50 protein-coding genes and 1 pseudogene (1 of these 51 only partly in view) are annotated in these 56,244 nt (G+C 72.3%); 37 read left to right on the forward strand and 14 right to left on the reverse strand.

From position 1 onward, the window contains the following. Positions 1 to 174: 174 nt before the first annotated feature. Both ACIHCX_RS07525 and ACIHCX_RS07530 read right to left on the reverse strand, forming a co-directional pair. The gene (locus ACIHCX_RS07525) at positions 175 to 1,767 is read right to left on the reverse strand and encodes an alpha/beta hydrolase (protein ID WP_400027544.1); all 1,593 of its coding nucleotides are present in this window, start codon (positions 1,765 to 1,767) and stop codon (positions 175 to 177) included. A 134-nt stretch (positions 1,768 to 1,901) separates the two neighbouring features. Then, positions 1,902 to 2,960: an Rv2578c family radical SAM protein gene (locus ACIHCX_RS07530; RefSeq protein ID WP_400027546.1), complete on the reverse strand. Its 1,059-nt coding sequence runs from the start codon at positions 2,958 to 2,960 to the stop codon at positions 1,902 to 1,904. A 190-nt stretch (positions 2,961 to 3,150) separates the two neighbouring features. On the opposite strand from ACIHCX_RS07530, the gene ACIHCX_RS07535 reads away from it, so the two are divergent. The 9 genes from ACIHCX_RS07535 (at position 3,151) to ACIHCX_RS07575 (ending at position 16,143) form a co-directional block, all read left to right on the forward strand. After that, positions 3,151 to 3,594, forward strand: coding sequence for an SRPBCC family protein (locus tag ACIHCX_RS07535; RefSeq protein ID WP_400027549.1), 444 nt, complete (start codon positions 3,151 to 3,153; stop codon positions 3,592 to 3,594). Between the two features lie 158 nt (positions 3,595 to 3,752). Beyond that, positions 3,753 to 6,161: an MFS transporter gene (locus tag ACIHCX_RS07540; RefSeq protein ID WP_400027550.1), complete on the forward strand. Its 2,409-nt coding sequence runs from the start codon at positions 3,753 to 3,755 to the stop codon at positions 6,159 to 6,161. Positions 6,162 to 6,406: 245 nt separating this feature from the next. After that, complete coding sequence (locus tag ACIHCX_RS07545) at positions 6,407 to 9,307, forward strand: CDP-glycerol glycerophosphotransferase family protein (protein ID WP_400027552.1); 2,901 nt, start codon at positions 6,407 to 6,409, stop codon at positions 9,305 to 9,307. Beyond that, the gene (locus tag ACIHCX_RS07550; protein WP_400027555.1) at positions 9,304 to 10,437 is read left to right on the forward strand and encodes a glycosyltransferase; all 1,134 of its coding nucleotides are present in this window, start codon (positions 9,304 to 9,306) and stop codon (positions 10,435 to 10,437) included. Before ACIHCX_RS07545 ends, ACIHCX_RS07550 begins: the two co-directional genes overlap by 4 nt. A gap of 70 nt (positions 10,438 to 10,507) precedes the next feature. Continuing rightward, entirely contained in the window at positions 10,508 to 11,341 is an 834-nt protein-coding gene (locus tag ACIHCX_RS07555; protein ID WP_400027557.1) for a M55 family metallopeptidase, read from the forward strand. Beyond that, complete coding sequence (locus tag ACIHCX_RS07560; protein WP_400027559.1) at positions 11,334 to 12,638, forward strand: M20/M25/M40 family metallo-hydrolase; 1,305 nt, start codon at positions 11,334 to 11,336, stop codon at positions 12,636 to 12,638. The genes ACIHCX_RS07555 and ACIHCX_RS07560 overlap by 8 nt, the downstream gene beginning before the upstream one ends. 4 nt (positions 12,639 to 12,642) lie before the next feature. Next, on the forward strand, positions 12,643 to 14,607 hold the full coding sequence (locus ACIHCX_RS07565; protein WP_400027561.1) for a prolyl oligopeptidase family serine peptidase: 1,965 nt from the start codon (positions 12,643 to 12,645) through the stop codon (positions 14,605 to 14,607). Next, a complete protein-coding gene (locus tag ACIHCX_RS07570; RefSeq protein ID WP_400027562.1) occupies positions 14,604 to 15,527 on the forward strand; it encodes an LD-carboxypeptidase in 924 nt (307 codons plus the stop codon). Before ACIHCX_RS07565 ends, ACIHCX_RS07570 begins: the two co-directional genes overlap by 4 nt. Before the next feature lie 70 nt (positions 15,528 to 15,597). Continuing rightward, positions 15,598 to 16,143 (forward strand): GNAT family N-acetyltransferase, encoded by a 546-nt coding sequence (locus ACIHCX_RS07575; RefSeq protein ID WP_400027564.1) that lies wholly within the window; start codon positions 15,598 to 15,600, stop codon positions 16,141 to 16,143. On the opposite strand, the gene ACIHCX_RS07580 is transcribed toward ACIHCX_RS07575, so the two are convergent. Both ACIHCX_RS07580 and ACIHCX_RS07585 read right to left on the reverse strand, forming a co-directional pair. After that, positions 16,121 to 16,468 carry a DUF6204 family protein gene (locus ACIHCX_RS07580; protein WP_400027566.1) on the reverse strand — a complete coding sequence of 116 codons (348 nt, stop codon included), beginning with the start codon at positions 16,466 to 16,468 and terminating at the stop codon, positions 16,121 to 16,123. The genes ACIHCX_RS07575 and ACIHCX_RS07580 overlap by 23 nt on opposite strands. A gap of 119 nt (positions 16,469 to 16,587) precedes the next feature. Then, on the reverse strand, positions 16,588 to 16,935 hold the full coding sequence (locus tag ACIHCX_RS07585; RefSeq protein WP_376407377.1) for a VOC family protein: 348 nt from the start codon (positions 16,933 to 16,935) through the stop codon (positions 16,588 to 16,590). Between the two features lie 124 nt (positions 16,936 to 17,059). On the opposite strand from ACIHCX_RS07585, the gene ACIHCX_RS07590 reads away from it, so the two are divergent. The 13 genes from ACIHCX_RS07590 (at position 17,060) to ACIHCX_RS07650 (ending at position 26,633) form a co-directional block, all read left to right on the forward strand. Then, positions 17,060 to 17,593: a phage holin family protein gene (locus ACIHCX_RS07590; protein ID WP_400027568.1), complete on the forward strand. Its 534-nt coding sequence runs from the start codon at positions 17,060 to 17,062 to the stop codon at positions 17,591 to 17,593. Positions 17,594 to 17,881: 288 nt separating this feature from the next. Further along, positions 17,882 to 19,315: an NAD(P)/FAD-dependent oxidoreductase gene (locus ACIHCX_RS07595; RefSeq protein ID WP_400027569.1), complete on the forward strand. Its 1,434-nt coding sequence runs from the start codon at positions 17,882 to 17,884 to the stop codon at positions 19,313 to 19,315. Continuing rightward, positions 19,312 to 21,159, forward strand: coding sequence for a transketolase (locus tag ACIHCX_RS07600; protein ID WP_400027571.1), 1,848 nt, complete (start codon positions 19,312 to 19,314; stop codon positions 21,157 to 21,159). The genes ACIHCX_RS07595 and ACIHCX_RS07600 overlap by 4 nt, the downstream gene beginning before the upstream one ends. Before the next feature lie 125 nt (positions 21,160 to 21,284). Further along, a complete protein-coding gene (locus ACIHCX_RS07605; protein ID WP_400027573.1) occupies positions 21,285 to 21,563 on the forward strand; it encodes a gas vesicle protein in 279 nt (92 codons plus the stop codon). Between the two features lie 117 nt (positions 21,564 to 21,680). Then, on the forward strand, positions 21,681 to 22,121 hold the full coding sequence (locus ACIHCX_RS07610; protein WP_400027574.1) for a gas vesicle structural protein GvpA: 441 nt from the start codon (positions 21,681 to 21,683) through the stop codon (positions 22,119 to 22,121). Beyond that, a complete protein-coding gene (locus tag ACIHCX_RS07615; protein WP_400027575.1) occupies positions 22,118 to 22,888 on the forward strand; it encodes a GvpL/GvpF family gas vesicle protein in 771 nt (256 codons plus the stop codon). Before ACIHCX_RS07610 ends, ACIHCX_RS07615 begins: the two co-directional genes overlap by 4 nt. Positions 22,889 to 22,892: 4 nt before the next feature. Continuing rightward, complete coding sequence (locus ACIHCX_RS07620; RefSeq protein ID WP_400027577.1) at positions 22,893 to 23,192, forward strand: gas vesicle protein GvpG; 300 nt, start codon at positions 22,893 to 22,895, stop codon at positions 23,190 to 23,192. Then, positions 23,189 to 23,887, forward strand: coding sequence for a DNA primase (locus ACIHCX_RS07625; protein WP_400027578.1), 699 nt, complete (start codon positions 23,189 to 23,191; stop codon positions 23,885 to 23,887). Before ACIHCX_RS07620 ends, ACIHCX_RS07625 begins: the two co-directional genes overlap by 4 nt. Continuing rightward, a complete protein-coding gene (locus ACIHCX_RS07630; protein WP_400027580.1) occupies positions 23,884 to 25,002 on the forward strand; it encodes an SRPBCC family protein in 1,119 nt (372 codons plus the stop codon). Before ACIHCX_RS07625 ends, ACIHCX_RS07630 begins: the two co-directional genes overlap by 4 nt. Beyond that, the gene (gvpJ, locus tag ACIHCX_RS07635; protein WP_400027581.1) at positions 24,999 to 25,415 is read left to right on the forward strand and encodes a gas vesicle protein GvpJ; all 417 of its coding nucleotides are present in this window, start codon (positions 24,999 to 25,001) and stop codon (positions 25,413 to 25,415) included. Before ACIHCX_RS07630 ends, gvpJ begins: the two co-directional genes overlap by 4 nt. Further along, positions 25,412 to 26,170 carry a GvpL/GvpF family gas vesicle protein gene (locus tag ACIHCX_RS07640; protein WP_400027583.1) on the forward strand — a complete coding sequence of 253 codons (759 nt, stop codon included), beginning with the start codon at positions 25,412 to 25,414 and terminating at the stop codon, positions 26,168 to 26,170. Before gvpJ ends, ACIHCX_RS07640 begins: the two co-directional genes overlap by 4 nt. Next, positions 26,167 to 26,349 (forward strand): gas vesicle protein, encoded by a 183-nt coding sequence (locus ACIHCX_RS07645; protein WP_400027584.1) that lies wholly within the window; start codon positions 26,167 to 26,169, stop codon positions 26,347 to 26,349. Before ACIHCX_RS07640 ends, ACIHCX_RS07645 begins: the two co-directional genes overlap by 4 nt. A 2-nt stretch (positions 26,350 to 26,351) precedes the next feature. Then, entirely contained in the window at positions 26,352 to 26,633 is a 282-nt protein-coding gene (locus ACIHCX_RS07650; RefSeq protein ID WP_400027585.1) for a gas vesicle protein K, read from the forward strand. 49 nt (positions 26,634 to 26,682) lie between these two features. Here ACIHCX_RS07650 and ACIHCX_RS07655 read toward each other — a convergent pair whose 3' ends face one another. Next, positions 26,683 to 27,501: a class I SAM-dependent methyltransferase gene (locus ACIHCX_RS07655; protein ID WP_400027587.1), complete on the reverse strand. Its 819-nt coding sequence runs from the start codon at positions 27,499 to 27,501 to the stop codon at positions 26,683 to 26,685. Positions 27,502 to 27,717: 216 nt separating this feature from the next. On the opposite strand from ACIHCX_RS07655, the gene ACIHCX_RS07660 reads away from it, so the two are divergent. Beyond that, positions 27,718 to 28,371 (forward strand): histidine phosphatase family protein, encoded by a 654-nt coding sequence (locus ACIHCX_RS07660; RefSeq protein WP_400027588.1) that lies wholly within the window; start codon positions 27,718 to 27,720, stop codon positions 28,369 to 28,371. A 42-nt stretch (positions 28,372 to 28,413) separates the two neighbouring features. Further along, complete coding sequence (locus tag ACIHCX_RS07665; protein ID WP_400027589.1) at positions 28,414 to 30,033, forward strand: ABC-F family ATP-binding cassette domain-containing protein; 1,620 nt, start codon at positions 28,414 to 28,416, stop codon at positions 30,031 to 30,033. Between the two features lie 26 nt (positions 30,034 to 30,059). On the opposite strand, the gene ACIHCX_RS07670 is transcribed toward ACIHCX_RS07665, so the two are convergent. Further along, positions 30,060 to 31,175 (reverse strand): Vms1/Ankzf1 family peptidyl-tRNA hydrolase, encoded by a 1,116-nt coding sequence (locus ACIHCX_RS07670; RefSeq protein WP_400027591.1) that lies wholly within the window; start codon positions 31,173 to 31,175, stop codon positions 30,060 to 30,062. A gap of 88 nt (positions 31,176 to 31,263) precedes the next feature. Between ACIHCX_RS07670 and ACIHCX_RS07675 the strand changes: the two genes are divergently transcribed. Then, positions 31,264 to 31,512 carry a DUF6158 family protein gene (locus ACIHCX_RS07675; RefSeq protein WP_400027721.1) on the forward strand — a complete coding sequence of 83 codons (249 nt, stop codon included), beginning with the start codon at positions 31,264 to 31,266 and terminating at the stop codon, positions 31,510 to 31,512. 48 nt (positions 31,513 to 31,560) lie between these two features. Here ACIHCX_RS07675 and ACIHCX_RS07680 read toward each other — a convergent pair whose 3' ends face one another. Next, positions 31,561 to 32,103 (reverse strand): type 1 glutamine amidotransferase domain-containing protein, encoded by a 543-nt coding sequence (locus ACIHCX_RS07680; protein ID WP_400027593.1) that lies wholly within the window; start codon positions 32,101 to 32,103, stop codon positions 31,561 to 31,563. 127 nt (positions 32,104 to 32,230) lie between these two features. After that, positions 32,231 to 32,632, reverse strand: a complete 402-nt coding sequence (locus ACIHCX_RS07685) for a DUF2795 domain-containing protein (protein ID WP_400027595.1) — start codon at positions 32,630 to 32,632, stop codon at positions 32,231 to 32,233. A gap of 311 nt (positions 32,633 to 32,943) precedes the next feature. Here ACIHCX_RS07685 and ACIHCX_RS07690 point away from each other — a divergent pair, with 311 nt between their 5' ends. From ACIHCX_RS07690 to ACIHCX_RS07700, 3 genes and pseudogenes are all read left to right on the forward strand, one after another. Further along, positions 32,944 to 33,204: a hypothetical protein gene (locus ACIHCX_RS07690; protein ID WP_400027597.1), complete on the forward strand. Its 261-nt coding sequence runs from the start codon at positions 32,944 to 32,946 to the stop codon at positions 33,202 to 33,204. A 244-nt stretch (positions 33,205 to 33,448) separates the two neighbouring features. Continuing rightward, a complete protein-coding gene (locus ACIHCX_RS07695; protein WP_400027598.1) occupies positions 33,449 to 34,699 on the forward strand; it encodes an aminotransferase class I/II-fold pyridoxal phosphate-dependent enzyme in 1,251 nt (416 codons plus the stop codon). Next, positions 34,696 to 35,412 (forward strand): annotated as a pseudogene (locus tag ACIHCX_RS07700) (MBL fold metallo-hydrolase); the annotation flags it as partial. The gene ACIHCX_RS07695 and the pseudogene ACIHCX_RS07700, both read left to right, overlap by 4 nt. Positions 35,413 to 35,835: 423 nt before the next feature. Here the strand turns inward: ACIHCX_RS07700 and ACIHCX_RS07705 are convergent. Together ACIHCX_RS07705 and ACIHCX_RS07710 are read right to left on the reverse strand one after the other, a co-directional pair. Then, on the reverse strand, positions 35,836 to 36,477 hold the full coding sequence (locus ACIHCX_RS07705; RefSeq protein WP_400027600.1) for a DedA family protein: 642 nt from the start codon (positions 36,475 to 36,477) through the stop codon (positions 35,836 to 35,838). Further along, entirely contained in the window at positions 36,474 to 37,247 is a 774-nt protein-coding gene (locus ACIHCX_RS07710; RefSeq protein WP_400027602.1) for an MBL fold metallo-hydrolase, read from the reverse strand. The genes ACIHCX_RS07705 and ACIHCX_RS07710 overlap by 4 nt, the downstream gene beginning before the upstream one ends. Positions 37,248 to 37,332: 85 nt before the next feature. Between ACIHCX_RS07710 and ACIHCX_RS07715 the strand changes: the two genes are divergently transcribed. From ACIHCX_RS07715 to dnaK, 4 genes are all read left to right on the forward strand, one after another. Then, a complete protein-coding gene (locus tag ACIHCX_RS07715) occupies positions 37,333 to 37,770 on the forward strand; it encodes a hypothetical protein (RefSeq protein ID WP_400027604.1) in 438 nt (145 codons plus the stop codon). 140 nt (positions 37,771 to 37,910) lie between these two features. Then, positions 37,911 to 40,022, forward strand: coding sequence for a phage holin family protein (locus ACIHCX_RS07720; RefSeq protein ID WP_400027606.1), 2,112 nt, complete (start codon positions 37,911 to 37,913; stop codon positions 40,020 to 40,022). A gap of 205 nt (positions 40,023 to 40,227) precedes the next feature. After that, complete coding sequence (locus ACIHCX_RS07725) at positions 40,228 to 40,653, forward strand: OsmC family protein (RefSeq protein ID WP_400027608.1); 426 nt, start codon at positions 40,228 to 40,230, stop codon at positions 40,651 to 40,653. Positions 40,654 to 40,805: 152 nt separating this feature from the next. Next, positions 40,806 to 42,668, forward strand: a complete 1,863-nt coding sequence (dnaK, locus tag ACIHCX_RS07730; protein WP_400027609.1) for a molecular chaperone DnaK — start codon at positions 40,806 to 40,808, stop codon at positions 42,666 to 42,668. Positions 42,669 to 42,743: 75 nt separating this feature from the next. Here dnaK and ACIHCX_RS07735 read toward each other — a convergent pair whose 3' ends face one another. After that, positions 42,744 to 43,607, reverse strand: coding sequence for a helix-turn-helix domain-containing protein (locus tag ACIHCX_RS07735; RefSeq protein WP_400027611.1), 864 nt, complete (start codon positions 43,605 to 43,607; stop codon positions 42,744 to 42,746). Continuing rightward, positions 43,600 to 44,460, reverse strand: coding sequence for a helix-turn-helix domain-containing protein (locus ACIHCX_RS07740; protein ID WP_400027612.1), 861 nt, complete (start codon positions 44,458 to 44,460; stop codon positions 43,600 to 43,602). The genes ACIHCX_RS07735 and ACIHCX_RS07740 overlap by 8 nt, the downstream gene beginning before the upstream one ends. 199 nt (positions 44,461 to 44,659) lie before the next feature. Between ACIHCX_RS07740 and ACIHCX_RS07745 the strand changes: the two genes are divergently transcribed. Continuing rightward, the gene (locus tag ACIHCX_RS07745) at positions 44,660 to 44,965 is read left to right on the forward strand and encodes a 4a-hydroxytetrahydrobiopterin dehydratase (protein ID WP_400027614.1); all 306 of its coding nucleotides are present in this window, start codon (positions 44,660 to 44,662) and stop codon (positions 44,963 to 44,965) included. A 27-nt stretch (positions 44,966 to 44,992) separates the two neighbouring features. Continuing rightward, positions 44,993 to 45,736: a class I SAM-dependent methyltransferase gene (locus ACIHCX_RS07750; protein WP_400027616.1), complete on the forward strand. Its 744-nt coding sequence runs from the start codon at positions 44,993 to 44,995 to the stop codon at positions 45,734 to 45,736. Positions 45,737 to 45,751: 15 nt separating this feature from the next. On the opposite strand, the gene ACIHCX_RS07755 is transcribed toward ACIHCX_RS07750, so the two are convergent. Together ACIHCX_RS07755 and ACIHCX_RS07760 are read right to left on the reverse strand one after the other, a co-directional pair. After that, positions 45,752 to 48,478, reverse strand: a complete 2,727-nt coding sequence (locus ACIHCX_RS07755; protein ID WP_400027617.1) for a cellulose binding domain-containing protein — start codon at positions 48,476 to 48,478, stop codon at positions 45,752 to 45,754. Positions 48,479 to 48,621: 143 nt separating this feature from the next. Then, on the reverse strand, positions 48,622 to 51,540 hold the full coding sequence (locus ACIHCX_RS07760) for a glycoside hydrolase family 48 protein (protein WP_400027619.1): 2,919 nt from the start codon (positions 51,538 to 51,540) through the stop codon (positions 48,622 to 48,624). Between the two features lie 296 nt (positions 51,541 to 51,836). Between ACIHCX_RS07760 and ACIHCX_RS07765 the strand changes: the two genes are divergently transcribed. From ACIHCX_RS07765 to ACIHCX_RS07775, 3 genes are all read left to right on the forward strand, one after another. Then, positions 51,837 to 53,312 (forward strand): cellulase family glycosylhydrolase, encoded by a 1,476-nt coding sequence (locus tag ACIHCX_RS07765; protein ID WP_400027621.1) that lies wholly within the window; start codon positions 51,837 to 51,839, stop codon positions 53,310 to 53,312. Between the two features lie 173 nt (positions 53,313 to 53,485). Next, the gene (locus ACIHCX_RS07770; protein WP_400027622.1) at positions 53,486 to 55,222 is read left to right on the forward strand and encodes a glycoside hydrolase family 6 protein; all 1,737 of its coding nucleotides are present in this window, start codon (positions 53,486 to 53,488) and stop codon (positions 55,220 to 55,222) included. 176 nt (positions 55,223 to 55,398) lie between these two features. Next, on the forward strand, positions 55,399 to 56,244 hold the 5' portion of the coding sequence (locus tag ACIHCX_RS07775) for a class I SAM-dependent methyltransferase (protein ID WP_400027623.1). Its footprint extends 72 nt past the window's final position; only the first 846 of its 918 coding nucleotides appear in the window; the start codon lies at positions 55,399 to 55,401; its stop codon lies beyond the right edge, outside the window.

Here is a 56,244-nt window from a genome sequence, read left to right on the forward strand (position 1 = left end):
GCCACGCGGGAGATCACCTCACCCGGGCGGTGCCGGGAACACCTCACTCGGGCCGCACGGCGTACGCCTCGACCTCCCTCAGGAACTCGGGGCGGACCCGAACCATGGTCCGCTCACCGCCCCCGACGGGCCGTCAGACCGCTTGCGACGGCCCGGCGGAGGCGGTTTCGCGACTCAGCCGCGGAAGCGGACGAGGTCGTGCAGCGCCGCCCCGCGCGCGCCGCCCGTCGGGGCGGCGGACGCGGCGGACGCCGACGCGCTCGGCTTCGGGTCGGGCAGCCGCCGGCACACCGCGTCGGCGACACCGTGCCCGCGCGGCACCTTGCCGTTGGTCAGGTACGTGGCCAGGTGCTTGTCCAGGCAGGCGTTCCCGCTCAGCGTGATGCCGTGGTTGCCGCCGCCCTGCTCGACGACCAGGCTGGAGCCGCGCAGCAGGCGGTGCACCGTGACACCGCCCTCGTACGGGGTGGCCGCGTCGTCGGTCGCCTGGAACAGCAGCACCGGCGGCAGCTTGCCGTTGGCGACGTTCACCGGTCGCTTGGCGGAGACCGGCCAGTAGGCGCAGGGCGCGTTGTACCAGGCGTTGTTCCAGGTCATGAACGGTGCCTTGGTGTACGCGGCCAGGTTGTCCTTGCGCCACTGCCGCCAGTCGCGCGGCCACGGGGTGTCGCGGCACTGCACGGCGGCGTAGACGCTGTAGCCGTTGTCGCCGGAGGCGTCCACGGCGGCGAGGCTCTTGTACGCCTCGACCAGCGGGGCGGTCTTCTTCTCGTTCGCGTACGCAGCGAACGCCTGGGCGAGGTAGGGCCAGTAGCCGTTGTAGTAGCCGCCCGGGATGAAGGTGTCCTCCAGCTCGGAGGCGCCGACCTTGCCGCCCGCGGGCTTCTTGGCGAGCGCCGCCCGCATCGCGTACCACCTGGCCTCGACCCCGGCCGGGTCCGTGCCCAGCTTGTAGGTCGAGTCGTGCTGCGCGATCCATGCCAGGAAGGCCTGCTGGCGGGCCTCGAAGGCGTAGTCCTGCCGGATGTTGTCCTCGTACCAGACGCCGGTCGGGTCCACGATCGAGTCCAGGACCAGCCGGCGCACCCGGTCGGGGAAGAGCTTGGCGTACACCGCGCCGAGATAGGTGCCGTAGGAGTAACCGAAGTAGTTGATCTTCTTCGCGCCGAGCGCCCGGCGGATCGAGTCCATGTCGGTCGCCGCGTTGACCGTGTTGATGTGCGGCAGCACGCTCGCGTACTTCTTGCCGCAGGCGGCGGCGAAGGACTTCGCGCGGGCGAGGTTGGCCTTCTCGATCGCGGGCGCGCTCGGCACCGAGTCCGGGCGCACCGGCTTGAAGGAGCCCGGCTTGCAGTCGAGCGTCGGGGAACTCCTGCCCACGCCGCGCGGGTCGAAGCCGATGACGTCGTACTGGGCCGCGACCTTCTTGGGCAGGGAGGAGGCGACGAACCCGGCGAGTGAGAGACCGCTGCCTCCGGGACCGCCGGGGTTGACCAGCAGGGGGCCCTGAGAGGTCTTGGCGGTGTGCGGGACGCGGGACAGCGCCAGCGTGATCTTCCTCCCGGACGGATGCGCGTAGTCGAGCGGCACCTTCACGGACCCGCACTGGAGGGTCGGATGACCGGCGGTGCCGCACTTCTTCCAGGTGACCTTGGTGGCGGACGCGGCGACTGCGGTGCGCGGTGTGCTCGCGTCGGCGGGGACGGCCGTGAGGGATCCGGCCATGACGACGGCGGCACCGCACAGCACGGCAGCGCTCCTTCTCATGAGTCCTCCCAGGACGGAGAGGCTGCGGACCGCGGTGTCGCGATCCTCGCCGCATCGTCCCGGAAAGAACTAGCGGAAGAACGTGTTCTGACGATTCTTGACCCAATTGGGCCGGGGGATGCGCTCGAATGATCTCAGAGGAGCGTGAGTTGAGTGGGCTCGGACGTCGTGGGCGGCGTCGGCTCGGCCGGTCGGATACGCCGGGCCGCTCCCGAGCGCGCCGGCCCGATCCCGTACTCCCTTGCCAGGTCGTGCACCTGACGGGTGATCCGGCGCTGGTACCACGTGGGGGCGTAGGCGCCCTCGGCGTACAGCCGCTCGTAGTGGCGTACGAGGTGGGGGTGGTGCTGTTCGAGCCAGGCCATGAACCACTCGCGGGCGCCGGGCCGCAGATGCAGGACCAGCGGGGTGACGGAGGTGGCTCCGGCCGCCGCGATCTCCCTTACGGCCTCGCGCAGTTGGGCCGGACGGTCACTCAGGAACGGGATCACCGGCGCCATCAGCACACCGCAGCCGATGCCGTGCTCCCCGAGGGTCCGCACGACGTCCAGGCGCCGCTCGGGCGCCGGGGTGCCCGGCTCGACGGTGCGCCACAGCTCGGCGTCGGTGAAGCCCACCGAGACGCAGACGCCCACGTCGGTGACCTCGGCGGCCTGGGTGAGCAGGTCGAGGTCGCGCAGGATCAGCGTGCCCTTGGTCAGGATCGAGAACGGGTTCGCGTGGTCGCGCAGCGCGGCCAGGATGCCCGGCATCAGCCGGTAGCGTCCCTCGGCCCGCTGGTAGCAGTCCACGTTCGTGCCCATGGCGATGTGCTCGCCGTGCCAGCGGCGCGAGGCCAGCTGGCGGCGCAGCAGCTCCGGGGCGTTCACCTTGACCACGATCTGGGTGTCGAAGCCGATGCCCGTGTCGAGGTCCAGGTAGCTGTGCGTCTTCCTGGCGAAGCAGTACACGCACGCGTGCGTGCAGCCGCGGTACGGGTTGACCGTCCACTCGAAGGGCATGCGCGAGGCGCCCGGCACCCGGTTGATGATCGAGCGGGCCCGGATCTCGTGGAAGGTGATCCCGCGGAACTCGGGGGTGTCGAAGGTACGTGTGGTGACCGCGTCCGCCCCGAAGAGCGCGGCGTCGGCGGCCCGGCCGTGACCGGGGTCCCCGGAGTTGTCCGGGTCCACGGTGAGGTTGTCCCAGCGCATGGCGCCTCCTCGGTAGTACTGCCCCCAGAATAGAACACTTGTTCCCTTGATCGTGCGGCCGACCGTACGGACGCCGTTCCCGACCGCTCGCTGCGCCGGGTTCGATCACTCGCGGGCCCCGATTTGGGTGGTCGGGCGGAGGGGTGGTTGGCTTGCCCCAAGCCTGAGAACGGATGTCCTGGAGGAAGCCATGGCGCAGGTCGAGGCCACTACGGAGCGGGTCGTCGCCGCCGACGCGGAGACGGTGTTCGACGCGGTCGCCGACTACAGCGGCACCCGCCCGAAGGTGCTGCCCGAGCACTTCAGCGAGTACGAGGTGCGGGAGGGCGGCGACGGCGAGGGCACCCTCGTCCACTGGAAGCTCCAAGCCACCAGCAAGCGGGTCCGCGACTGCCTGATGGAGGTGTCCGAGCCCACCGACGGCGAGCTGGTCGAGAAGGACCGCAACTCCTCCATGGTCACCGTCTGGCGCGTCACCCCGGCCGGCGAGGGCAGGTCCCGAGTCGTGATCACCACCACCTGGAAGGGTGCCGGCGGCATCGGCGGCTTCTTCGAGAGGACGTTCGCCCCCAAGGGCCTCGCCCGGATCTACGACGCGATGCTCGCCAAGCTCGCCACCGAGGTCGAGAAGTAACCTTTTCGGAGCAACTCCTCAGCCGACGTGCGTCGTTGGCTGCTCACCGGTTCGAGTGGATCTCCGCGTGGACCGGACGCCCGCCGTAACTCGTCGCCCTGCCCGCAGTTGTCGCTTTGCGCGGCAATCGTGCGGCAGGTGCGACGAGGGAGCGGTACGTGGGCGGGATCACTCTGGTGCAGGACGAGCCGGTCGCGGCGCCCCCCAGGATCCCCACCCCGCCGCCCGCCCCCACCTCGGGGCTCGGTGCCCGCCGGGTGCGGCTGGTCTTCGTCGGGCTGATGCTCGCGCTGCTGCTGGCCGCGCTCGACCAGATGATCGTCGCCACCGCGCTGCCGAAGGTCGTCGGCGAGCTGCACGGCCTGGACCGGATGTCCTGGGCGATCACCGCCTACCTGCTCACCGCCACCATCGGCCTGCCCGTCTACGGCAAGCTCGGCGACCTGATCGGCCGCAAGGGCGTCTTCCAGTTCGCCATCGCCGTCTTCGTCGCCGGCTCCGCGCTCGCCGGACGGGCGCAGACCATGGACCAGCTCATCGCCTTCCGCGCCGTGCAGGGCGTCGGCGCCGGCGGACTGATGATCGGCGTGCAGGCGATCATCGCGGACATCGTGCCGCCCCGGCAGCGCGGCCGGTTCATGGGACTCATCGGCGCGGCCTTCGGCCTCGCGTCCGTCGCCGGGCCGCTGCTCGGCGGCTACTTCACCGACCACCTGTCCTGGCGCTGGTGCTTCTACATCAACGTGCCCTTCGGCCTGGTCACCCTGGCCGTGATCACCGTCGTGCTGAAGCTGCCCAGGCCCCGGAGCAAGGCCCGCTTCGACGTCGTGGGCGCCGTGCTGCTGGCCGTCGCCTCCACCTGCCTGGTGCTGCTGACCAGTTGGGGCGGCACCGAGTACGCCTGGGGCTCGGGGACCATCCTCGGGCTCGGCGCGGGCGCCGTCGCGGCCACCGCGCTCTTCCTCGTCGCCGAGCACTTCGCCGTCGAACCCGTCATCCCGCTGCGGCTGTTCAGGGACTCCGTCTTCAACGTCAGCGGCCTGGTCGGGCTCGTCATCGGCGTCGCGCTGTTCGGCGCGGCCAGCTACCTGCCCACCTTCCTCCAGATGGTCGACGGCGCCTCGGCCACCGAGTCCGGACTGCTGATGCTGCCCATGATGGGCGGCATCGTGGCGGCGTCCGTCGTCTCCGGGCAGCTCATCAGCCACACCGGCCGCTACCGGATCTACCCCCTCCTCGGCAGCGCCCTGTCCGCCGTCGGCATGTGGCTGCTGTCCCGGCTCGAAGTCGACACGTCCCGGCTCCAGTACAGCGTCTGGATGGCCGTCCTCGGCGCCGGGATCGGCCTGGTGATGCCGGTTCTGGTGCTCGCCGTGCAGAACTCGGTGCGCCCCGCCGACCTCGGCACGGCGACCAGCGCCAACAACTACTTCCGGCAGATCGGCGGCAGCGTGGGCGCCGCCGTCTTCGGCACCCTGTTCGCCGGCCGGCTCACCGACGCCCTGCGCGACCGTGTCCCCGCGCGCGCGGGCGCCGCCCTCCCCGACCCCGAGTCGATCACCCCGCAGGCCGTGCGGGCGCTGCCGCCCGCCCTGCGCGACGCCTATGTGCGGGCGTACGCGGACGCCATGCCGCGGATCTTCCTCTACCTGGTGCCGGTGCTCGTCCTCGGCCTGCTCATCGCCTTCTTCCTCAAGGAGAAACCGCTGGTGTCCCACAACACCCACGCGACCGGCACGGAGACCGCGCCGCCGAACGCCACCGAACAGCTGAACGTCACCGTGCCGCAGGCCCGTTCGCCCTACCCCGCCGGTGTGCCCGTCTGCGGCACCGTGCAGCACCCGGACGGCACCGTCGTGCCCCGCGCGGCGCTCACCCTGATCGACGTCGGGGGACAGCAGATCGGCCGGGGCGCGAGCGGCGACGACGGGCGGTACGCGCTGTCCACGCCGGGCACCGGGTCGTACGTGCTGATCGCCGCGGCCGGCGGGCACCAGCCGCAGGCCGTCTCCGTGACCGTCGGCGAGCGGCCCGTCGAACTCGACGTCGTCCTCGGCGGCGCCGGACGCCTCACCGGCACCGTGTGCACCGCCGACGGCACCCCCGTGCGCGACGCCACCGTCACCCTGACCAATGTGCACGGCGAGGTCGTCGCCAGCACCCGCAGCGGGCGCGAGGGCGGCTACGCCATCACCGAACTGGTCGCCGGGGAGTACACCCTCGCCGCCAGCGCCCCCGCCTTCCGCCCGGCCGCGCTGCCGGTCAGCGTGCAGGCCGCGCGGGAGACCCGCCAGGACGTCGAGCTCGCGGGCGGCGCCGTGCTGCGCGGGACCGTCCGGGCCGGCGGCGGGCGGCCCGTCGAGGACGCGCGCGTCACCCTCCTCGACGCCGCGGGCAACGTCGTCGACACGCTCACCACCGGACCCGACGGAACGTTCCGGTTCGTCGACCTGTCCTCCGGCGAGTACACCGTGATCGCGGCCGGCTACCCGCCCGTCGCCACGGTGCTCCAAGTGGCGGGCGGGGGACGCACGGAACGGGATCTCCAACTCGGACACGAGGACTGAGCGGTTCGTCAGAGGCAGGCTCGTCGGGGGGGAGCGCACCGTACGCCGGTGCGCTCCCCCCGAGTCCGAACCGAACCGCCACCCCAGCGCCTTGTGGCAGGCCGCACCCCCTGACCGGTTCGGGTCGCCGGTCGTACTCTGCGTGTCAGTAGGGTGGCGTATTGTCGCATTGGCGTAGTTTGGAGGGGTGGGAGTCGGGGCTTTCCCTACGCGTTGTAGGGTTGAGCCATCCCCCCACAGACCACATGGAACAGGGACGAGAGGTGGCCGTGTCGATCGTCGCGCCGGAGCCGGACGTCAGTGTCGTCGTCATCGTCTACAACGACGAAGAGAGGCTTGCGACAGCCGTTGGTTCCGTCCTTGAGCAAACACTGCGCAATGTCGAGGTGATCATCGCCGACGACTGCTCGACGGACGGCTCCCACGAGGTTGCGCAGGCGCTCGCCGCGGCCCACCCCGACCGGGTGCGGGCGATCCGGCTCCAGGAGAACAGCGGCGGCTGCGGAGAGCCCCGCAACCAGGGCGTCAAGGCGGCCCGCGGCCGGTACGTGATGTTCCTGGACAGCGACGACACGCTGGAACGAAACGCGTGCCGGAACATGATCGAGGCCGCCGACCGCACCGGCGCCGACCTCGTCTCCGGCCTGTGTGTCCGGGTTCACACCGACAGTCGGCACGGCAAACGCGTCCTCTGGTATCCCTGGCTGTACCGCAGCACCCGCACGCTGGACTCCGTCGCCGAGCTGCCGGACCTGTTCGTCTTCGACACCCTGTCGACCAACAAGTGCTACCGGCGCCGGTTCCTGATCGACAACGACCTCGTCTTCCCTCGGGGCATCCACTACGAGGACCTGCTCTTCTCCGCGCAGGCCTACCTGGCCGCGGAGCGGATCACCCTCATCCCCCACACGGTCTACCACTGGAACGTCGCCCAGAAGTCCGCCGTCAAGTCGATCAGCAACCGGCGCGGCGAGATCAGCAACTTCGCCGACCGGGTCGAGATCCACCGCCGTATCGACGCCATCCTGGACCGCCGGGGCCAGGACGAGCTGAAGCTGCGCAAGGACGTCAAGTTCCTCAAGCACGACCTGGTGCTGTACCTGCGGGAACTCCCCTTCCTCGACGACGAGTACCGCCACCGCTTCGCCGAACTGGCCCGCGGCTACGTCCAGGACTTCCCCGAGGCGGCGTACGCCGAACTGGACCGCGTCCACGCCATCTGCGCCCAGTTGCTGCTGCGCGAGGACTGGACCGACCTGATGCCGGCCATCGACACGCTCATCAACCGGCACAAGATCTCCGCGCCGCTGACCGAGCGGGGCGGCCGGATCTACTGGACCGACCGCTACCTCGACAACCCCGAGATGCGCGAGCTCCTGGACGTCACCACCCTCGGCTACCACGCCAGGCCGCTGAACCGGATGGCCCTGCGCAACCGGCTCACCGCCTACGCGGTGCACGGCGGCGACCTGGTGCTCGCCGGCGAGCTCGTCAACCCGCTGCGCATCATCGCCCCCGGCGCCGAACTCGGCGCCGAGCTGGAGTTCCGGGCCCGCCGCCGCAGCCTCCAGACCTTCCGCTTCCCGGTGCCCGCCCCCCGCCACGAGGGCGACACGATCGCCTGGCGGGCCGAGGTGCCGCTGGCCCGGCGGCTCAGACCACTCGGCATCGTCGACGACGTCTGGGACGTGCGGCTGCACCTCACCGCCGACGGCAAGCGCACCACCAGCCGACTCACCGTCGGCGCCGTCGACCTGGAACACGCCGGGTCCCTGCCCGTCAGGCCCCGCCTGACCCGGCTCATGGCCGACCGACTCGAGGCGCAGGTGTCCGCCAAGGGCCACCTGGCCTTCCGGCTCACCCAGCACGGCCGCCTCGCCCGCACCGGCCGCGCCGCCGTGGAGCGCAACCTGCACGGGCGCCCCGCGCGGGCCGCCAAGCGCGCCTACCGCACGCTGCGGGCCGTGCGCCGCGACCTGAACTCGGGCGCCCGCAAAATCCAGGTCTACGACCGCATGCTGCGCAGGCTGCCCGTCCGCAAGGGCACGGTCGTCTTCGAGAGCCACCTCGGCAAGCAGTACAGCGACAGCCCGCGCGCCGTCTTCGAGGAACTGCGCCGCCGCAAGACGCCGATCACCCCGATCTGGTCGTACGCCGGCGAACGCCCCACGGGCTTCCCGCAGGACGTGGAACTCGTGCGCCGCTGGTCCTGGCGCTACCTCAAGGCCCTCGCCCAGGCGGAGTTCTGGATCGACAACCAGGGCTACCCGCTGCGGCTGGCCAAACGCCCGGAGACGACGTACATCCAGACCTGGCACGGCTCGGCGCTGAAGCGGATGGGCTTCGACGAGCCCACCCACCGGATGATGTCCGAGCCGGACCAGCGCTCCTACCAGCAGGCGCTGGACCGCTTCGACCACTTCGTGGTCCGCGGCGAGCACGACGTGCGCACCCTCGCCCGCGCCTACCGCATCCCCGAGGAGAAGCTGCTGCGCACCGGCTACCCGCGCAACGACGCCCTGGTGCGGGTCCGCGAGGGGGCGCCGCTGCCCGCCGACGTACAGCGGCTGGCCGACCGGCTCGGCCTCGCCCCGGACCGGCGCGTGCTGCTGTACGCGCCGACGTTCCGCGCCCATCCCGACGGCCGCGTACGGGACTTCGCGTTCCCCTTCGACGTCGAGGACTTCGCCGCCCGCTTCGGCGACGACCACACCCTCCTCGTGCGCGCGCACTACCTGAACCGGGTCACCCTGCCGCCGTCGGTCGCGGGACGTGTGATCGACGTCAGCGCCGAACCGGACATCACCCCGCTGCTGCTGCTCGCCGACTGCCTGATCACCGACTACTCGTCGGTGATGTTCGACTACGCCCTGCTTCGGCGCCCCCTCGTGTTCTACGCCCACGACTGGGAGGAGTACGCCCAGGACAGCCGCGGCACGTACTTCGACCTGCTCACCGAGGCACCGGGCCCCGTTCCTCGCACCGAGGACGAACTGTTCGCCGTGATCCGCGACTTGGGCACCGTCCAGTCGAAGTACGAGGCACGACTGAAGGAGTTCGTGGACAAGTACGGCGAGTACGACCGCGGGGACGCCGCGGCGCAGATCGTGGACCGCTTCTTCGGTGCCGCAGGAGAGACCCGATGACCGAGCGCGACATCTTCTTCGTGGGCAACGAGGTCAACGAACTCGGCGGTGTGGGCCGCTGGCAGATCCAGCTGGCCGGGCTGCTGGCCGAGCGCGGCCACCGGGTCACCGTCGTCGGCATCGCCCCGCCCCACCACCCGATGGCTCTCGCCGACCGGCCGCCGTTCCGGACCGTGACGCTCTACGCCCGCCGCCCGCCCGGCCGGCCCAGGCCGCGTCGCCTGCTCGGCCGCCTCGACCCGGCCGTGCGCCGCCACGACACCCACATGCGGTCCGCCGCGAGCCGGCTCTCCGCGCTGTTCCAGGCCGCCCGGCCCGGCGCGATGATCGTCGTCCCCCAGGTGTGGGCGATGGAGTGGGTGGCCCTCGCGGACACCGCCGGGCACCGCGTCGTCGGCATGACCCACGAGTCCTTCGAGACGGCCCGCAAGTCGTCGCGGTTCGGGCGGGTGAAGCGGTACTACAAGGACGTCGACCGGCTGCTGGCGCTCACCCAGGAGGACGCCGACCGCTGGGGGGTCGAGGGCATGAACAACGTCGGCTTCATGCCCAACCCGCTGCCCATCGCGCCCGGCACACTGTCGCCGCGTACCGAGAAGGTGGTGGTGAGTGTCGGCCGGCTGTCCCACGAGAAGGGCGTCGACATGCTCCTGGACGCCTGGGCCGAGGCCGCGCCGAAGCAGCCCGGCTGGACCCTGCGCGTCTACGGCAGCGGAGAGGCCGAGGCACAGCTCCGGCGGCAGTGCGCGGAACTCGGCCTGGAGGACTCCGTCGACTTCGCCGGGCAGACCGACGACGTGCCCGGCGCGCTCCGCGCCTCCTCCGTCTTCGTCCAGTCCTCCCGCGGCGAGGGCTTCCCGCTGGTCCTGCTGGAGGCCATGGCGACCGGCGTGCCCTGCGTGGCGTTCGACTGCGCGCCCGGCGTCCGCGAGATCGTCGCCCACGAGGAGAACGGCCTGCTCGCCCGCCCCGGCAACACCTCCGAACTCGCCCGCCACCTCGTCCGGTTGATGTCCGACGAGCAGCTGCGCGACACGATGGGCGACCAGGCCCTGCGCAGTGTGCGGCGCTTCGACCCGGACGTCATCACCGGACGCTGGGAGGACCTGTTCGACTTCCTGGAACGCTGAGGACCGGACCTGCCGACTTTCACCGCTTCTCCGTAGCCGGGTCGCTGATCGGCGCGTAACGTGACGCTCCATGAAGATCCTCATCAGTGCCGACATGGAGGGTGCCACCGGTGTGACCTGGCCTGCCGACGTGCTGCCGGGGACGCCGCAGTGGGAGCGGTGCCGGGCGATGTTCACCTCGGACGTCGACGCGGCCGTGCGCGGCTTCTTCGACGGGGGAGCCGACGAGGTCCTCGTCAACGAGGCGCACTGGACCATGCGCAACCTGCTCCTCGAGCAGATGGACGAGCGGGTGCGGATGATCACCGGGCGGCACAAGTCGCTGTCCATGGTGGAGGGCGTGCAGCACGGTGACGTGGACGGGATCGCCTTCGTCGGCTACCACGCGGGCGCCGGCATGGAGGGCGTCCTCGCCCACACCTTCCTCGCCAACTCCATCACGGGGGTCTGGCTGAACGACGTACGGGCCAGCGAGGGGCTGCTCAACGCCCATGTGGTCGCCGAGTACGGGGTGCCGGTCGTGCTGGTCACCGGGGACGACGTGGCCTGCGAGGACGCCCTCGGGTACGCGCCCGGGGCGCTGAAGGTCGCCGTGAAGGACCACGTGTCCCGATATGCGGCCGTGTGCCGTACGCCGGCCCGCACCGCCGCCGACATCCGCGCGGCCGCGAAGCAGGCGGCCGAGCTGGCGGTCCGTCACGAACCGGTCCAGGGTGGCCCGTTCACCGTCGCGGTCGAGTTCGACGCCGAACACCTCGCCATGGCCTGCACCGTCGTGCCCGGAGTGAGCCGGATCGGGGAGCGCAAGGTCGTCTACACCGGCGCTTCCATGTACGAGGCAATCCGCACCTTCAAGGCGGTCACCACGATCGCCTCGGCCGCGATCGAGGAGCAGTATGGCTGACGCGCAGGCGCTGGACGAAGTCGTCGGGTTCACCTCCGACCTGATCCGCATCGACACCACCAACCGGGGCGGCGGCGACTGCCGGGAGCGCCCGGCGTCCGAGTACGCCGCCGAACGGCTCGCCGGGGCGGGCCTGGAGCCGGTGCTCCTGGAGCGCACCCCGGGCCGGACCAACGTCGTGGCCCGGATCGAGGGCACCGACCCGTCGGCGGACGCGCTGCTGGTGCACGGTCACCTGGACGTGGTGCCGGCGCGCGCCGAGGACTGGAGCGTGCACCCGTTCTCCGGCGAGATCCGCGACGGGGTCGTGTGGGGCCGCGGCGCGGTCGACATGAAGAACATGGACGCGATGATCCTCGCCGTGGTCCGCGCCTGGGCCCGGCAGGGGCTGCGGCCCCGGCGGGACGTGGTGATCGCCTTCACCGCCGACGAGGAGGCGAGCGCCGAGGACGGCTCCGGCTTCCTCGCCGACCGGCACGCGGACCTGTTCGAGGGCTGCACCGAGGGCGTCAGCGAGTCGGGGGCGTACACCTTCCACGACGGCGCCGGACGGCAGATCTACCCGATCGCCGCCGGTGAGCGCGGCACCGCCTGGCTGCGGCTCACCGCCCGCGGGCGGGCGGGCCACGGCTCCCGGGTCAACCGGGACAACGCGGTGACCCGGCTCGCCGCGGCCATCGCCCGGATCGGCGCCCACGAATGGCCCCTGCGGCTCACCCCGACCGTGCGGGCCGCCCTCACCGAACTCGCCGCCCTGTACGGCATCGAGGGGGACCTGCGGGACGTGGACGCGCTGGTGGACAAGCTGGGCCCGGCGGCCCGGCTGGTCGAGGCCACGCTGCGCAACAGCGCCAACCCCACCATGCTGGAGGCCGGTTACAAGATCAACGTGATCCCGGGGGAGGCCGTCGCCCACGTCGACGGGCGGTATCTGCCCGGCGGCGAGGAGGAGTTCCGCGCCACCCTCGACGAACTGACCGGACCGGACGTGGACTGGGAGTTCCAGCACCGCGAGGTGGCGCTCCAGTCACCGGTCGACTCACCGTCCTTCGCGGCCATGCGGGCCGCCGTCGAGGAGTTCGCGCCGGAAGGCCATGTCGTGCCGTTCTGCATGCCCGGCGGCACCGACGCCAAGCAGTTCTCCCGGCTGGGCATCACCGGGTACGGCTTCTCGCCGCTGAAGCTGCCCGAGGGCTTCGACTACAACGCCCTGTTCCACGGAGTCGACGAGCGCGTCCCCGTCGAGGCGTTGCACTTCGGTGTCCGCGTCCTGGACCGCTTCCTGCGGACCGCCTGAACCCATGGGGGAAAACGTGCGCATCCTGCCCTGCGGCTCCTGGCCCTCGCCCGTCGACGCGGCCCTCGCCGCCGCACACGACGGCAGGCCGGAGTTCCCGGAATTCGTCGGCGACGAGGTGTGGTGGACCGAGCCGCGGCCCGCCGAGGGCGGACGCCGGGCGCTGGTACGGCGGCTCGCCGACGGCTCGCGTTCCACGGTGCTGCCCGCACCGTGGAACGTGCGCAGCCGCGTCATCGAGTACGGCGGCCGGCCCTGGGCCGGAGCCGTCGTGGACGGCGTGCCGCTGCTGGTGTTCGTGAACTTCGCCGACCAGCGCCTGTACCGGTACGAGCCCGGCGGCGAGCCGCGCCCGCTCAGCCCGCTCTCGGCGGTGGGCGGCGGACTGCGCTGGGCCGAACCCCAACTGCGCCTGGAACACGGCGAGGTGTGGTGCGTGCTGGAGGAGTTCACCGGGGAGGCCCCCACCGACGTGCGGCGTGTTCTCGCCGCCGTGCCGCTGGACGGCTCGGCCGCCGACGACCGGGCCGCGGTACGCGAACTCACCGACGACCGGCACCGGTTCGTGACCGGCCCCCGGCTCTCGCCCGACGGGCGGCAAGCGGCCTGGCTGGCCTGGGACCATCCGCGGATGCCCTGGGACGGCACGGAACTGCTGGTGGCCCAGGTGCGCGCCGACGGCTCGCTCGGCACGCCCCGGACGGTGGCCGGCGGCCCCGAGGAGTCCATCGCCCAGGCGGACTGGGCCGCCGACGGCTCGCTGCTGTACGCGAGCGACCGCAGTGGCTGGTGGAACCTCTACCGCGACGGTAAGCCGCTGTGCGTCCGCGAGGAGGAGTTCGGCGGCCCGCTGTGGAAGCTGGGCCAGCGCTGGTTCGCGCCGCTGGACTGCGGTCTGGTCGCGGTCGTGCACGGGCGTGGCGCCACCGCCCTCGGCGTGCTCGACCCGGAGACGGGCGAGGTCGTCGACGCGGCGGGCCCCTGGACCGAGTTCGACGCGTCGCCGGCGGTGCACGGCGACCGGGTCGTCGCGGTGGCCGCCGGCCCCCGCAGCGCGTACGAGGTCGTCGAGCTGGACACCCGGACGGGCCGGACACGGGTGATCGGCGCCGCGCACGAGGACCCGGTCGACCCCGCGTACTACCCCGAGCCCCGGACCCGCACCTTCACGGGGCCGGACGGCCGGGAGATCCACGCCCACATCTATCCGCCGCACCACCCCGAATGCGCGGCGCCCGACGGCGAACTGCCGCCGTACGTCGTGTGGGCGCACGGCGGACCCACCAGCCGTGCGCCCCTCGTGCTCGACCTGGAGATCGCCTACTTCACCTCGCGGGGCATCGGCGTCGCCGAGGTCAACTACGGCGGATCCACCGGGTACGGCCGCGCGTACCGCGACCGGCTGCGCGAGCAGTGGGGCGTCGTCGACGTCGAGGACTGCGCGGCGGTCGCGCTCGCCCTCGCCGACGAGGGCACCGCCGACCGCTCGCGGCTGGCGATCCGGGGCGGCAGCGCGGGCGGCTGGACCACTGCGGCCTCCCTGGCCACGACCGACGTCTACGCCTGCGGCACGATCATCTACCCGATCCTCGACCTGACCGGCTGGGGCACGGGGGAGACCCACGACTTCGAGTCGCAGTACCTGGAGTCCCTGGTCGGACCGCTCGCCGAGGTGCCCGGCCGGTACGCCGAGCGCTCGCCCGCCGAGCACGCGGACCGGATCACGGCTCCGTTCCTGCTGCTCCAGGGCCTGGACGACGTGATCTGCCCGCCGGCCCAGTGCGAGCGGTTCCTCGCCCGACTGGCCGGTCGGCGGCTGCCGCACGCGTACCTCGCCTTCGAGGGCGAGGGACACGGCTTCCGCCGGGCCGACACCATGGTGCGGGCCCTGGAGGCGGAGCTGTCGCTGTACGCTCAGGTCTTCGGCCTGGACCCGGCCGGCATCCCGACCCTGGAGCTCGGCACGTGAAGGAACTCGCCCGCCCCACCCGGCTCGCCCCCGGCGCGCGCGTGGCCGTCGTCGCGCCCAGCGGGCCCGTGCCCGAGGAGCGGTTGCAGGCCGGCCTGGACGTGCTGCGCGGCTGGGACCTGGATCCGGTGGTGGCGCCGCACGTGACGGCCCGGCACGGCACGTTCGACTACCTGGCGGGCACGGACCGCGACCGCGCCGCCGACCTTCAGGGCGCCTGGTGCGATCCGTCGGTGGACGCGGTGCTGTGCGCACGCGGCGGCTACGGCGCGCAGCGCATGGTGGACCTGCTCGACTGGGAGGCCATGCGGGCGGCCGGACCGAAGGTGTTCGTCGGCTTCAGCGACATCACCGCGCTGCACGAGGCGTTCGCCACCAGGCTGGGCCTGGTCACGCTGCACGGGCCGATGGCCGCCGGGGTCGACTTCGTCAAGAACGACCGGGCGCAGCGGCACCTGCGGGCGACCCTGTTCGCGCCCGAGACGGTCCGCGCCATCGCCTCCGGCGGCCCGGCCCTGGTCCCCGGGCGGGCCCGCGGCGTCACCCTCGGCGGCTGTCTGGCCCTGCTCGCCGCCGACCTCGGCACGCCGCACGCGCGGCCCGGCGCGGCCGGCGGGCTGCTGTGCCTGGAGGACGTGGGCGAGGAGGCCTACCGTCTGGACCGGTACCTCACCCAGCTGCTGCGCGCCGGCTGGTTCGACGGGGTGCGCGGGGTGCTGCTCGGGTCCTGGAAGGACTGCGAGACCCCCGACCGGGTGCGGGCCCTGCTCGCCGACCGGCTCGGCGGACTCGGGGTGCCCGTCGCCGAGGAGTTCGGCTTCGGGCACTGCGAGGGCGCGGTGACCGTCCCCTTCGGTGTCATGGCCGAACTCGACGCCGACGCGGGCACGCTGACGCTCGACGAACCCGCCCTGCGCTGACCGCCCCGCGCCGACCGTGGGGTGGCCGGGCGCGCGGTGGCCGGGCGCGCGCCGCGCGTAGGGTGACGGCATGCCGCACACCGCAGTCCACTACGTCGCCGAGGGGCCCCGCGTGGGCATCCGGCCCTTCACCCAGGAGGACGGCGCCGAGTTCACCGCCCGGGTCCGGGAGAGCGAGGAGCTGCACCACCCGTGGCTCTTCCCGCCGGCCACGGCCGAGGCGTACACCGCCTACGCCCGGCAGCTGATCGAGGACCCGGCGAAGGCAGGCTTCCTGGTCTGCGAGAGGGACACCGGTGCCCTCGCCGGGTTCGTCAACATCAACAACATCGTGCACGGCGCGTTCCGGTGCGGCGCGCTCGGCTACGGCGCCTTCGCACACGCCGCCGGGCGCGGCCTGATGCGGGAAGGCCTCGACCTCGTCATCGGCTACGCCTTCGGCCCGATGCGGCTGCACCGGCTGGAGATCAACGTCCAGCCGCTCAACACCGCCTCGATCGCGCTGGCCCGCGCCTGCGGCTTCCGCCTGGAGGGCTTCTCGCCGGACATGCTCTTCATCGACGGGGCCTGGCGCGACCACGAGCGGTGGGCGCTCACCGCCGAGACGCGCGCTTGAAGTTGACCTTCATGGTGTCCAGGTCCGTCACGGTCGACCGCAGGTCACGAAAGCCGTATCCGAGGCCGCGCAGGGCGCTCTCCGCGCGGTCCTCGGCGATCGCGGCCGCCATCTCCTCGCCGTCCTCCGCGTCGCACACCACGACGTAGCGCATCGAGAAGTGCTTCAGCGGGGACGGCTCGTACGACAGCGAGCCCTCCTCGGTGAACCGCATGCTGAGCATGCCGTGCTCGCCCGCCTGCGCGCGCAGCCGTTCCCGTGCCTCGTCGGTCAGTGCGTCCCAGGTGCCCCGGACGATCACCCGGTAGGTGTGCTGCTCACTCATCGGCTCTCCGTACTTCTCCGTGCTCGGCCAGGGGCCACAGGGGGTGACCGGCCGACTCTACGGCGCCCACGACGCGCCGACCACGGAATATCGCCGTGCCCGCACAGCGCCGGGCCCGCTCAGCCCCGGCGGTCCATGTACTCGTACACCGTCCCGTCCGGGTGCAGGGCGATCAGGTTGCGGCCCACCGGTGTCGGGACCGGCCCGGCGACGATGTGCGCGCCGAGCCCGGTCAGCACCCGGTGCGCCTCGTCGACGTCCTCCACGGCTATCGTCGCCGTGACCTTGCGCAGCACCTCCAGCTGCGACTCGGGGCCGCTCATCAGCAGGAAGCAGCCGACCGCGGCCACCTGGACGCCGCCCTGCTCGAAGCGGAGAGCTCTGGCACCCGCGAGACCTTCGTAGAACGGGACGGCGGTGTCCAGATCGTTGACGCAGACGCGCAGGGTGGTTCCCAGAATCTCCATGCGCACGAGCGTAGTTGGGGCCACCCGGCGTGGAGATCGTTTCACCGGATCGCCCGTAACGCCCACCCCTCCGCCACATCCTCGGACGGTGTTATGCGTGCGCCTGCGCGGGTACCCGCGCCGCATGAAGGGCTTGGATCACCTGGAGCACTTGGACAAGGAACTGGTCGACGAGCTGGCGCAGGTGGCGCGTGAGACGGTGCGCGACGAACTGCGCGAGCAGACCCGCAGGCAGCGCCGCACCGCCGCGCTGTACGCCGCGTCCGGCGCCGTCGCGCTGTACGCGGGCGCGGCCCTCGCACTCACCGTGGGGCTGGCCCTCGCGATCGGTCTGCCCGGCTGGGCCGCCGCGCTGGTCACCGCGGTCATCCTGGGCGCGGCGGCCTACGCGCTGCGCGAGGCGGCCAGGCCGTCGGCGTCGCGGCACACGCGGCACGCGCCGGAGCACGGCGCGGGCCTCGCGCCCGGACAGGGCAGGGGCGCCCCGCCGGCGGGCGGCACCGGCACGTCGTCGGGCGCCGCGGGCCGGGCGGCGGGCGCGACCGGCAGGGCGGCGGGGGCGGCGTACCCGCCCGTACCGCCGGTGCCGCCCCCGCCTCCGGCCACCGGGCCGGAACATCCCGGGGAGACCGACCCCGGAACGGACCGCCGGGCCTGACACCCCGCCGCGATCCCCGCAGCGCGGAACTCCACGTTCCGCGCTGCCGGAACTCCGTGTCCCCTGCTGCTGGAGCGTGACATGACACCGGGCGTCTGCTCGCCCTCCCGGGCGGCGGGCGCTCGTCCCTGTCCCCGTCCCCGCCCGGTGCCGTCACGGCGGGCGCGGCGGCCGACCCGGTGTCGGCGGAAGTTTGGGTGAGCAGGCCGAGGGGACGCGGGAAGTCCCGCACCACCGCACCGCCCGTACCAAGGAATACGACGTACACGACCGCGCCGGAGGCGAACCGTGAGTCGACCCCGCATCGTGATCGTCGGTGCCGGATTCGCCGGCTACCGCGCGGCCCGGACCCTGTCGAGGATGTCCCGGGGCAAGGCCGACATCACCCTGCTGAACCCGACCGACTACTTCCTGTACCTGCCTCTGCTGCCTCAGGTCGCCGTGGGCCTCCTGGAGCCGCGCCGGGCCGCCGTCTCCCTCGTCGGCGCGCTGCGCCACGTACGGCTGGTCCTCGGCGAGGCCGACGGCATCGACCTGGACGGGCGCACCGTGCGCTACACCGACCCCGAGGGCGGCGAGGGCACGCTGGCCTACGACCGGCTGGTGCTCGCCGTCGGCAGTGTCAACAAACTGCTGCCGATCCCCGGCGTCACCGAGCACGCGCACGGTTTCCGCGGCCTGCCCGAGGCCCTGTACCTGCGGGACCACGTGACCCGCCAGATCGAACTGGCCGGCGCCGAGGACGACCCCGAGACCTGCACGGACCGCTGCACGTTCGTCGTCGTGGGCGCCGGCTACACCGGCACCGAGGTCGCCGCGCACGGGAAGATGTTCACCGACTCGCTGGTGCGCCGGCACCCGCCCCGGCAGGGGATCCGGCCGCGCTGGCTCCTGCTGGACGTCGCGCCCCGTGTGCTGCCCGAGCTGGACGAACGGCTCTCGGCCATCGCCGACCGAGTGCTGCGGCGGCGGGGCGTCGAGGTGCGCATGGGCACCTCCGTGCAGGAGGCCACGCACGAAGGAGTGCTGCTGACGGACGGCGAGTTCGTCCGCAGCCGCACCCTCGTGTGGTGCGTCGGCGTACGGCCCGACCCGCTGGTGGAGAGCACCGGGCAGCCGCTGGAGCGGGGCCGGCTCGTCGTCGACCCCTTCCTCCAGGTGCCGGGGCGGCCGGAGGTGTTCGCGTGCGGGGACGCGGCCGCCGTCCCCGACCTGGACAAACCCGGCCGGTGCACCCCGATGACCGCCCAGCACGCCTGGCGGCAGGGCAAGGCGGCCGCCGTCAACGTCGCCGCCTCGCTCGGCGTCGGCGAGCGCCGCCCCTACCGCCACCGCGATCTGGGCTTCGTCGTGGACCTGGGCGGTGCGCAGGCCGCCGCCGACCCGTTCGGTATCCCACTGTCCGGGCCGGTGGCCGGCGCGGTCACCCGCGCCTACCACCTCGCGGCGATGCCCGGCAACCGCGTCCGGGTGGCCGCGGACTGGCTGCTGGACGCGGTACTGCCGCGCCAGTCCGTCCAGCTGGGCCTCGTACGGTCCTGGTCCGTGCCCCTGGACACGGCCTCCCCGGAGCTGGCCCGCGTCCCGGGCGGACCCGAGCCGCAGGCGAGGACGACGGCCGCGTCCGGACCGGCAGCGCCGACCGACACCGGGCGCGGCGGGTCCCACCCCGCCCCCGGACCGGTCAAGGCGGACGACATACCCGCGGAAGGAGACTCATGAACACCGACGAACTCGTCGAACTCGGCCAGCAGCTGCGCGTCGACAGTGTGCGCGCCGCCGCCGCGGCGGGCTCCGGGCACCCCACGTCCTCCATGTCCGCCGCCGACCTCATGGCGGTCCTGCTCGCGAACCACTTCCGCTACGACTTCGGCCGGCCCGAGCACCCCGGCAACGACCGCTTCGTCCTGTCCAAGGGACACGCCTCCCCGCTGCTGTACTCCGCCTACAAGGCGGCGGGCGCCATCGACGACGAGGAACTGCTCACCTTCCGCAAGCTGGGCAGCCGCCTGGAAGGGCACCCCACCCCGCGACGGCTGCCGTGGGTGGAGACCGCCACCGGATCCCTCGGGCAGGGCCTGCCCATCGGCGTCGGGATCGCGCTCACCGGCAAGCGGCTGGACCACGCCGACTACCGCGTGTGGGTGCTGTGCGGGGACAGCGAGCTGGCCGAGGGCTCGATCTGGGAGGCCGCCGAGCACGCCGGGTACGAGCACCTGGACAACCTCACCGTGATCCTCGACATCAACCGGCTCGGCCAGCGCGGCCCCACCCGCCACGGCCACGACCTGGACGCCTACGCCCGCCGCTTCCGCGCCTTCGACTGGCACACGATCGAGATCGACGGCCACGACGTGGACGCCGTCGACCGCGCCTACGGCGAGGCGGTCTCCACCAAGGGGCAGCCCACCGCGATCATCGCCCGCACCCTCAAGGGCAAAGGCGTCAAGGACGCCGAGAACCGTGAGGGACTGCACGGCAAGCCACTGAAGCACCCCGACGAGGCGGTCGAGGAACTCGGCGGCGTCCGCGACATCCGCGTCCACGTGCACGAGCCGCGCTCCGCCCGTTCGCTGCACGCCGTGGGCGACGGCAACCTCGAACTGCCCCGCTGGGCTCTGGGCGAAAAGGCCGCCACCCGCGACGCCTACGGCCAGGCGCTCGCCGCGCTCGGCACCGCGCGCGGCGACGTCGTGGCCCTCGACGGCGAGGTCGGCGACTCCACCCGCTCGGAGTTCTTCGCCAAGGAACACCCCGAGCGCTACTTCGAGTGCTACATCGCCGAACAGCAGATGGTCGCCGCCGCCGTCGGAATGGCCCGGCGCGGCTGGGTGCCGTACGCGTCGACGTTCGCGGCCTTTTTGACCCGCGCGCACGACTTCGTGCGGATGGCCTCCGTCAGCGGCTCCGGGATCAACCTCAACGGCTCCCACGCGGGCACGGCGATCGGACAGGACGGGCCCAGCCAGATGGGCCTGGAGGACCTGGCGATGATGCGCGGCGTCCACGGCTCGACCGTGCTCTACCCGTGCGACGCCAACCAGACCGCCCAGCTCGTCGCGCGGATGGCCGACCTGGAGGGCGTCCGCTATCTGCGCACCTCGCGCGGGGAGAGCCCGGTGCTCTACGGGCCCGGGGAGGACTTCCCCGTCGGCGGCAGCAAGGTGCTGCGCTCCTCAGCACAGGACCGGCTGACCGTCGTCGCCGCGGGCGTCACCCTGCACGAGGCGCTCGCCGCCGCCGACACCCTCGGCCGGGACGGCATCGCGGTCCGCGTGATCGACCTGTACTCCGTCAAGCCGGTCGATCGGGACACGCTCCGCAAGGCCGCCGAGGACACCGGCTGCCTGCTCACCGTGGAGGACCATCATGCCGAGGGCGGCCTCGGCGACGCCGTGCTCGACGCGTTCACCGACGGACGCCCGGTGCCGCGCCTGGTGCGGCTGGCCGTGCGGGTGATGCCGGGGTCCGCCTCACCCGCCGAGCAGTTGCACGCCGCGGGCATCGACGCCGAGTCGATCGCGGCCGCGGCGCGGCTGCTGGTGGAGGAAGCGGTCGTGCGGTGAGCGACGAGGCGCGCACGGTGCGCACCGGCGGGTTCCAGGAGGTTCGAAGCGATATGTGAGTGATGCTTGCTTATGTCCAGGTTTGGCCGTGGAGCCTGCGGCCACCCGAGGGGGAAGAGGTGGCCATGGTGAAGCAAGACAACACCGCAGAGGTGCTGCGTGAGGCGCGGGCCCAGTTCGCCGAGCTGACCGGGCTGACCGCGGAGTCCGTGACGTCCTTCGAGCAGACCGAGGACGGCTGGTCGCTGGAGGTCGAGGTCCTGGAGCTGGCCCGGGTGCCGGACACCATGAGCCTCATGGCGAGCTACCGGGTCGCGCTCGACCCGCGGGGGCAGCTGACCGGCTACCGGCGCCTGCACCGCTACGAACGCGGCCGCGCCGACGCCCGCCGCCCCGGCGGCTAGAGCGGCCACGGCCCCGGGCACGGGAGGCACCCGCAGACCCCGTGCGCGGACGCGGCCCTCAGGGCACAGACCTACGCACACCTACACAGACCTATGCGGGTGAGGAGGCGCGGTGGCATGACCGTTGTCCCGGCACAGACGTCCGGCGGCGCAGGCGGCAGCAGCCTGTACGACGTACTGGAACTCGTCCTCGACCGGGGGCTGGTGATCGACGCGTTCGTGCGGGTCTCCTTGGTCGGCATCGAGATCCTGAAGATCGACGTGCGGGTCGTCGTCGCCAGCGTCGACACCTACCTGCGCTTCGCCGAGGCCTGCAACCGGCTGGACCTGGAGGCGGGCCCGCATCGGGCGCCGGGCCTGCCCGACCTGGTCGGAGAGGTCACCGAGTCCGGCGCGCGCGGCAAGGCGAAGGGGGCGTTGTCCGGCGCCGCGCAGACCGTCTCGGACGCCTTCCAGCAGGGCCGCCAGGAGCACGCGGACGAGCGCGCGGGCGAGGCCGGGGAGCGGCCGCGGCCCCGTAGGACCGGGCCGGCCCGGCGGAAGGAGGAGCGGGAGTGAGTACGTACGTCTACGCGATCACCGAGGCCTCGCACTCGTCCCTGCCGCGGGATCTGGGCGGGGTGGGCGAGCCGGCCCGCCCGGTGCGCGTGCTGGAGGCGGGCGAACTGGCCGCGGTCGTCAGTGACGCGCCCGAGGGGCTGCGGCCCAAACGGCGGGACCTGCTCGCCCACCAGGCCGTGCTCAGCGAGGCCGGTGCGACCGGCTGCGTGCTGCCGATGCGGTTCGGCAGCGTCGCCCCGGACGACGCCGCCGTCACCGGCGTGCTCACCGAGCGTGCCGAGCACTACCGCGAGCGGCTGCGGGCGCTGGAGGGCAAGGTCGAGTACAACGTCAAGGGCCACCACGTCGAGGACGCGGTACTGCACCGCGTGATGGCCGAGAACCCCGAGATCCGGTCGCTGGCGGAGGCCAACCGGCGCTCCGGCGGCGGAGGTTACGACGCCAAACTCCGGCTCGGGGAGCTGGTCGCGGCCGCCGTGCAGGCCCGCGAGGCCGACGACGCCCGCGCGATCGTGCACGCCCTCGAACCGTACGCGGCCGCGGTCAGCGACGGCCCCCCGTCCACCGGCTGGCTGGTCAACGCCTCGTTCCTGGTGGACCGGGAAGCGGCCGAGGACTTCGTGACCGCCGCCGAACAGGCCCGCAAGGACCTGCCCCACCTCGAACTGCGCATCAACGGCCCGCTCCCGCCGTACAGCTTCGTCGAACCCGGCCCCGCCGAGCCCGCGAGCACCACGGCCGGAGCCGACACAGGAACGGGGTGACGTCATGGGACTCATCTCCGAAGTGCTGCTGCTGCCGTTCGCACCGGCGCGCGGAAGCGCCTGGGCGATCCGGCAGGTACTGCGCGAAGCCGAGCGCATCTACTACGACCCGGCCGCGATACAGGCCGAACTAGCCCGACTCGAAGAGAAGTTGGACGCGGGCGAGATCAGCGGTGAGGAGTTCGACCGCCGGGAGGACGAGCTGCTGGACCGGCTGGAGACCGGCCTGCGCTCAGCCGCCGGGACGGGCGAGGGGACGGGTGAGTGGACAGGTGAGGGGACAGGTGAGGGGACGGCACCATGAACAAAGTGGGACTGGGTCTCGCGATAGGGGCCGGCTACCTCCTGGGACGGACCAAGAAGGCGAAACTCGCCCTCACGTTGGGCAGTCTGGTGGCCGGCAAGAAGCTGAACCTCGGTCCGGCCGGGATCGCGCAGCTCGTCGACCAGCAACTGGCGAACAACCCGCAGCTCAAGGAGATCGGCGACCAGCTGCGCGAGGATCTGAAGGGTGTGGGCAAGGCGGCCTCGGGGGCCGTGGCCGAACGGCAGATGAACGCGCTCGCCGACCGGCTGCACGGGCGGACCGCGCAGATCCGCGACGAACTCGCCGGCGTCGGGCCGCAGCCGGCCACGGACGAGGAGGCCGAGGGGGAGGACGCTCACCCGGACGAGCGCGAGGACGAGCGCGAACGCGAGGACGAGTACGAGGACGACTACGAGGACCGGGAAGGCCGCGAGGCCGAGGAGGGTCAGGGGGAGGCGGCCGGGGACCGGCGCGGGCCGGCCCGGAAGGAGGCGGCGAGGAAGGCCCCCACGAGGAAGGCCCCCGGGAGGAAGGCTCCCGCGAGGAAGGCCCCCGCCAAGAAGGCTCCCGGCAAGAAGGCGGCGGCGGAGAAGGCCGCGGCCCGCGGTACGGCCGCGAAGAAGACGGCCGCCGCCGGCGACACGCACCGCGCTGCCCGCTCCCGGCGGCCGAAGGGCGGTGGTGACCGATGACCGAGGCCCTCGGGACCGCGACCTCCGCTGCCTCCGCGGCCGGCGGCGCGGCGCGCGGCGCGGCGAAGGACACCCCGCTGGGGGACCTGGCCCACAGCGAGGCCGCCGACCGGCTCAAGGCCGAGGTGCAGGACTACCTCGCCGCCCAGGCCCAGCGGCTGCTGGTCGGCTTCGGCCACAAGCTCGGCGAGACCACCGGCATGCTGAACGACATCGCCGAGGGCAACACCCCGGGCTTCGCCAGACTCGCACTCGACGCCGGTCGCAAGCTCGCCGAGGGCAAGGGCCCGGTGCGCTCGGTCCTGGAGCTGGGCGCCTCCCGCGCCAAGGACAGCGTCATGGGCGTGCTGAAGAACCTCGGTGGCGGTGGTGGGGCCAAGCGCAAGCGCGGCGGGGGCAACAAGCCCACGGTCATCATCGAGTCCGTCGACGTCGGCGTGCCGCTGCGCACCGCCTACGACCAGTGGACCCAGTTCCAGGACTTCAGCACCTTCGCCAAGGGCGTCAAGAGCGCGAGCCGCGCCGACGACACCACCTCCGACTGGCAGCTGAAGGTGCTGTGGTCCAGCCGCAGCTGGAAGGCCCACACCACCGAGCAGCTGCCCGACGACCGCATCCGGTGGACGTCGGAGGGCGCGAAGGGCACCACGAAGGGCGTCGTCTCCTTCCACCGGCTCGACGAGAACCTCACCCGGATCCTGCTGGTCATGGAGTACTACCCGAGCGGATTCTTCGAGAAGACCGGCAACATCTGGCGGGCCCAGGGCCGCCGCACCCGGCTGGACCTGAAGAACTACGTCCGCTTCATCACGCTCAAGGGAGAGGCCGAGGACAGCTGGCGCGGCGAGATCCAGGACGGCGAGGTCGTCCGCAGCCACGAGGACGCGGTGGCCGAGGAGGAGGCCGGCCACGAGGACGAGGAGGAGGGCTCGTACGCCGAGGAGGAGAACGGCGAGTACGAGGACGAGGAGGAAGAGGAAGAAGACGGGGAGGACAGGGAGGACGAGGAGGGCGAGCAGGACGAGGAGTACGAGCCCCGGGACGAGGAAGAGCCCGAGGAGGAAGAGGAAGAGGAACCCGACGACGAGTACGCCGAGGGCGGGGGCCGCCGATGACGACGCCCAGCCGGCTGCCCGAACCGTACGGCCCGAGCAGCGGGGCCAACCTCGCGGACATCCTCGAGCGCGTGCTCGACAAGGGCATCGTCATCGCGGGCGACATCCGCATCAACCTGCTCGACATCGAACTGCTCACCATCAAGCTCCGGCTCGTCGTCGCCTCGGTCGACAAGGCCAAGGAGATGGGTATCGACTGGTGGGAGAGCGACCCGGCACTCTCCTCCCGTGCCCGCCGCGACGAACTCGCCCGGGAGAACGCCGAGCTGCGCGAGCGGCTGGCGCGACTGGAGGAGCTGGAGCTGGATCGTGGCCGCGCGGAGCCGGAACGCCTGGACCGGGGCCGTGTGGACCAGGACCGCGTGGATGAGGACCGCGTGGATGAGGACCGCGCCCGCAAGGAGGCACCATGACCGGACTGCGGTACGTCTACGCCGTCTGCCGGCCGCTCGGCGCGCCCCTCCAGGCGCAGCTGACCGGGGTGGGGGGTGCCCCGGCCAAGCAGCTCAACCACCACGGTCTGGTCGCCGTCGTCAGCGAGGTGCCCGAGCGTGACTTCGCGGAGGAGCCGCTGCGCGCCCATCTGGAGGACCTCGACTGGCTCGCCGCCACCGCCCGAGCCCACCAGGGTGTCATCGACGCGCTGACCGTCGTCACCACACCGCTGCCGCTCAGGCTGGCCACCGTCTTCCGGGACGACAGCGCCGTCCGCTCGATGATCGAGGCCCGTGAGGACCACATCCGCCGCACCCTGGACCGGCTGGAGGGGCGCGTGGAGTGGGGCGTGAAGATCTACGCCGAGACCGAGCAGCCCCAGCAGGCCGCGCAGCCCGTGCCCAGGGCCGCCTCGGGCCGGGACTACCTGCGGCAGCGGCGGCAGGAGACCCGGGCGGGCGAGGATCTGTGGCAGAAGGCGGAGACCTTCGCGACCCGGCTGCACGAGCAGCTCTCCGGCTTCGCCGAGGAGTCCCGGCTGCACGCCCCGCAGCACCCCGCCCTCGCCGCCGCGGCGGGGCGGAACGTGCTCAACGCCGCCTACCTGGTGCCGCGCGGCGACTCCGAGGAGTTCGTGGAGCTCGTCGACCGTACGAAGGACGACGTGCCGGGGCTGCGCGTGGAACTCACCGGGCCCTGGGCGGCGTACTCCTTCGCGGGGGAGGAGACATGACGGTCGTCGAACGCCGTGAGATCGCCCTGGTCGACCTGCTCGACCGGCTGCTCGCCGGCGGTGTCGTCATCACCGGGGACGTCACCCTGCGCATCGCCGACGTGGACCTCGTCCGCATCGACCTGAACGCGCTGATCAGCTCGGTGAATGCGCAAGTGCCCTCGCCCTTCGAGGAATAGCAGTGGCCCGGCGCAAGCACCTGGATCTGGAACCCGACACCGTCGAGCGGGACCTGGTGAAACTCGTGCTCACCGTGGTGGAGCTGCTGCGCCAGCTCATGGAGCGGCAGGCGCTGCGCCGCTTCGACGAGGGGGACCTGAGCGAGGAGCAGGAGGAGCGGATCGGTCTCACGCTCATGCTCCTGGAGGACCGCATGGGCGAGCTGCGCGACCGCTACGGACTGCGGCCCGAGGACCTGAACCTGGACCTCGGACCGCTGGGACCCCTGCTTCCCCGCGAGTGAGGCACGGCGGTCCGGGAGGGATCCCGGACCGGAAGCCGGGCAGCGGGGATCAGGCTTCCTTGCGGCACAGGACCTCTCCGTGCAGGACGGCGAACCATCCGTCGGGCCGCTCGCCCCACTCCCGCCATGCCGCCGACACGGCCCGCAGCCGCTCCTCGGTCGCGTGTCCGACCGCGACGGCGCGCTCGGCGTACGCCGAGGCCAGGGTGCGGTCGGCCCAGAGCCCGCTCCACCAGGCGCGCTCGTCCTCGGTGGCGTAGGTCCAGGTGCTGGAGGTGGCCGTGACGTCGGTGAAGCCGGCCGCCAGTGCCCAGGACCGCAGCCGGCGTCCGGCGTCCGGTTCGCCGCCGTTGGCGCGGGCGACCCGCCGGTAGAGGCCCAGCCAGTCGTCCAGCCCCGGCACGCGCGGGTACCAGGTCATCGCCGCGTAGTCCGCGTCGCGGACGGCGACGTACCCGCCCGGCTTCGTCACCCGCTGCATCTCGCGCAGTGCCTGCACGGGGTCGCCCACGTGCTGGAGCACCTGGTGGGCGTGGACGACGCAGAACGTGTCGTCGGGGTGGTCGAGGGCGTGGACGTCGGCCACCGCGAAGTCGACGTTGGTCAGACCCCGCCCGGCGGCCGTGGCCCGGGCCTGCTCCAGGACGCCGGGCGCCCGGTCGACACCCGTGACGTGCCCCTGGGGGACCAGCTCCGCCAGATCGGCGGTGATGGTGCCGGGCCCGCAGCCGATGTCGAGGATCCTCATGTGCGGTTGGAGGGAGCCGAGGAGGTAGGCCGCGGAGTTGGCGGCGGTGCGCCAGGTGTGCGAACGCAGCACGGACTCGTGGTGCCCGTGCGTGTAGACGGCCGTCTCCTGCTTCGGCATGGCGGTACCCCTTCTCGTCCCCTGAGCCCGCGGGCCCGCGGCCCCGGGCGGTACGGATCACGGTACGCTTTCATGCCGCATGGTGAGACCCCCGGTTTCAGAATGTGGACATCCGGGTGTGGGGCCCGTGGCCGGGGTTCATACCGGGGCCGCTACCCTGAACTCGCCGTTTCCTGTGCGCGCGGGGCGGCACCGGCCGTCGTAGGGACCCTTCGCATGCGTCTGCTCCTCATCCGCCACGCCCAGACCCCCTCCAACGTGGGCCACCTGCTGGACACGCGGATCCCGGGGCCGGGTCTGACCGGGCTCGGCGAGCGGCAGGCCGCGGCGCTGCCGCGGGCCCTGGCCGGCGAGCACATCGAAGCGCTCTACGCCTCCACGCTGGTCCGCACCCAGCTCACCGCCGGGCCCCTGGCCGCCGCCCGGGGACTCGACGTGATCGTCCGCGACGGCATCCGCGAAGTGTCCGCGGGCGACCTGGAGACGGAGCCGGGCGACTCCGAGCGCGGACAGCTCTACATGCGTACGCTGCTGGCCTGGGCCGACGGTGACACCCGCACGCGCATGCCCGGCGGCGAGAGCGGCACCGAGGTGCTGGCCCGCTACGACGCCGTCGTCGCCGAGGCCGCGGCGGACCGCGCCGGAACCGTCGCCCTGGTCAGTCACGGCGCGGCCATCCGCCTGTGGACCGCGGTCCGCGCCCGCAACCTCGACGCGGAGTTCGCCGCCACCCACCCTCTGGAGAACACCGGCGTGGTGGTCCTCCAGGGTTCGGTCGGCACCGGATGGACGGCCCTGACGTGGGCGGACGCGGTCGTCACCCCGGCGCGGGAGAGCGGCCCGGCGGGACGGCCCGTGGACTTCGGATAAGAGTTTGCCCCGCTCGTGCGGCGGCCGCCACAATGCCTGACCATGGGACATCTGGAAGCCGCGCACCTCGAGTACGACCTCCCCGACGGGAGACCGCTGCTCGGCGATGTGTCCTTCCGGGTGGGCGAGGGGGCCGCCGTGGCCCTCGTCGGACCCAACGGCACCGGCAAGACCACCCTGCTCCGCCTGGCCTCCGGCGAGCTGAAGCCGCACGGCGGCACCGTGACCGTCAGCGGCGGCCTCGGTGTGATGCGGCAGTTCGTGGGGTCGGTGCGGGACGAGACGACTGTGCGCGACCTGCTCGTGTCGGTCGCGACGCCGCGGGTGAGGCAGGCCGCGCGGGCCGTCGACACGGCCGAGCACGCCATCATGACCGTCGACGACGAGGCCGCCCAGCTGCAGTACGCGCAGGCGCTGGCCGACTGGGCGGAGGCACGCGGCTACGAGGCCGAGACGCTGTGGGACATGTGCACCATGGCCGCGCTCGGCGTGCCCTACGACAGGGCGCAGTGGCGGCAGGTGAGCACCCTGTCCGGCGGCGAGCAGAAGCGGCTGGTGCTGGAGGCGCTGCTGCGCGGCACGGACGAGGTGCTGCTGCTCGACGAACCGGACAACTATCTCGACGTGCCCGGCAAGCGCTGGCTTGAGGAGCGGCTGAAGGAGACCCGCAAGACGGTGCTGTTCGTCTCCCACGACCGTGAACTCCTCGCCCGCGCCGCCGACCGGATCGTCTCCCTCGAACCCGGTCCGGCCGGCGCCGACGCCTGGGTGCACGGCGGCGGTTTCGCCACCTACCACGAGGCCCGGCGTGAGCGCTTTGCCCGCTTCGAGGAGCTGCGCAGGCGCTGGGACGAGAAGCACGCGCAGCTGAGGAAGCTGGTGCTGAACCTGCGGCAGGCCGCCACCGTCAGCCATGAACTGGCCTCCCGCTACCAGGCCGCGCAGACCCGGCTGCGCAAGTTCGAGGAGGCCGGCCCGCCGCCGGAGCCGCCGCGCGAGCAGGACATCCGGATGCGCCTGAAGGGCGGGCGCACCGGCGTCCGGGCCGTCACCTGCCAGGGCCTGGAGCTGACCGGCCTGATGAAACCCTTCGACCTGGAGGTCTTCTACGGCGAACGCGTCGCCGTGCTCGGCTCCAACGGCTCCGGCAAGTCGCACTTCCTGCGGTTGCTGGCCGGCGAGGACGTGGCGCACACCGGCGCGTGGAAGCTCGGCGCGCGGGTGGTTCCCGGGCACTTCGCCCAGACCCACGCACACCCCGAACTGGTGGGCCGCACCCTGCTGGACATCCTGTGGAAGGAGCACTCCCAGGACCGCGGCGCGGCCATGTCCCGGCTGCGCCGCTACGAACTGACCGGGCAGGCGGAACAGGCCTTCGACCGGCTCTCCGGCGGGCAGCAGGCCCGGTTCCAGATCCTGCTGCTCGAGCTGGCGGGCGCCACCGCCCTGCTCCTGGACGAGCCGACCGACAACCTGGACCTGGACTCCGCCGAGGCCCTCCAGGAAGGCCTGGAGGCTTTCGAGGGCACGGTCCTCGCGGTCACCCACGACCGCTGGTTCGCCCGCTCCTTCGACCGCTACCTGGTCTTCGGCAGTGACGGCAGGGTCCGCGAGACCCCCGAGCCGGTGTGGGACGAACGGCGGGTGCGGCGGGCGCGGTAACGCCCGCCCGCCGCCGCGGGTCCCGCTCACTTCCAGCGCAGGACGGCGCCCAGTCCGCCCGTCGGCACGTCGTCACCGGCGGGGGCCGCCGGCACCAGGGACAGGGCCGTCGCGTCCTGGCAGACCGCCGAGCGGAGCAGGGCGTCGTCCGCCCGGGCGGGCCAGGAGTTCCCCTCGCCGAGGGTCCTCAGCTCCGTACGCCGCACGGCCAGCTGGTCGGCGTCCTCGCCGATCCACACCTCGCGGTGGGCGTCGGCGCCGTCCGGGCGGATCAGCAGTTCCTCAAGACGGTGCTCGCGGGCCGCCTCCACCAGCGCGGACACCCCCTCGGCGGCTCCGGAGCGGCCCTCGTCGTCCGGTGTCCGGGCCGCCCGGAACCGGCCCAGCCCGCTCTCGACGCGCTGGTGCACGTGCAGGGCGCGGATCCGCTCCACGTCCTCGTCCGGCAGTCTGCCGCCGGTGCCGTGGGCGGCCTGCGCCACGCGGTCGTGCAGCCGTTTCGGCAGCCGCCCGCGCACCTCGCGCCGCTCCCGTTCGTCCCCCACCAGGATCAGCAGGTCGGCATCCGTCTCCTCCTGGCAGACGCTGAGCGCGTCGGCGATCTCCACCGCGTTGTGCTCCCAGGTGTTCTCCACCTTCAGCTGGAATTGCCGCTCCGCCCAGTCCGAGCTCGCCGTCCGGTGGACGGGCCACTCCAGACCCACCACCGTCCCCGCGTCCTCCCCGCCCAGCGAGCTGCGCAGCTCGAAGTCCGCGCCCCGCCGGTCGACGTACGCGACGATCGCGATCGGATCCTCGCCCGCCAGGTCCAGCAGCGGCGCCACGCGCGGCAGCGGCGCCCACTGTGCCCGGCTGCCGTCCTGCGGCGGACGGGCCAGCAGCGGGTCGAGCACGACGGTTCCGTTCCGCGCGAACAGCACCCGCCCGTGCGGACCGGGGACGTGGCCGAACTCCTCCACGGCCTCCTCCACCGCCCGGCAGGTCGCCTCGTCCGCGCCCTGCCGCGCCAGCTCGCGCCCCAGGGCCCGGGCCGTCAGCTCCAGCCGGTGGGCCGTGTCCTCCGCGTGCCGCGAGGTGTCGACGTACACGGAGGCCCAGGGGCCGGGCTGTTCGTACAGTGGATGGAGAAAGGCGAGATCCATGGCTCCCTCCCCAGAGACCGTTCGGTGGTGCCGCACGCCGGGCGGGTACCCGGACCGCAGGTACGAACACGACGAACGGGGCACCACGATGACCGGAGTCGACCCGGGACGGCTGGACGACCAGCAGCTGATGAAGGAGCTGGAGACGATCCACCGCACGCGCCACGACACGCTGCTGTACGGCTCGAACGACGCGCTGCGCGCCCACAACGAGCGCATGGCGAAACTCGAGGGCGAGTATCTGCGCCGCAACCCGCGCCGTCCGGTCGCCGCCGGCCGCACCCGCGAGGGGGCCCGGGAACGCGGATGTGGGGCGTCGGCGACTCCCCGCACCTGAGCACTCTCACGCGAGCATCCTCAAGCGGACCTTCCGGACGCCGGAGGCTCAGTCCGCCTTCTGGGTGAGGACGTCGAGGAGCGCCGCGCAGAACGCCTTCAGATCGTCCGGCTTGCGGCTGGTGATCAGCTGGTTCGGGCCGTGGTCGCAGATCTTCACCTGCTCGTCGATCCAGATGCCGCCCGCATTGCGGATGTCCGTGCGCAGACTCGGCCACGAGGTCAGCACCCGGCCCCGTACCACGTCCGCCTCGATCAGCGTCCACGGCGCGTGGCAGATCGCGGCCACCGGACGCCCCTGCTCGAAGAACGCCCCCACGAACGCCACCGCCTTCTCGTCCAGCCGCAGGAAGTCCGGGTTGGCCACGCCGCCCGGCAGGACCAGTGCGTCGTAGGAGTCCGGGGACGACTCGCCGACGACCGCGCCCACGGGGAACGTGTCGGCCTTGTCCAGGTGGTCGAAGGCCTGGACGAGGCCGGACTTCGTCGAGACGAGCACGGGCTCGTGACCGGCACCCTTCGCCGCCTTCCACGGCTCGGTGAGCTCGACCTGTTCCACGCCCTCGGGCGCGGTCAGAAATGCAATGCGCATGATGCGTCAACGTCCTTTCGTCGCCCTTCACCGATTCGGCCGTCACGCCGGGCACCACCCCCGCCCCGGCGGGGAGCGCCGCGGCCGTACCGCGAGAGGTCGTCCGCGGCGACCCCCGGCGCGGGGCCTAGGGGCGCTCCTCCCTCACGGGCCGCTCGGGGTGCGTCAGTTCCCGGGCCAGCTCCTGCACATTGGCGTACCGCGCCTTGTGCGGCAGCCGCTGGAGCGCCTCGATCAGCGCGTCGGGCGCGTTCTTGCGCCGCAGTTCGCGGGTCAGCTCGCCCGGACCCGCGGGAAAGGCGCTGCGGCCCAGGATCCTGGCCAGCTCCAGGCGGACGGTCTCCAGGGACGCCCGGGAACCGCCCGGCGCCACCGGCCCGCCCCACACCTCAGGGTCGTCCTCGGCGGTCGGCTCCGGGTCGTGCCACTCCTCGCTCCGCGTGGGATGGCCGGACCTGAGCAGCCCCTTCAGTTCGTGCTTCATCTCGTCGTCACGGTGGACACTCAGCCGGTCACTGCCTCGCTGCATGTCTTGCTCCAGATCGTCGGGGGTGGCCACCGCGTACCCGTGCGCGGAGAGCCGACACCGGTTTTCCCGGAAGGGATGACACCTAGGGGCGGCCGGTGTGCTGCCGCGCGGCGGCGGGGTGTTCGGGAGCGCTGTTCGGGCGGGGTGTTCGAGTCGGCGGCGCCGCCCGAACGGGAGCGGTCACCCGATAGGTCGTCGGTGTGCCGCGAATGGGGCCCGGCCGCGCGCGGCCCGCGACACCGGCGGCTGTGATGGCAGCGAAGGGCACGAACCCGTGCCGTCAGCCGCCGCCGGCCCAAGGAGCCCCGCCCATGCGCCGTACCGTCCAGCGCGCCCAGCCCGTCGCCGCCCCGGCCGGATCCCTGGTGGGCGTTCCCGCGTCGGCCGCCCCGGCGAGCCCGGTCGCGCGGGCCCGTCCCCCGGCCGACGGCCCGCGGAGCGGGGAGGGCGGCGTCGTCGGCGTCGTGTGCGAGCCGGACGGCGGTGCCGCCCCGCGCGGCGCGGACGAGGCCTGCACGGCGGCGCTCGCGGCGGTCCACCGGGCGTGGCGGTGCGGGAAAGGAGACGGCTGACCGGACGGCCGGACGTCGGACACGCGGTCGTTCGCCCGCCGCTGGGCCCGGTGGCCTTGGGACGGCGCCTCCCTGGGTACACGGAGCCCCGAAGGCACGGCCCGTGCCGAGCGGACGGACCCTCACCCGGACGCCGGGCGACGGGCTCGGCGCACGCGGCCGGGACGGACCCGAGGTGGCACGACTCGGCGGCACCACACGGCATCAGGGACTTCGCGGAGGTACCCATGAGGCGGAGGTACCCATGAGGCGGACGGACCCGGAAGGCCACGGCCCCGTCCGCTACGGTCCGTCGGCCCTCCCCGACGACGGGCTGCCGGTGCTGCCGGAGGTGTCCGCCGCGCTCGCCGGGGCCGCGAGCCGGACCCGGCGCGGACCGATCGGCGGCGGCACGGACCTGCTGGACGCCGCCTGCGGGTACTGGCTGCGGCGCGGGCTGCCCACCGGGCCCGGACGGGTGGTGGCCGCACCCGGCGCGCCCGCCCTGCTGCTCGCGCTGACCGCCACGCTCGGCGGCGACGTCCTGCTGCCCCGGCCCTGCGCGGCCTGGTGGGCGCCGTACGCACGCCTGCTGGGCAGCCCCGCCTTCCCCGTGGCGACACCGGCCGAGTGCGGCGGCGTCCCCGACCCGTACGCCCTGCTGGAGACCGTCCGCAGAGTGCGCGCCGAGGGCGGCGATCCCCGGCTGCTCGTCCTGTCCGTCGCCGACGACCCCACCGCCACCGTGGCACCGCCGGAGGTGCTGCACGAGACCGTCGAGGCCGCCGCGGCCGAGGGACTGCACCTGGTCAGCGACGAGACCTGGCGCGACACCGTGCACGCGCCGCACGAGACGGTGCTGCTCGGCCCCGCCGAGATGCTGCCCGACCACGTCACCGTCGTCACCGACCTCGCCGGCGCGTTCCTCCCCACCGGCTGGCCCGCAGCGATCGCCCGCTTCCCGGCCGGTGCCACCGGCGAGGCGCTGCACGCGCGCGTGCTCGACGTCCTCACCGCACTGGACGCCCGCGTCGCCGAACCGGTCGCCGCCGCGGCCGCCTACGTCCTCGACGAACCCGAGCCGGTCACCGCGCGCCTGGCGGCCTCGGTACGCCTGCACGCGCGCGTGGCACGCGCCGTCCACGCGGCCGTGGTCGCCGCGGGAGCGCTCGCCCTGCCGCCGCAGTCCGGCCGCCACCTGTACGCCGACCTCGGCCCGCTGCGTGCCGCGCTCGACGCCCACGCGGTGGGCGACGCACAGGAGTTGGAGGACTTCCTCACCGCCCGCCTGGAGTTCCCCGCACCCGGCGGACACCGCTTCGGCGACGACCTCGGCGCGCTGCGCGTGCGGCTGTCCACCACGGAACTCCTCGGCCGCACCGACGAGGAACGCGGGGAATGCCTCCTGTCACCCGAGCCGCTGGAACTGCCACACGTGCAACGCGCGTTGATCTCCTTGAGGTCCGTACTCGACGATCTCCGCGACGACGCTCAGCGATGGGAGCCTCCTCGATGACGCAGCAGTCAGAGTCGACCACGTCCACGAGCACCACCTCTCAGGAGGCCGACGAGCGCGCGGCCTCGTCCCTCCTGACCACTCGCACGGCCACCCGTGCGACCACTCGTACGACGCCCCGTCCCGAGCCCTTCCCGCCGCTGGCCGAACCGCAGCCGCTGGGCGAGCCGCGGGTGTGGCCGCGCACCTTCCACGACCGGCTCACCACCCCGCTGCCCGGGCTGAAGGCCTTCGCCCGGTTCGCCCGCGAGGGGGCCCTGCGGCCGGACAAGGACGCCCTCGCCGACATCCCGCTGCTGCCGTACCGGCCCGCCCAGCTGCCCCGTGTGGACACCCGTACGGTCGCCGTCAGCTGGGCGGGCCACGCCAGCTGGGTCGTCCGGATCGGCGGACTGACCGTGCTGACCGACCCGGTGTGGTCCCGCCGCATCGTCGGCACCCCGGCCCGCGTCACGCCCGTCGGCGTGCCCTGGGAGGCGCTGCCCGCCGTCGACGCGGTCGTCATCAGCCACAACCACTACGACCATCTGGACGCGCCCACCCTGCGCCGACTCCCGCGCGACACCCCGGTGTTCGTGCCGGCCGGACTCGGCCGCTGGTTCCAGCGCCGCCGGTTCACCCGCGTCACCGAACTGGACTGGTGGGAGGCGGCCGAACTGTCCGGGGTCCGCCTCGACTTCGTCCCCGCCCACCACTGGTCCAAGCGCACCGTTCCTGGGCAGTGAGCGGGAGTGAGTCCGCGCACTGGCACGCCCCGAACGGTTGTGGGCGCACTGGTCGTCCCCCGCGACCGGAGGTCGCTGATGGATGCAGCCGCATCCCGGGCGGCGACACGGATCCTGTCCGTGGTCCGAGCCGGGCGGGCGGGGTCCCTTACGACCTGGCCATATGAGAGCGGCCAGAGGCGACGGGGAGGCCCTGAACCATCTCGCTGGTGGAGCAGGGGCCCCGCACTCCCCCAGAGGGGGCACCCCCAGGCACCGCACCCGGCGTCCCAGATCGCACGGCAACGCTACCCCGCCCGGCCCAGCACACCGCAAGCCTGTCAGCCGGCCATCACACGATCGAGCTAAAACGACCTCCTGCACACTCGCTGACAAGCAGTTGCGAACCCCGTTGGGAGCCCCCGCCGCCGGTCAGTGCGAGCGGTGGGCCGGGATCAGCCGGCGCAGGCGGCGCCAGAGGGAGGGGGCGGCGCCCAGCAGGACGGTCAGCGCGATCGCGGTGACCACGCCCTCCCAGGGCTCCTTGAACAGGGAGCCGCCGAGGACGCCGATCAGCTGGTACGTCACCGCCCAGGACAGGCACGCCGGGAGGTTGCCGCGGGCGAAGCGGCGCGGCGGCCACTTCGCCAGCAGACAGGCCAGCATCACCGGTATGCGGCCCGCCGGGACGAGGCGGGACAGGACCAGCACCGCGACCCCGTGCTCGGTCAGCTTCCGCTGCGCCTGCGCGAGCCGGTCCTCCGGGGCACGCGTGCGGATCGCCTCGAGCCAGCGCGAACCGTTTTTCGACCCCAGTCCGCGCCGCCCCAGCCAGTACAGTGCCGCGTCCCCGAGGAACGCGGCCAGCGACGCCGTCAGGAACACCAGGGCCAGCGAGAACGGCGCCGTCTGGTGCAGGGCGACCACCGTCGCCGAACTGACGAGCGCGCCCGTCGGCACCACCGGCACCAGCGCTCCGATCAGCACCAGCAGGAAGAGCGAGGGGTACCCCATCGCCTGCTGGGTGGACTCCGGCGGCACCACCGAGGTCACGGCGGCGGCGATCCGTATCACCGGGCGCCCTCCAGGCGCACGCTCTCCCCGTGCCCGAGCCGGTGCACCGCGACCCCCGGCGCACGCTCGGCGGCCAGGCGCGCGAACTCATCACCCGGCGCATGGAACTCATGGGGGCGCACGGCGTCCATCCCGATCGGCCAGTACGTGCCGTAGTGCACCGGCACCGCGCTCCCCGGCGTCAGCCGGGCCAGCGCCTGCGCCGCCCGTCCCGCGTCCAGGTGCCCCGCGCCGAGGTACGGTCCCCAGCCACCCACCGGCAGCAGCGCCGCGTCGACCGGACCGACCTCCTCGGCCATCGTCTCGAACAGGCCGGTGTCCCCGGCGAAGTACGTCCGTGCCTCGCCCTCGACGACGTAGCCGAGCGCGGGCGAGCGGTGCCGCCCGACCGGGAGCCGCCGCCCGTCGTGCCGGGCCGGCACCGCCCGTACGACGACACCGCCGACCTCGACCCGGTCCCCGGGTGTCACCTCGGTGATCCGCAGGTGGTCGAGCCGGCGCAGCCCCGCGACCGCCCCGAGTGCGCCCCGGGGCACCAGCAGGCGCGTGCCCGGCTCCAGCCGGGCCAGTGAGGGTACGTGCAGATGGTCGGCGTGCAGGTGGGAGACCAGGGCCACGTCCGCCTGCCGGGCGGCGGGCGGGGGCGGCGCGCCGCGGCGCCGCCGCAGGTGCGCGAGCCTGCGGGCGAACAGGGGATCGGTGAGCACGCGGACGCCCGAGTCCTCGACCGTGCAGGTGGCGTGACCCCACCAGGTGATCTCCACCGGCACTCCTTTGCCTCCTTCGCGCGACTCCCCCCGAGCCTACGGGCAGGAGTAGGGTCGGCGGCGGAAACCCGGAGGTGAGGGGGACGCCATGGGAGAAGTGCGGGATGCCCCGGGCGGGGATGCCCCGGCGGCCGTCCGCGTCACGGCGATCGCGAGCCTGACACCCCTGGAGGAGCTGAACGACGACCCCTTCCTGGTGGACTCCCGAGGCCAGCACGCGATGTGCGCCCACTGGGCGGCCGAGCACGGCTACGTGATCGCGCGGGAACTGCTCGTCCGGGGGCTGCGGGCCGATCACAGCGCCCTGTGGGAGGGAGTGCGCCCGGGCGTGGACCTGTTCGTCGCGCCCAGCCGGCGGGTCCTGGAGCGGGCGCTGTCCTCCGTCGAGGAGTTCACCGAGGAGTGCGCGCGACGCGGGGTCCGGGTCGAGACGGTGGGCCGGGCCGAGCCCTCGTACGACGCCCAGATGAAGGCCCGCGTGCACCGCCGCCTCTCCATGCCGACCGCCGGCTACGACGGCCGCTGACCCACACCCCTCCACACGCGTCCACGCGTACCGCTCTGTGGGCGTCACCCCAGGTCACGGTGGTTTGTGTGGGTGTATGACAAGCTGGGGTGCGTCCGTGCGGAGGCACGGGACGGGGCGGGAACGGAGGATGTGCCGGCATGGGTGGCGGGCGGCGGTGGCGGCGGGTCGCCAGTCAGGTCGGGCGCAGTGTCGCGGTGTGGGCCGTCTCCACGGTCACCCTCCTGGTGCTCGCCGGGATCATGCCGGACTTCCGGTTGCAGTCGCCCGACGGCGACAGCGCCACCACCGTCGCCGTGACGGCCGCGCTCGGCGCGGGCGCCTTCGGTGTGCTGTCGGCCGTGGTGTGGCCGCTGCTCGTCCGGCTGCTGCTGCTCGTGCCCGCGCTGGTCCTCGGACTGCTGGTGTTCTTCCTCAACGGCTCACTGCTCCTGCTCGCCCTGCGCATCACCCCCTCCGGCCAGGCCGAGGCGGCCCCCGAGACCGCCGTCATCGTGGCCGCGGTGATGTCCGCGGTCGCCTCGGCCACCGGCGCCGCCCTCGCCGTGCGCGACGACGACGCCTACCGGCGCAGGCTCCACCGGCTCGCCGACCGCCGCCGCAGACGGCTGCCGCCCTGCTCGTCGACCCCCGGCACCGTCGTCGTCCAGCTCGACGGCGTCGGCCACGACGTGCTGCGGGACGCGGTGGCCGAGGGCCTGATGCCGACCGTCGCCCGATGGCTCGGCGCCGGCGATCAGCGGCCCACCCACCGGGTCACCCCCTGGCGCACCGACTGGTCCAGCCAGACGGGCGCCAGCCAGCTCGGCATCCTGCACGGATCCAACCACGACGTCCCCGCCTTCCGCTGGTACGAGAAGGACACCGGCGAGGTGATGGTCTGCAACCGCCCGAGCAGCGCCGCCGAACTCCAGCGCCGCGCCGTACGGCGCACCGGCGACGGCGGACTGCTCACCGCCGACGGAGCCAGCCGCGGCAACCTCTTCGGCGGCGGCGCCGGCGAACTCGCCCTGGTCCTGTCGGTCGCGGTCCGCCGGGACCGCGCCAGCCGCTCCCGCGCGGGCTACTTCGCCTACTTCTCCGACCCCGCCAACGCCGTCCGCACCTTCCTGTCCTTCGTCGCCGAGACCGGCCGTGAGATCGGCCAGTCCCTCCGCGCCCGGCTCCGCACGGAGCGACCGCGTGTCTCCCGCGGCGGCCTGTACCCGCTGATCCGCTCCTTCGCGACGGTCGTCGAACGGGACGTCGTCGTGGCCGCGGTGATGGGCGACCTGCTCGCCGGGCGCACCGCCGTCTACGCCGACCTGGTGGCGTACGACGAGGTGGCCCACCACTCCGGGCCGCACGGCCGTGACGCGGCGCAGGTGCTGCGGCGTCTGGACCGCTCGCTGGCGCTGATCGAGAAGGTCGCCGAGCACGCCCCGCGCCCGTACCGGTTCGTCCTCCTGTCCGACCACGGCCAGAGCCCCGGCGAGACCTTCCGCTCCCGCCACGGTCTCACCCTGGGCGACCTGGTACGGGCCGGCTGCGGCCTGCCCGTGCCGCGCCGGGCGGAGCGGACCCTCTCCCAGGCTCTCGGCTCCGCCCGAGCGGGGGAGACCCCGACCGGCGCCGAGGCGCGCGCCGCCGTACGGGCCGCGCTGGGCCGCCCGGTCGAGGAGAGCGGGGAGGGCCGGCGGCCCTCCCGCCGCTCGGAGCCCGTCGTGCTGGCCTCGGGCAACCTGGGCCTGGTCTCCTTCCCGGACGTGCCGCACCGCATGAGCCAGGAGGAGATCGACGCCCGCCACCCCGCGCTGCTGTCCACGCTCGCCGACCACCCGGGCGTCGGCTTCCTGCTCGTGCGCAGCGAGGAGCACGGCGGTGTCGTGCTCGGCGCGCGCGGCGCGCGGATACCGCTGGCCGAGCTCGACACCGATCCCGGCCCGCTGGCCGTCTTCGGCCCCGGTGCCGCCGACGCCGTACGCCGCACCCACTCCTTCCCGCACACCGCCGACATCATGGTCAACTCCTCCTACGACCCGGCCGGCGGAGAGGTCCTCGCCTTCGAGGAGCAGATCGGCTCCCACGGCGGCCTCGGCGGCGCGCAGGGCCGCCCGTTCCTGCTGTCGCCGCTCGCCTGCTCCCCGCCGGTCGCGGAAGGCGGGGAACTCGTCGGTGCCGAGCACGTCCACCGCGTGCTGCGGCGCTGGCTGCACGAGGCCGCGGGGACCGGCGCCCCGCTCACCGCGGAACCGCAGGAACGGGCCGCCTGACCTTCCCCGGCTCTTCCCGTACCGGCGGTCAGTGGTGCGGCCGGAAACCCGACCGGACCCGGCCGAAGTCGCTCGCCATCGTGACCGCGGGCGTCAGGCGGCAGGCAACGGCCCGGTTCGGTGGCTGCGGACGCCGCGGATGTGATCGGATGGCGATTACGGAATCCCGGGAACGGGAACCTAGGCGAAAGGCAAGGAAACAACCGTGGCAACCACGCGCACCGCTCACACCGTCTGGGAAGGCAACCTGCTCGAGGGCAACGGCGTCGTCACCTTCGACTCCTCCGGCATCGGCGAGCAGCCGGTGTCGTGGCCGTCGCGCGCCGAGCAGGCGAACGGGAAGACCAGCCCCGAGGAGCTGATCGCCGCCGCCCACTCCAGCTGCTTCTCCATGGCGCTGTCGCACGGCCTGGCCGGCGCCGGCACCCCTCCCACCAGCCTGCGGACGAAGGCGGACGTCACCTTCCAGCCGGGCGAGGGCATCACGGGCATCCACCTCAGCGTCGAGGGGACGGTCCCCGGCATCGACGACGACGCGTTCGTCGCCGCGGCCGAGGAGGCCAAGAAGAACTGCCCGGTCAGCCAGGCCCTGACCGGTACGACGATCACCCTGGACGCCAAGCTCGCCTGACGCGAGACGCACGTCCGACGATGCCGCGCCCCCCGTTTCGGGCGCGGCATCGCTGTTCCCGGATAGAGCGGCGGGCGGCGGGTACGCGCCATTGACAACAGCGCACTCAAGTTTTGTGCTGGAGAGCAGGAGGCGCCCGGAAGGGGACGAAGATGGCACGTGCGGTCGGGATCGATCTCGGGACGACGAACTCGGTGGTGGCCCTGCTGGAAGGCGGTGAGCCCACCGTCGTCGCCAACGCCGAGGGCGCGCGCACCACGCCGTCGGTCGTGGCGTTCGCCAAGAACGGCGAGGTGCTCGTGGGCGAGGTGGCCAAGCGGCAGGCGGTGACGAACGTGGAGCGCACCGCACGCTCGGTCAAGCGGCACATGGGGGACGCGAACTGGCGCTTCCCGGACCAGGGTTCCGTCGACGGCACCCGCTACCAGGCGCAGGAGCTGTCCGCGCGCGTCCTGCAGAAGCTGAAGCGGGACGCGGAGTCCTACCTCGGCGAGGACGTCACGGACGCGGTGATCACCGTACCGGCGTACTTCGACGACGCGCAGCGGCAGGCGACGAAGGAGGCCGGGGAGATCGCGGGGCTGAAGGTCCTGCGGATCATCAACGAGCCGACGGCCGCGGCACTCGCCTACGGCCTGGACCGGGGCGAGGAGCAGACCGTGCTCGTCTTCGACCTCGGCGGCGGCACCTTCGACGTCTCCCTGCTGGAGATCGGTGACGGCGTCATCGAGGTCAAGGCCACCAACGGCGACACCCTCCTCGGCGGCGACGACTGGGACCAGCGGATCGTCGAGCACCTGGTCAAGCGGTTCAAGGGCCAGTACGGCATCGACCTCGGCAACGACAAGATGGCGGTGCAGCGACTGCGCGAGGCCGCCGAGAAGGCCAAGATCGAGCTGTCGTCGTCCTCCGAGACGACGATCAACCTGCCCTACATCACGGCCTCCGCCGAGGGCCCGCTGCACATGGACGAGAAGCTGACCCGGGCCCAGTTCCAGGAGCTGACCGCCGATCTGCTGGACCGCTGCCGCAAGCCGTTCCACCAGGCCGTCAAGGACGCGGGCATCAAGCTCTCGGCCGTCGACCACGTGATCCTCGTCGGCGGCTCCACCCGGATGCCGGCCGTGACCGACCTGGTGCGGGAGCTGACCGGCAAGGACCCGCACAAGGGCGTCAACCCCGACGAGGTGGTGGCCGTGGGCGCCGCCCTCCAGGCGGGCGTGATCCGCGGCGACGTCAAGGACGTCCTCCTGCTCGACGTCACGCCGCTGTCCCTCGGCATCGAGACCAAGGGCGGCATCATGACCAAGCTCATCGAGCGCAACACCACGATTCCCACCCGGCGTTCGGAGATCTTCACCACCGCCACCGACAACCAGCCCTCGGTCGGCATCCAGGTCTACCAGGGCGAACGTGAGATCGCCGCGTACAACAAGAAGCTCGGCGTCTTCGACCTCACCGGCCTGCCGCCCGCGCCGCGCGGGGTGCCGCAGATCGAGGTCGCCTTCGACATCGACGCCAACGGGATCATGCACGTCTCGGCCAAGGACCTGGCCACCGGGCGCGAGCAGAAGATGACCGTGACCGGCGGCTCGGCCCTGCCCAAGGACGACATCGACCGCATGATGCGGGAGGCCGAGCAGTACGCCGAGGAGGACCGCAAGCGCCGGGAGAGCGCCGAGACCCGCAACCAGGCCGAGCAGCTCGTCTACCAGACGGAGAACTTCCTCCGCGACAACGGCGACCGTGTGCCCGCCGACACCAAGTCGGAGGTCGAGGCCGCCGCCGCCGAGGTGAAGGCCCTCCTGGAGCAGCAGGCGGAGACCCCGGCGCTGCGCACGGCCATCGACAAACTGGCCTCCGTCAGCCAGCGGATGGGCCAGGCGATGTACGCCCAGGCCCAGCAGAGCGGCCCGGACGGCACCGAGCAGCACACGGCACCGCCCGACGAGGACTCGGTGGTGGACGCGGAGATCGTCGACGACGAACGCGACACCAAGGGCGGAGCCGCCTAGTGCCGCGACGGGGCAAACGTTGCCTGTCGCGGCACTAGCGTCCGTCCGTGGCGCAGGTCGTCCGCCGGGCCGGGCTCACAGGTTCTTGCGGTACTCCCGCAGCAGCTCGCGGGTCTGCTCGGCGGTGGCCGCGGCGGCCGTCATGCGGTCGAGCACCTCCAGGTGCGTGGAGATCTCCGCGCGGGAGTCCAGGCACAGGGCGCCGGTCAGGTACTCGGTGTAGACCAGGTCGGGCAGCTCCGGCTCGGCGAAGCGGAACAGCGAGAACGGCCCGTACGTGCCCGCGTGCGGCCCCCGCGCGAACTCCGCGATCTGCACCGTCACCCGGTCCCGCTCGGTGTACTGGAGCAGCTTGTCGAGCTGCTCGCGCATCACCTCGGGGCGGTCGCTCACCGGCCGTCGCAGCACCGTCTCGTCGACGATCACCCACAGGTGCGGCGGATCCGGCCGCTCCAGCAGCCGCTGCCGGGTCATCCGCAGCGACACGTGCCGCTCGACGGCGTCCGGGCTGCGCTGTCCGACCGTTCCGGCCTCCAGCACCGCCCGCGCGTAGCCCTCCGTCTGGAGCAGCCCCGGCACGAAGTGCGGCTCGTAGGAGCGGATCAGCCGGGCGGCGCCCTCCAGGCTCACATACAGGCTGAACCACTCCGGCAGCACGTCGTGGAACCGCTGCCACCAGCCCGGCGCGTTGGCCTCCTCGGCCAGCGCGACGAACGCGGCGGCCGCCTCGTCGCCCACCCCGTAGGCGGACAGCAGCAACTGCACGTACGGGATCTTCAGCGCGACCTCGGCCGTCTCCATCCGCCGTACGGTCGCGGGGGCCACCCGCAGGACGCGCGCGGCCTCCTCGCGTCCCAGTCCGGCCTTCTCCCGCAGTTCCTGAAGTCGTCTGCCGAGCACCACCTGGCCCACGGTCGGCGCGGCCCGCCGCTCACTCACGCCAGGCCTCCCGGCTCTCTCCCGCCCACGAGGAATGAAGGTACTCGACGGTGGCCTGGTCGGCGGGCAGGAACGTCTCGATCGCCAGTTCCGCGACCGTCACGTCCATGGGTGTGTTGAAGGTGGAGATGGAGGAGACGAAAGACAGCACCCGCCCGTCGTGCTCGATCCGCAGCGGCAGCGCGAAGTACGGCACCTGTCCGGGCGGCCCCGCCGTCTGAGGCGCGCTCCGCGGCACCGGGTAGGCCGCCACCTCCTCGTACAGCTCGCGCAGCGCGGCCGAGCGGTGCAGCGCGACCTGCCGCTCCATCTGGGCGAGCAGGTGCCCGCGCCACTCGCGCAGATTGCGGATGCGCGGTGCCAGACCGTCCGGGTGCAGGGTCAGCCGCATCGCGTTCAGCGGCGCGGCGAGCAGCCGCTCCGGCACGCCCTCCAGCAGCATCGTGATGCCCCGGTTCGCGCTCACCACGTCGTACGTCGCGTCGACCACCAGCGCGGGATACGGCTCGTATCCCCGGATCAGCCGCTCCAGGCCCTCGCGCAGCGGGCCGAGCGCCGGGTCGTCCAGCGGGGTCTGCCGGTACCGCGGGGCGTAACCGGCGGCCAGCAGCAGGGCGTTGCGCTCCCGCACCGGCACCTCCAGGTGCTCCGCAAGCCGCAGCACCATCTCCTCGCTCGGCCGGGACCGTCCGGTCTCGATGAAGCTGATGTGCCGGGACGAGGAGTCGGCGCGCAGCGCCAGTTCCAGCTGACTGATCCGCCGCCGCTCCCGCCAGGACCGCAGCAGCGGGCCCACGCCCCGGGCTGCGGGAGCGGTCGGGGACGTGGTGGTGCCGGACGCGACAATGGCCATACGCACGACCGTAGTCGAGGAGCGGGCGGATGACCGAGCGGTGGAGCCCGTCCTGGCCGGCGACGGCGGCCTGACGCGCCGGTGAGCGGCGGCCGACAGGGCGACGCGGCGGCCCTCCTGTGGCAGTCTGAGCAGGAACGCGAGATCCGGAAGAGGTCCGGAAGACGTCCGGAAGAGGTCCAGGAAGGGAGCCGGTCCCATGCCCGTCGCACCGCTGTCGCACAAGGAGATCGAGGAGCGGCTGGCCGAACTGCCCGGCTGGTCCGTGGACGGGGACCGCCTCACCCGCTCGTTCCGGCTCGGCTCGCATTTCGCGGCGACGGCGATGGTCGTGCACATCGCCCAGGTGCAGGAGGAGCTCAACCACCATTCCGACCTCACGCTGGGCTACAACACGGTCTCGTTCAGCGTGAACACCCACAGCGTGGGCGGCGCCCTCACCGAGAATGACTTCGAACTCGCCCACCGGGTGCAGGACCTCGCACCGGGGCACGGGGCACGCTGATCCACATCGGGACGGGAGGGGGACCGCGTGCTGGACTACGACGAGGAAGCCGAGCGCTACGACGCCTCGCGCGGCGGTGAAGCGAGGGCGGAGGCCGCGGCGGAGGCGGTCCTCGGCCTCGTACCGCGGCAGGCGCGTGAACTGCTCGACGTGGGCTGCGGCACCGGCATCGTGACCCGCCGCCTCGCCGCCGCCCGTGCAGGCCTGCGGGTGATCGGGGCCGACCGGGCGCCCGCGATGGCCCGGTACGCCGGGGCGCGCCTGCCCGGTGCCGTCGTGCTCGCCGACAGCCGCAGTCTGCCCTTCCCGGACGGGCGGTTCGACGCCGTCACCAGCGTGTGGCTGCTGCACCTGGTGCCCCGCCCCGAGGACGCGCGGGCGATCGTCGCCGAGTGCGCCCGGGTGCTCAGGACCGGCGGGGTGTACGTCACCACGGTCGACAAGGCCGCCGCGCACAACGTCGGCAGCGACATCGACGGAGTGCTCGCCTCCCGGCCCGGTTCCCCGGCCTGCGACGACGCCGGCCTCGTCTCCGAGTACGCCGCCGCGCACGGCCTGGTCCCGGCCGGGCAGGCCCTCTTCCCGGGCCGGGACCAGGGCCGCAGTCCGCGCAGCACCATCGCGGACCTGCGCCGCGGCTGGTTCGTCACGCTGCCGCCGGGCGAACCCCGCACCGAGGCCTTCGCCGAGCGGCTGGCGGCCCTGCCCGAACAGGACCGCCGCCGCCCGGACCCGGTCTTCACCCTGCGGGCGTTCCGCAAGGGGGAGTGAGGTCCCCTTCCCCCGTCAGGAGACCGTGCAGGTCTGACCGCCGAGGGTGAAGGCGGTCGGTCTGCCGTTGGTCCCCGACCAGTTCCCCGTGAAGCCGAAGTCCACCGACGAGCCCGCCGCGACGTCGCCGTTCCAGCTCGTGTTCTTCGCCGTCACGGACGCACCCGACTGGGAGTGGTCGGCGTTCCACAGCGAGGTGATCTCCTGCCCGTTCGGGAAGGACCACGCCAGCGACCAGCCGTTCCAGGCCGTGGTGCCGGTGTTGGTCAGCCGGACGTCGGCCTGGAAGCCGCCGTCCCACTGGTTGGTGACGCTGTACGCCACCGCGCAGGGACCGGCCGGCGGCGGTGTCGAACCGTCGTCGCCACCGCCGGTGTCGCCGCCCCCGTTGTCCCCGCCGCCGGTGTCTCCACCACCGCCCGTGTCGCCGCCGCCGTTCGGGTCGGAAGTGTCGCCGTAGATCACCCCGCGGCCGTTGGTCGAGACGTACACGCGGCCGTAGATCCGCGGGTCACCGGTGATCGCCGCGCCCGTCCAGCCCCACTGGTGGGCGTCGTCGTTGATCCGGGTCCAGCTCGCGCCCTTGTCGGTGGAGCGGAAGATGCCCCGCACCCCGCCGATCTTCGCGCTGGTGTACAGCGTCTGGTACGAGGCGCCGTTCGCCGCCTTGCCGAAGCCGATGGTGTCGGCCTCCGCCACGTTCGACAGCTTGGTGAAGCTCGCGCCGCCGTCGGTGGAGTGCCACAGCCCGTACGCGCCGTCGCTCGCGCCGCCCGCCAGCCAGATGTCGCCCTTCGTGCCCGGCAGGGCCTTGAAGCGCACGCTGTCGCCCGTGGGAAGACCGGCCGCCGGCGACGCCGTGAAGGTCGCGCCTCCGTCCGAACTCACGTAGAACTTGCCGGACTTGAAGCCGTAGAAGGTCTCCGGGTCCACCCGGTCCGAGGCCACGGCCGCGCCCGCCGGGATTCCGGCCGACGCCGACCACGACGAGCCGTACCCCGACGTGTACTGCACTCCCGCGCCCGCCGGGCTCCACACGAACCGGCCGCCGTCCGCGCCGGCCGCGACCGTGCCGCCACCGCTCACGCCCGAAGGCTCCGCGCCCGCGAACCAGTTGGCGCCGTTGTCGGTGGAGAACGCCACGTGCGAACCCGAGTCCACGTCGCCCACCCGTACCACCGTGTTCGGGTTGGTCTCGGCGAAGTCCAGGCTGGTGCTCGTGGTGAAGGTCGGGGAGGTGAACATCATCGACGGGACCTTCGTCAGGTCCGTGTGCCGGAAGCCGCCGATGTCCCCCAGAGCGCTCAGCAGCGGAGCTCCGGACGGCGGGGACACCAGGTCGTTCACCGCGGTCTCCTCGAGACCCTGCACCATCGGCCGCACGGCGAACTGACCGCCGCTGTCCCACTTGGTGAGGTTCTCGGTGCCGTAGATCGTCGCGCCCGTGCCGTACATCATCCGGTCGGAGTCGAACGGGTCGATCTCCAGCGCCTCCGTCATCCAGCCCAGTTTCGGGGTCTGTTCGGGCGGTGAGGGGTTCGCGCCGAAGGTGAGCCACGGCGTGGACGACACGTCCATCGTGTAGCGGTTGGAGCGGTTCGGGTACGACGTGTAGTCCCAGGCCTGCGTCCAGGTCGCGCCGCTGTCGGTGGAGCGGAAGATCTGCGTGTCCGGCCACCAGGAGCTGTAGGCCGTCGCCATCACCGTGCCCGGGTGCTGCCGGTCGAGCGTCAGACCGCTGAAGCCGAAGTAGACGTCGGCATCGGCAACCGGGCTGATGTCCGTCCAGGCGCCGGTCGCCGTCGCGTACCGCCACAACTGGCCCTTGCCGCCGTCGTAGGGTCCGCCCGTGTCGCTGTAGGCGAGATACAGGTAGCCGTTCTTCGCGTCCAGCACGCCCTTGTGGGCCAGGTACCCGGTCGGCTGCCCCGGCAGCCGCTGCCAGGTCGCGCCCGCGTCCGTCGAGCGGTACACCGCGTTGTCCTTGTCGGCGACCCCGGCGTAGATGGTCTGCGTGGCGGTGCCCGGCGTGCCGGTCGACTCGTCGAAGGTGACCCAGACGACGCCCTGGTTGTCGTTGGCGTAGCCGGACGTGTCGCCCGGGTCCTGCGCGTAGTTGCCCGGGTTGGTGAAGCTCGTGACCCGCGACCAGGTCACCCCCGAGTCCGTCGAGCGCCACAGGCCGTTGCCGCTGGGCGCGCCCAGGTACAGCACGCTGTCCTTGTTCGGGTCGATCGCCAGCCGCTCGCCCATCCCACGGCCCGGCATGTTGCCGCCCAGCTTGAACGGCAGGTCGGTCTTCTGCCAGCTCGCGCCCCGGTTGCCGGAGCGCAGCACGGCTCCCTTGCCCGGGTCCCAGTCGTTGGTGTACGTGCCGACGGCCGCGTACACCTTGTCCGGGGCGGCGGAGTCGGAGGCGATGCTGACGACGCCGGTGTGCCCCCAGTCGTCCCAGCCGACCGAGTCGAGGAGCGGCGTCCAGGTCTTCGTCGACTGCTGCCAGCGATAGGCGCCGCCGATGTCGGTGCGGGCGTAGACCAGGTTCTTCTCGCTGCGGTTGAAGACGATGCCGGGGACGAAGCCGCCCCCGTCGATGCGGGCGTTCTTCCAGGTGTACGTGTCCGCCGCGACCGCGGTCGGCGCGGCGGGCGCGGCCGCCGCGGACGGGGCGCCGGCGAGCAGTCCGGCGGCGAGTGCGAACACGGCCGTGAGGACACGGCCGGTGCGGGTGGCTCTTCGCACGGTGGGGCTCCTCTCGACGGAGGCAGGAGGGGGGAGAGTGGGGAGGAAGTGACGACCGGGCGGCTCCCCCCGTGAGGGAGCCGCCCGGTCGGGGACCCGTCGGCGGATGACGGGCCCCGGTACACGGAGCGTTCAGCGGGGACTTATTCGAGGAGCTCCGCGTACGAACCCATGGCCAGCGCGATGTCCGCCTGCGCCCAGAACCGGTGGTAGGTGAAGCTGGGGGCCGCGCCGCCCTTCAGGTAGGCCTCGATCTTCGACCAGGCCGGGTCGTTCTTGTAGAAGGAACGGATGGAGCTGAACGTCGACGAGGAGTCGATCTTGTCGCCGTTCGGCATGGTGCCGGTCCAGCCGCTGGGCACGTACACCTTGTCGCCGAAGCGGCTGTAGTCGGTGCGGGTCTCCGGCACGGCGATGCCCAGGCTGTCCTGGTTGTTGTTCCACATGCCGTCCAGCAGCGCCTTCGCCGTCGACTTCGCGTTCGCGTCACCGGACCTGGCGGCGTAGTACGTCAGGGTCTTGGCGTACGAGGCCGCCACACCGACGTCGTTGGTGTAGTCGGCGACGGTGACGTGCAGCGAGTTGTTCGCGCCGGGGGAGGAGGCGTTCCAGGTGTCCGGCTGCCCCGACCACTTGAGGGTGGAGGGGATCTGGAAGGTGCCGTTCGGGTTGACCGTGGTCTTGGACAGCGCCCACTTGACCCACTTGTCGAGCACCGTCTTGGCGGCGGCGTCACCCGTCTGCTGGTAGTACTCGGCGACCCGCTCCATCGACCAGGTCTGGAAGCCGAACCACTGGTTGGATGGCGGGTCGTGGTAGACGGGCTGCCAGTCGTAGTACATGCCGTAGAAGGTCGGCGTGCCAGCCGGCGGGGTCGCGTAACGGCCCTGCCAGCTGTTGGTCGCGCCGCCCGCGATGGCGCCCTCGGAGGACTGGAGCCACCGGTAGAACTCCAGTTGCCGCGTGAGCGACTTGCTCCAGTCGGCCGCGCCCGTCGAGGACTTGGGCTTCAGGTCGGCGTTGCTGCTCAGCGCGTACGCCGCGAGCGGGTTCTGGTAGCCGCCGTGGACATGGCTGGAGCCGATGCGCCAGGCCCAGCCCGCCGAGGTGTCGGTGGCGCCGCCCCAGGCGTAGTACCAGGAGAGCAGGTAGTGCGAGGCGTCCTTGCCGGTGCCGGCCGGGCAGGAGGAGGCCCCGACACAGTTGCCGATCTTCTTGAAGTACTTGTCGTACATCGAGTACCGCAGGTAGTCGCCCATCTTCGCCGCCTTGGCGACGGTGGCCGACACATCGGCGCTCTTGCCCTGCGCCTTGGCCCACAGGTCCGCCCAGTACGCCGCCTGGACGGCACGCGCGTCGGCGTCGGGGGCGTCGGTGAACTTCCACTGCTTGGCGTAGGAGGAGTCCCCGGTGAACAGGTCCAGGTAGCCGTTCTTGCCGCCGTACTTGAAGGCGTCGCAGGTGGGCTGCGGCACCGTCTCCCAGACCGACTCCTCGGGGCCGCGCTGGAAGGTGTTGATGTACGACGGTCCCTTGGCCGTGGGGCCGGCCTCGCACTGGCCGCCCGGCGTGTTGCCGTAGCCGTAGACGTTGTCGACGTCCTCGATCCAGTGCATGCCGTAGATGTCGTCCGTGCCGTACGCGGACTTCAGCTCACCCGCGATCGGGTCGGAGCCCACCGACACACCGGTGTCCAGCTTCGCCGGGTACTCGTTGGGCGTGTCGTACTCGGGCGCGTACGTCGCCGGCTTCGAGGCCGTGTAGAAGGAGTTGGTCGGCTGGTCGGCGTGGGTGGGGATCATGTACTTCTCCATGATTCCCCAGGCGCCGTTGAACTTCGACCAGTCGCCCGTCACCTTGCCGTACATGGCCTGCAGCCAGAGAAGGTAGCTGTACGCCTCCGACGTGGTCTCGTGACCGTGGTCGGGCGCCTCCACGATCAGCGTCTCCACCGAGTGGTAGGGGATGCCGTCGGGGGAGAAGTAGCCGTTTGCCGGGTTGGTGATCTTGCCGTACAGGTCCAGGAAGCGGGCGTCGTACGCCTTCGAGCCTGCCAGCTCCGTCACGGTGACCGTGGCCTTGGTGTAACCGGTCGCCGAGGCGGTGAAGACCGCCGAGCCGGTGCCGCTGGAGTCCGCGGTGATGGTCACCTTCTGCGCGGTGTTCCAGTTGGACGGAGTGAAGGTGAGCGAGGAGCCGCCGGTCACGGACAGGCCCGTGTTGCCGGAGGTGCGGGAGGTGCTCACCGTCACGTTGGCGCTGGGCTGGTTCGACAGCTTGACGTCGAAGGTGCCCGTCTTGCCCTGCTGGACGCCCAGCTGGGTGGGCGAGACGACCACGGCGGGGCCCGAGGCGACCGTGATGCCGACCGGCGTGGACGGCGCGGAGGCGCCGAGGCTGTCGTAGGCCTTGGCCACCAGGGAGTGACTGCCCGCGGCCAGGTTCGAGACGGAGAGCGTGTACGGCGCCGTGGTGGCGGTCCCCAGCAGCGTCGTGTCGTCGTAGAACTCGACCTTGGTGATGCTCGCGTTGTCGGCCGCCGCGGCGGTCGCCGCGAGCGGCACCGCGGCACCCTGCGTGTAGACCGCGCCCGGGGCCGGGCTGGTCAGCACCGTCACCGGGGGCTGGTGCGCGCCGGCACAGGTGGTGCCGTTGACCGCGAAGCTCGTCGGGGCCGCGTTGGTGCCGCTGTAGCTGAACTGGGCACCGGTGTTCACGGCGGCGCCGGCGGCGACCGTCCCGTTGTACGACTCGTTCTTCACGGTGACCGTCTGGCCGGACTGCGACCAAATGCCGTTCCAGCCGTTGCTGAGCTTCTGGTTGCCCGAGTAGCCGTAGGTGAGGGTCCAGCCGTTGATGGTGTCCGTGCCGCGGTTGGTGATGGTCAGGTCCGCGGTGAAGCCGGAGCCCCAGTCGTTGGTCTTGTAGTCCACGCTGCACTGCAGGGCCGCCGCGTGCGCGGTGGTCGACCCCGTAGCCAGCATGGTGAGTGGAAGCGCGAGGGCCGCCACGGTGGCGGCCCACAGCCGCCGCACACCGCGGCGTCTGCGTCGGGGATGCATGTGCTGGTTCCTCCTTGCGGCTCGGGGGAGGTGGGGGAGGAGCGTCAAGCCGTGAACCAGTGGGAGCGCTCCCATAGTGCGGAAGGGTGTACAGGGGGTCAAGGTCCTTGAAGAGTCGAAAAGATTCGATGCAGTTCAACCCCCTTGAAAGGGTGTTGAGTTGAGGAAGTTCGACAAAAGTTCGCACACCCTCTGTCCTTCGCCGTCACTTGCCGCTACCTTCACTCGAACCAGTGGGAGCGATTCCATCAGTCGACGCGGCCGTCACGGCGCGCCAGAGCTGCAAGGAGTCGCTCATGCGACACCCCCCGCGTTCAGTCCTTTTAGGCATCGCCGGTGCGGTCGCGCTCGTCGGGAGCGTGGTCGTGCCGGCGGTCACGGCGCACGGAGCCGCACCCGCGTGCACGGTGGAGTACACCGTCACCAATCAGTGGGACGCCGGCTTCCAGGGCGACGTGAAGATCACCAACAACCAGGCTCCGCTGAGCAGTTGGAGCCTGACCTTCGACTTCACCGGCGGGCAGAAGGTCACGCAGGGCTGGAACGCCAAGTGGTCCCAGTCCGGTACGAAGGTGACCGCCGCCAACGAGAGCTACAACGGCTCTCTCGGCACCGGCGCGAGCGTCAGCGCGGGCTTCCTCGGCTCCAAGTCGGGGAGCAACCCCGTGCCGACGACGTTCAAGCTCAACGGCACCACCTGCAACGTCGACTCGGGCCCGTCCACACCTCCGACGGACCCGCCGCCGACCGGCGACGGCAAGGCACCCGCCCTGCATGTCTCCGGCACCAAGCTGGTCGACGCCGCCGGGAACAACCGCCGGCTGCTGGGCGTCAACCGCTCCGGCGGCGAGTTCATGTGCGTCCAGGGCTACGGCATCTGGGACGGTCCCGTGGACGACGCCGCGATCAAGGCGATCGCCGACTGGAAGGCGAACGTCGTCCGCATCCCGCTCAACGAGGAGTGCTGGCTGGGTCTTTCCAACATCAAACCCGAGTACGCGGGTGCCAACTACATCAACGCGGTCAAGGAGCTGGTGGCCCGCGTCGAGGCGCACGGCATGACCCCGATCGTCGAACTGCACTGGACCTACGGCCAGTACACCGGCAACTCGGCGGGCTGCTCCGACGTGCACGCCACCTGTCAGAAGCCGATGCCCGACGCCCAGTACACGCCGTCGTTCTGGTCCTCGGTCGCCAGTACCTTCAAGGGTGACCAGGCCGTCGTCTTCGACCTGTTCAACGAGCCCTATCCGGACCGGGCGACCTCCAGCCTCACGGACGCCTGGAAGTGCTGGCGCGACGGCGGCACCTGCCCCGGCATCGGGTACAAGGTCGCCGGCATGCAGAGCCTGGTCGACGCGATCCGCGGTGCCGGGGCGAACAACGTCGTCCTCGCCGGCGGCCTCGCGTACTCCAACGACCTAGGCCAGTGGCTGACCTACCGGCCCACTGACCCGGCCGGCAATCTGGGCGCCTCCTTCCACGTCTACAACTTCAACACCTGCTCCAGCGCGAGCTGCTGGGACTCCACCCTCGCTCCGGTCGCGGCCCAGGTGCCGCTGGTGGCCGGGGAGATCGGCGAGAACACCTGCTCGCACGGATTCATCGACCAGGTCATGAAGTGGTTGGACGACCGTGGACTGTCCTACCTGGGCTGGACCTGGAACACCTGGGACTGCTCCTCCGGGCCGTCTCTGATCTCCGCCTACGACGGCACGCCCACGGCCTTCGGTGCGGGGCTGCGCGACCATCTGCGCGCCCTCAACCCCTGAGTCCTCCGTGGCACGCCCGAGACCGCACGTCCGAAACCGCACGCCCCAGACCGCACACCCAAGTCCGCACGTCCGGGTCCACGACTCCGGACGCCCGACTCCGAGTCCGCACGTCCCTGTCCGAAAGTTCCCTATCCGCAGATCAGGTCAGACAGAAGGAGTACTTGGCACTCATGAGCCGTACCAGAACATCGATACTCGCCGCGATGGCCCTGGTGGCCGGGGCCACGGGGACGGCGCTCACCGCCGCACCCGCCAGCGCCGCGGCCGCCTGTACCGTCGACTACAACGTCAACCAGTGGGACAGCGGCTTCACCGCCGACATCAGCGTCCACAACAATGGTGCCGCCAAGTCGAGTTGGTCGCTGAAGTGGACCTACGCCGGTAACCAGAAGGTCACCAGCTTCTGGAACGCGAAGATCAGCCAGAGCGGTGCGAACGTCACCGCGGCCAACGAGAGCTACAACGGCAGCCTCCCCACGGGCGGTTCCGTCAGCTTCGGCTTCCAGGGCACCTACAGCGGCACCAACGCGATCCCGGCCGCCTTCACCCTCGACGGCGTCACCTGCAACGTCGACAACGGCGGAGGCGACCCCGGTGGCGGCGACCCGGGCGGCGGCGACCCGGGCGGCGGCGACCCGGGCGGCGGCAACGGAAGCCGCGTCGACAACCCGTACGTCGGCGCCAAGGTGTACGTGAACCCGGAGTGGTCCAAGAAGGCCGCCGCCGAGCCCGGCGGCACCAGGGTCTCCAATCAGCCCACCGGCGTGTGGCTCGACCGCATCGCCGCGATCAACGGCGTGAACGGCGGCATGGGTCTGCGCGCCCACCTCGACGAGGCCCTGAAGCAGAAGGGCACCGGCGACGAGGTCATCCAGGTCGTCGTCTACGACCTGCCGGGACGCGACTGCGCGGCCCTCGCCTCCAACGGCGAGCTCGGCCCGACGGAGATCGACAAGTACAAGACGCAGTTCATTGACCCGATCGCGGCCATCCTCGGCGACTCCAAGTACTCCTCGCTGCGGATCGTCACCACCATCGAGATCGACTCGCTGCCGAACCTGGTCACCAACACCAGCGGCCGCGCCACCGCCACACCGCAGTGCGACACCATGAAGGCCAACGGCAACTACGTCAAGGGCGTCGGCTACGCACTGGCCAAGCTCGGCAAGATCCCGAACGTCTACAACTACATCGACGCCGGGCACCACGGCTGGATCGGCTGGGACGACAACTTCGGCCCGTCGGCCGACATCTTCAAGCAGGCGGCCACCAGTGAGGGCGCGTCTGTCAACGACGTGGCCGGCTTCATCACCAACACGGCCAACTACAGTGCCCTGAAGGAGAACAACTTCACCATCAACGACCAGGTCAACGGCGTCTCGGTGCGCCAGTCCAAGTGGGTGGACTGGAACCAGTACGTCGACGAGCTGTCGTTCGCGCAGGCCTTCCGCAACAAGCTCGTCTCGGTCGGCTTCAACTCCAACATCGGCATGCTGATCGACACCTCCAGGAACGGCTGGGGCGGATCGGCACGTCCGGCCGGTCCGGGTGCCAAGACCAACGTGGACACCTACGTCGACGGCGGGCGCTACGACCGCCGCATCCACATGGGCAACTGGTGCAACCAGGCGGGAGCCGGTCTCGGCGAGCGTCCGAAGGCGGCACCGGCCGCGGGCATCGACGCCTACGTGTGGATGAAGCCGCCGGGGGAGTCCGACGGTTCCAGCACCGCCATCGCGAACGACGAGGGTAAGGGCTTCGACCGGATGTGCGACCCGACGTACGGGGGCAACCCCCGCAACAACAACAACATGTCGGGCGCGCTGCCGAACGCTCCGGTCTCCGGGCACTGGTTCTCCGCCCAGTTCCAGGAGCTGATGAAGAACGCGTACCCGGCTCTGCCGTGAGCTGAGGCGATCCGTCGGGGCCGGCCCTGCCGCGGCCCCGGCGGGTGACGAACGGTTCCTCCCCGCGGCCGGGGGGCCTGTGCCCCCCGGCCGTTTTGCCGCCTCGGCAACAGGAGTGGCCCTCTCCCGGTGCGTCGGCGCAGGCTGGCCGCACCGGACAGGAGAGGCTGATCAGCATGGCGCAGGCACACCACGGACACCACGACCACGAGCGAACCCGCCCCGGCCACCGTCACCACGGCCACGGTCACACCGACGTCGACTGGGCCGTCATGGCTCCGATGCTGGAGGCCCAGGCGGAGTTGTTCGCGCCCCTGTACGGGAACGTCATGGCATGGCTGGGGGAGAAGGCGCCCGATCCCGGCCTGATCGTCGACGCCGGCAGCGGTCCCGGCGTGATCTCCTGCCTCTTCGCCGAGGTGTTCCCGGGCGCGCGGGTCGCCGCGGTGGACGGCTCCGAGCCGCTCCTCGAGCGGGCCCGGGACCGGGCCGCGCGCCTCGGTCTCGCCGACCGCCTCGCCACCATCACCGGCGAACTCCCCGGCGTGCTGGACGAGTTGGAGTATCCGGCAGGTCTGCTGTGGGCGGGCAACAGCCTGCACCACCTGGGCGACCAGCGGGCCGCCCTCGCCGCGTTCGCCGAACGGCTGGCGCCCGGCGGCACGCTCGCCCTGCTGGAGGGCGGCCTGCCCGCCCGGTTCCTGCCCCGTGACATCGGCATCGGCCGGCCGGGCCTCCAGGCCCGTCTCGACGTGATGCAGGAGGACTGGTTCGCGCGGATGCGGGCCGAACTGCCGGGCTCGGTCGCCGAGACCGAGGACTGGCCGGCGCTGCTGGCCGCCGCGGGCCTGAAGCACACCGGCACCCGCAGCTTCCTGCTGGACCTGCCCGCCCCGGTCTCCGACCCGGCCCGCGCCTACGTCGCGGCCGACCTGAACCGGCTCCGCGAGTTCGTGGGGAGCGACCTCGGCGACGAGGACCGTGCCACCCTCGACCGGCTCCTCGACCCCGGAGACGAGGCG

This window comes from Streptomyces sp. NPDC052043, assembly GCF_044548235.1.
Taxonomy (GTDB): domain Bacteria; phylum Actinomycetota; class Actinomycetes; order Streptomycetales; family Streptomycetaceae; genus Streptomyces.

What these genes read in the sequence shown, in the direction of transcription:
- ACIHCX_RS07525 (WP_400027544.1), bottom strand. Translation starts at nt 1,767, where the DNA reads ATGAGAAGGAGCGCTGCCGTGCTGTGCGGTGCCGCCGTCGTCATGGCC.
- ACIHCX_RS07530 (WP_400027546.1), bottom strand. Translation starts at nt 2,960, where the DNA reads ATGCGCTGGGACAACCTCACCGTGGACCCGGACAACTCCGGGGACCCC.
- ACIHCX_RS07535 (WP_400027549.1), top strand. Translation starts at nt 3,151, where the DNA reads ATGGCGCAGGTCGAGGCCACTACGGAGCGGGTCGTCGCCGCCGACGCG.
- ACIHCX_RS07545 (WP_400027552.1), top strand. Translation starts at nt 6,407, where the DNA reads ATGGAACAGGGACGAGAGGTGGCCGTGTCGATCGTCGCGCCGGAGCCG.
- ACIHCX_RS07550 (WP_400027555.1), top strand. Translation starts at nt 9,304, where the DNA reads ATGACCGAGCGCGACATCTTCTTCGTGGGCAACGAGGTCAACGAACTC.
- ACIHCX_RS07555 (WP_400027557.1), top strand. Translation starts at nt 10,508, where the DNA reads ATGAAGATCCTCATCAGTGCCGACATGGAGGGTGCCACCGGTGTGACC.
- ACIHCX_RS07560 (WP_400027559.1), top strand. Translation starts at nt 11,334, where the DNA reads ATGGCTGACGCGCAGGCGCTGGACGAAGTCGTCGGGTTCACCTCCGAC.
- ACIHCX_RS07565 (WP_400027561.1), top strand. Translation starts at nt 12,643, where the DNA reads ATGGGGGAAAACGTGCGCATCCTGCCCTGCGGCTCCTGGCCCTCGCCC.
- ACIHCX_RS07575 (WP_400027564.1), top strand. Translation starts at nt 15,598, where the DNA reads ATGCCGCACACCGCAGTCCACTACGTCGCCGAGGGGCCCCGCGTGGGC.
- ACIHCX_RS07580 (WP_400027566.1), bottom strand. Translation starts at nt 16,468, where the DNA reads ATGAGTGAGCAGCACACCTACCGGGTGATCGTCCGGGGCACCTGGGAC.
- ACIHCX_RS07585 (WP_376407377.1), bottom strand. Translation starts at nt 16,935, where the DNA reads ATGGAGATTCTGGGAACCACCCTGCGCGTCTGCGTCAACGATCTGGAC.
- ACIHCX_RS07590 (WP_400027568.1), top strand. Translation starts at nt 17,060, where the DNA reads ATGAAGGGCTTGGATCACCTGGAGCACTTGGACAAGGAACTGGTCGAC.
- ACIHCX_RS07600 (WP_400027571.1), top strand. Translation starts at nt 19,312, where the DNA reads ATGAACACCGACGAACTCGTCGAACTCGGCCAGCAGCTGCGCGTCGAC.
- ACIHCX_RS07605 (WP_400027573.1), top strand. Translation starts at nt 21,285, where the DNA reads ATGGTGAAGCAAGACAACACCGCAGAGGTGCTGCGTGAGGCGCGGGCC.
- ACIHCX_RS07610 (WP_400027574.1), top strand. Translation starts at nt 21,681, where the DNA reads ATGACCGTTGTCCCGGCACAGACGTCCGGCGGCGCAGGCGGCAGCAGC.
- ACIHCX_RS07620 (WP_400027577.1), top strand. Translation starts at nt 22,893, where the DNA reads ATGGGACTCATCTCCGAAGTGCTGCTGCTGCCGTTCGCACCGGCGCGC.
- ACIHCX_RS07625 (WP_400027578.1), top strand. Translation starts at nt 23,189, where the DNA reads ATGAACAAAGTGGGACTGGGTCTCGCGATAGGGGCCGGCTACCTCCTG.
- ACIHCX_RS07630 (WP_400027580.1), top strand. Translation starts at nt 23,884, where the DNA reads ATGACCGAGGCCCTCGGGACCGCGACCTCCGCTGCCTCCGCGGCCGGC.
- gvpJ (WP_400027581.1), top strand. Translation starts at nt 24,999, where the DNA reads ATGACGACGCCCAGCCGGCTGCCCGAACCGTACGGCCCGAGCAGCGGG.
- ACIHCX_RS07640 (WP_400027583.1), top strand. Translation starts at nt 25,412, where the DNA reads ATGACCGGACTGCGGTACGTCTACGCCGTCTGCCGGCCGCTCGGCGCG.
- ACIHCX_RS07645 (WP_400027584.1), top strand. Translation starts at nt 26,167, where the DNA reads ATGACGGTCGTCGAACGCCGTGAGATCGCCCTGGTCGACCTGCTCGAC.
- ACIHCX_RS07655 (WP_400027587.1), bottom strand. Translation starts at nt 27,501, where the DNA reads ATGCCGAAGCAGGAGACGGCCGTCTACACGCACGGGCACCACGAGTCC.
- ACIHCX_RS07660 (WP_400027588.1), top strand. Translation starts at nt 27,718, where the DNA reads ATGCGTCTGCTCCTCATCCGCCACGCCCAGACCCCCTCCAACGTGGGC.
- ACIHCX_RS07665 (WP_400027589.1), top strand. Translation starts at nt 28,414, where the DNA reads ATGGGACATCTGGAAGCCGCGCACCTCGAGTACGACCTCCCCGACGGG.
- ACIHCX_RS07670 (WP_400027591.1), bottom strand. Translation starts at nt 31,175, where the DNA reads ATGGATCTCGCCTTTCTCCATCCACTGTACGAACAGCCCGGCCCCTGG.
- ACIHCX_RS07675 (WP_400027721.1), top strand. Translation starts at nt 31,264, where the DNA reads ATGACCGGAGTCGACCCGGGACGGCTGGACGACCAGCAGCTGATGAAG.
- ACIHCX_RS07680 (WP_400027593.1), bottom strand. Translation starts at nt 32,103, where the DNA reads ATGCGCATTGCATTTCTGACCGCGCCCGAGGGCGTGGAACAGGTCGAG.
- ACIHCX_RS07685 (WP_400027595.1), bottom strand. Translation starts at nt 32,632, where the DNA reads ATGCAGCGAGGCAGTGACCGGCTGAGTGTCCACCGTGACGACGAGATG.
- ACIHCX_RS07690 (WP_400027597.1), top strand. Translation starts at nt 32,944, where the DNA reads ATGCGCCGTACCGTCCAGCGCGCCCAGCCCGTCGCCGCCCCGGCCGGA.
- ACIHCX_RS07695 (WP_400027598.1), top strand. Translation starts at nt 33,449, where the DNA reads ATGAGGCGGACGGACCCGGAAGGCCACGGCCCCGTCCGCTACGGTCCG.
- ACIHCX_RS07715 (WP_400027604.1), top strand. Translation starts at nt 37,333, where the DNA reads ATGGGAGAAGTGCGGGATGCCCCGGGCGGGGATGCCCCGGCGGCCGTC.
- ACIHCX_RS07720 (WP_400027606.1), top strand. Translation starts at nt 37,911, where the DNA reads ATGGGTGGCGGGCGGCGGTGGCGGCGGGTCGCCAGTCAGGTCGGGCGC.
- dnaK (WP_400027609.1), top strand. Translation starts at nt 40,806, where the DNA reads ATGGCACGTGCGGTCGGGATCGATCTCGGGACGACGAACTCGGTGGTG.
- ACIHCX_RS07740 (WP_400027612.1), bottom strand. Translation starts at nt 44,460, where the DNA reads ATGGCCATTGTCGCGTCCGGCACCACCACGTCCCCGACCGCTCCCGCA.
- ACIHCX_RS07745 (WP_400027614.1), top strand. Translation starts at nt 44,660, where the DNA reads ATGCCCGTCGCACCGCTGTCGCACAAGGAGATCGAGGAGCGGCTGGCC.
- ACIHCX_RS07760 (WP_400027619.1), bottom strand. Translation starts at nt 51,540, where the DNA reads ATGCATCCCCGACGCAGACGCCGCGGTGTGCGGCGGCTGTGGGCCGCC.
- ACIHCX_RS07765 (WP_400027621.1), top strand. Translation starts at nt 51,837, where the DNA reads ATGCGACACCCCCCGCGTTCAGTCCTTTTAGGCATCGCCGGTGCGGTC.
- ACIHCX_RS07770 (WP_400027622.1), top strand. Translation starts at nt 53,486, where the DNA reads ATGAGCCGTACCAGAACATCGATACTCGCCGCGATGGCCCTGGTGGCC.